Consider the following 55,944-nt stretch of genomic DNA (forward strand, 5'->3'; position numbering starts at 1 on the left):
GGCCTCCCCCGCCCCCCGGGAGGGTCAGCGTTGGCGCCTGCTGCGGTACGCCCCCCCTTGGCCCCGGGCGGGCCTCCCCCCGCTCCTACAAAAGCGGCGCTTATTCCAGCAGCTTTGCCCAGCCGTGCATGCCATCCACGCGGCTCAGCACCAGCTTCACGCAGACCAGCAGCGGCACTGCCAACAGCAGGCCGACCATGCCCCACAGCCAGCCGAACAACATCAGTGCCAGGATCAGCATCAGCGGCGAGATCGCCATGCTGCGGCCGAGCACGATGGGCGTGATCAGCTGCCCTTCTAGCGTATGCAGGGCCAGGTAGGCCAGCGCCGGCAGCAAGGCGGTCAGTGGATCGCGGAATTCGACGAAGCCCATCAGCAGCATCAGCACGATGCCGATCAGCGGCCCCACATACGGGGCGAAGTTCAGCAGCGCGGCTACAGTGCCCCACAGCAGGGCTTCGGGCAGCGGAATGCCAAGCAGCATCAGCACGCCGGACAGGATCAGGCCCAGGCCGACATTGATGAGGGTGATGGTCAGTACGTAGCGGGATATCTCGCGCTCGATCGAGCGCAGTATCTCGGCGGTGAAGCGTTTCTGCTGGCGATTGGGCAGCAGCGCGATCACATGCCGCTGCAGGTTTTCACCGTAGATCATGAAAAACAGGGTCAGCAGCACCACTGCCAGCGCCGAGGCGGCCAGCTTGGGCGTGCGCACCAGCGCCTTGTAGGGATCGTCGAGCTGGGTGCGGATCACCTGCACCTTGCGGTTGCCCTCACCACCCGCAGCGCGGGCGAAGCTCTCCGCCGCCAGGTTGGCCTGCTGCACCGGCTTGACGAAGTCCTGCACTTGCCGCGAGATCTGCCGCATCTGCTGCGGCGCTTCCTGCACCCACTCGGCGGCCGGACCGGCCAGCTGCACGGTCAGCGCGGTACTGCCGGCCAGGCCTGCCGCCAGTACCAGCAGTGCGCCCAGGAAGCGCGGCAGGTGCAGTTTCTGCAGCAGGCGGATGATGGGGTTGCCGATCAGCGCGAAGAACATCGCCAGCAGCACCGGCAGGATTACTTCCTGCGCGGCCCACAGCGTATAGCCCACCGCCAGCGTCGCCAGCACCACCACGGCGACGGGCGCGCGTGGGCGTGGTGCTGGGGCTTCAGCAGGGCGGGGTATGGCTTCGGGCAACGGGTCAGACATGCGGGCAGCGCTCCGTGAACGGAACGGCGCGCAAGGGCGCCGTGCTCAGGATTCTGACAGTTCTGTCGCCGCTTCGGCGGGGCCGGGTGGCGTTGGCGTGCTGTTGCTGCGTGCGGTGTTGGCTGCAGTGGCGGGCGGCGGTGTGCTGTCCTCGTCGCTCTCGTCGTCGCCTTCATCGACATCGGCCGCCGCCTGCCCGGCCATCACGCCCGCCGCAGCCGCAGCGGCGGCAAACGAGGCGACCGAAGCCTGCGCGCTGCTGACCAGTCCGGACACCGAGCCGATCATCTGCAGCCAACGGCTGCCGCTGAAGGCGCCGCCGGGTTCCAGTTTGCCGGCCAGGAAGCCGCCAGCCAGGCCGACAGCCACGATGCGGCCGGGCGTCCACGCGCTGCGCCAGCTCTGGTTGAGCTGGTTCCACTGCTGGGTGGTTTCCTCGCCACGCACCTGCACCACGGCTTCGGCGCGGCGCACGCGGCGTTGCAGGGCTTCGAAATTCACGGTGTGTTCTCCCCGGGGATCTTCACTTCGGCATCGGGGTCTTCGCCACTTGGTTCGTCGAACAAGCCCAGTCGCGACAACTGGCGACGGGTGGCATGCATGCCGGTGTGGTGGAAGAAGTACGACACCCGCCATATCGCGTAGCCGGTGACGGCCAGGCTGGTGAGGGTGGGGATCAGCAGTGAGACGAACAGCGACAAGCCCATGTATTGCAGCATTGCCACCGCGGTGGCCGCCAACAGCAGCCACGCAGAGGCGCCGAATACGATGGCCACGCCGCTCCACGCCAATGAGCGACCAAATGCGCTGCGCGCCAGGGCCAGGTCGGCCGAAGCCAGCCGGCGCAGGGAGCGCAGCGTGTTGGAGGCCGAGTCCAGCGTCTGCCGGCCAGCCGCGCCAACCTGACGGATGCTTTCTTCCAGCCCGGGCGCCTGGCCCGGGGTGGAATCGTCGCCGGTGGGCGGTGTTGCGTTATCGCTCACGCCGATCAGTCGTTGCTGCGGGCGAGTTTGGCGATGATCCAGCCAGCGGCGAAGGCCACGCCGAACGAGGCTAGAGGACGCTCACGGATGAGGTCGGCGGCGCTGTCGAGCAGGTCCTTGCCCTTGTCCATCAGTGCATCAACCTGTTCCTTGGCAGCGGCACCGCCCAGTTCAGCGGCGGCCAGGCCGGATAGCGCGCTGTCGGACAGTTCTGCCTTCATGTTGGCCTTGCCCAGACGCAGTTCGTCGCCGGCGGCACCGGCAGCGCCCTTGACGGCCGAGCCAGCGGCGGAAGCGGCGGACTTCAGGTGTGCGCCAGCCTCGCCCAGGTGTTCCTTCATGTTCTCGGTATTGGTGGGGCTCATCGTGATCTCCTGGTTTCAGCGGGTGCGCCAGATGGCGCGCGGTTGCAACAGAACTCAACAAATAGCAGTTGCCGGGTGTAAACAACGTTACGCCGACACAACAAGATGCTCACTTGAGCATCATCGCATCATCAATTGGCCGCGCTGGCTGCCACCGCGCAGGATGCTCAACACCAGCTGCGGCGGGCGTTGGCCGAAGCTTGCGCGCCAGCCGGCAAGGTCGGTGAACGCGCCGCTGCTGGCCGCGAGAATCACATCACCACTGGCCAAACCTGATTGCGCGGCGCGGCTGCCGCGTGCCACTTCGCTGACCAGCACGCCGTTGATGCCAGCCTGGCGCAGCGACTCGGGCAGGTCGGCGAAGGTCGCACCGCTAAGGCGCGGGTCGAGCGTGTCGCCGGCCACCGCGCGCGGCTGTTCCTTCAAGGTGGCCTTGAGCTGCAGCGGCTTGCCATCGCGGCGCACTTCCAGATCAACCGTGCGGCCGACCGTGGAGAGGCCTTCAAAGTTGTGCAGGGCCTGTGCGCTGTCCACGCGCTGGCCATTGATCGCGGTGACCACGTCGCCGGCCTTTACCCCGGCAGCGGCTGCACCGGAACCGGCCAGCACGCGCGTCACCAGCGCGCCGCGGGCTTCTTCCAGGCCCAGGCCCTGCGCGATCTGCGGGGTCAGGTTCTGCGTTTCCACGCCCAGCGTGCCGCGCACCACCACACCCTTGGTGATCAACTGCTCGACCACATCGCGGGCCAGGTTGGACGGAATGGCCAAGCCCAGACCAATGTTGCCGGCCATGCTGCCCTGCGGGTTGTAGCTGGCGGTATTGATGCCGACCAGCTGGCCGTTCAGGTTGACCAGCGCGCCACCGGAGTTGCCGGGGTTGATCGAGGCATCGGTCTGGATGAAGTTCTGGTAGCCCAGCCCGCGGATGCCGCTGCGGCCCACCGCCGAGACGATGCCCGAGGTCACCGTCTGGCTGAAGCCGAACGGGTTGCCGATCGCCACCACAAAGTCACCCACCCGCAGCTGGTCGCTATTGCCCAGCGGCAGTGCGGTCAGCTTTTCGGCGGGGATGCGGATCAGGGCGATGTCGGTGTCGCGGTCCGAGCCGAGGAATTCGGCCTTGACCGTACGCCCGTCGGCCAGGGTGACCTGCACGTCGTCGGCGTTCTCGACCACGTGGTGGTTGGTGAGCACATAGCCGCGCGCTGCGTCGATGATCACGCCCGAGCCCAGCGACTCGTTGATGCGCTCCTGCGGCACCTGCGGGAACAGGCGGCGGAAGAACGGGTCGTCGAAGTAGGGGTTGCGTACCCGCACCACTTGTTTGGTGTTGACGCTGACCACGGCTGGCATGGCCTGCTCCAGCATCGGTGCCAGCGACGGCACCGCCTGCCCGGCGACCGCAGACGGCAGCGCGGCGGTGGTGGGCAATACCGTGCTCAGCGAAGCGGCGTCGGCGCGGTTGTCCAGGTGGGCATTGATGGCGGTGGCGGTAAAACCACCAAAGGCGGCGGCCAGGGCCAGGGTCAGCAGGGTCGGGATGGGTCGCATTGCCGGGGGTTCCATGCGGGGGCGCCCGAGGGCGGCGCCGGGGTGGGGCGGGTTGCTGAACACGAGTGTGGCGGGGGGCAGCTAAATCGGCAATGAAACTTCTGCATTGCCGCAATCCCAAGAGCCTCAAGCCCTGCACGAAATGCAATAGAGAAGACGTACATTTTTCGTTTGACATCACCCCGTGGGTGGGTAAGCTTGGTCCGGTCATCACCCACTAGATGTTGGGTTGATGTGAAAAGCGTCCCCAAGCAGTAGGGTTTAGTGCTCGGGGTGCAAGCACCCCAACGGAAGGCGTGCAATGACCGCGACAGTGATGCAGAAAACCGGTTTTTCCCGGAATCCCCTCATCCCGCCGACAGGCGCGTAAACACGCGCCTGCGCGTCGTTGTCTTTGCTGCCCGGCCTGTTTGGGAAAAGAAAAATCGCACCGCAAGGTGCCCCAGGAGAGTTTCCACAATCATGAGTACGGTGCGTCTGGAAGTGGTCAGCAATCAAACCAAGTCGGACATGATCCCTCTGCAACCTGCCTCGCAGGACATCTGGGAAAAGAAGTACCGCCTCACGACCAAGGCGGGCGAAGCGCTGGACGCCGATATCGACGGCACCTACCTGCGCGTGGCCCGTGCCCTGGCGGATGCCGAGGCGACCGACGACAAGCGCGCCTACTGGTATGAGCGTTTTGCCTGGGCCCTGCGCCGTGGCGCGATCCCGGCTGGCCGCATCACCTCCAATGCCGGCGCACAGCAGCACAAGCCGGCCACCAGCACCATCAATTGCACCGTGTCGGGCACCATCACCGACTCGATGGACGGCATCCTGGAAAAGGTCCACGAAGCGGGCCTGACCTTGAAGGCCGGCTGCGGTATCGGCTACGAGTTCAGCACCCTGCGTCCGCGCGGTGCCTTCGTTGCCGGCGCTGGCGCCTACACCTCCGGGCCGATGTCCTTCATGGATATCTACGACAAGATGTGCTTCACCGTGTCCTCGGCCGGTGGCCGTCGTGGCGCGCAGATGGGCACCTTCGACGTGTCGCACCCGGACGTGAAAGACTTCATCCGCGCCAAGCGCGAAGACGGCCGCCTGCGCCAGTTCAACCTGTCGCTGCTGATCACCGACGGCTTCATGGATGCGGTCAACAACGACGCCGACTGGCAGCTGGTGTTCCCGATCAACACCAAGGAACAGGCCGAGCTGGACCCGTCCAGCGGTGAGGAAGTGGTGTGGCGCGAATGGCCGACCCACGAGAACTACATCGTGCGCGACGACGGCCTGGTGGCCTGCAAGGTGTACGGCCACATCCGTGCCCGTCACCTGTGGGACATGATCATGGTCTCCACCTATGACTATGCCGAGCCGGGTTTCATCCTGATCGACCGCGTCAACGAGATGAACAACAACTGGTGGTGCGAGAACATCCGTGCAACCAACCCCTGCGGCGAGCAGCCGTTGCCGCCGTACGGCGCCTGCCTGCTGGGTTCGGTGAACCTGACCAAGTTCGTGCGTGACCCGTTCACTGACAAGGCCTCGTTCGACTGGGACGAGTACAAGGAAGTGGTGCGCGTGTTCACCCGCATGCTCGACAACGTGGTCGAAGTGAACGGCCTGCCGCTGGAACAGCAGCGCAACGAGATCATGCGCAAGCGCCGCCACGGCATGGGCTTCCTCGGCCTGGGCAGCACCATGACCATGCTGCAGATGAAGTACGGCAGCAAGGATTCCTGCGAGTTCACCGAAGCCATCGCCCGCGACATGGCCGTGGCTGGCTGGGAAACCGGCCTGGAACTGGCCCGTGAGAAGGGCGCCGCCCCGATCATGGAAGAGCAGTTCGACGTCACCGCCGCGATGCTGCGCCAGCGCCCGGAAATGAAGAAGGACGGCTGGAAGATCGGCCAGAAGATCGCCGGCAAGGTGCTGCACGCCCGCTACAGCCGCTACATGCAGCGCGTGGCCACGGTGGCCCCGGAGCTGGTGGAAGAGCTGGCCACGGTCGGTTCGCGCTTCACCCACCACAGCTCCATCGCCCCGACCGGCACCATCAGCCTGTCGCTGGCCAACAATGCCTCCAACGGCATCGAGCCCTCGTTCGCGCACCATTACAGCCGTAATGTGATCCGCGAAGGCAAGAAGTCCAAGGAAAAGGTGGACGTGTTCTCGTTCGAGCTGCTGGCCTACCGCCAGCTGATCAACACCAAGGCCATGCCGTTCTCCGACGAGGCCGACGCCAAGCTGCCGGAGTACTTCATCAGCGCCGACGACATCTCGCCCAAGGAACACGTGGACGTGCAGGCCGCCGCGCAGAAGTGGGTGGACAGCTCGATCTCCAAGACCGCCAACGTACCGACCGATTACCCGTACGAGCAGTTCAAGGACATCTACCGCTACGCCCACGAGCAGGGCCTGAAGGGCTGCACCACCTTCCGTTTCAACCCGGCGGCCTTCCAGGGCGTACTGGTCAAGGAAGCGGATCTTGAGAACACCACCTACCGTTTCGAGCTGGAAGACGGCCAGGTGGTGGAGGTCAAGGGCAACGAACAGATCGAGTACGACGGCGAGATGCACACCGCCGCCAACCTGTTCGACGCTCTGAAAGAAGGCTACTACGGCAAGTTCTAAGTGCCTTCATCGCCCTCCCGGCCGCGCGCTGGGAGGGCGTGACGGTGGCTTCGCCGCCACCTTCCTGTTGCGCGCTTGTTTCACGTTGCATCGGCTTCGATATAGCATCGCCACATTACAGACCCGATGCCCTTAGGAGGGCTTTATGAGCAATGGTAATGGTGTGACCGCGACCGTAACCCAGGTTGCCGAGAACGTGAAAGAAACCGTCAAGGAAACCGTTGCCCACGCGGGCGAGAGCATCGCGGCAACCGCCAGCGACGCCGTGGTTGCAGTGAAGGCCGGTGCAAAGAAGGTTGAGGCCGGCGCCAAGAAACAGGTGGCCAAGGTCAAGAAGGCTGTAAAGAAGGCCGAAAAGGCCGTCAAGAAGGCTGAGAAGGTCGTCGCCAAGAAGGCCAGCGCGGCCAAGAAGGAAGTAAAGAAGAAGGTCGCTTCCGTGCGCCAGAAGCTGGAAGCCGCCAAGGCCAATGCCAAGGCAGAAGCCACCGAGCTGAAGAAGAAGGGCGCCGGCAAGCGTGCGGCGACCAAGAAGGCCATCGCCAAGGTCGAGAAGAAGGCCGCCACCAAGGTCGCCTCGGCCAAGAAGACGGTGAAGGCTGCCGAGAAGAAGGTCGCCAAGGCCGTCGGCAAGAAGGCGGCTGCCGCCAAGAAGTCGGTGAAGGCCACCGAGAAGAAGATTGCCAAGGCTGTCGTCAAGAAGACCACCGCTGCCAAGAAGGCAGTGAAGAAGGTCGAAAAGAAGGCCGCCAAGAAGGTCGCCGCCGTCAAGAAGACGGTGAAGGCCACTGAAAAGAAGGTCGCCAAGAAAGTAGCCGTCAGCAAGAAGACGGTTGCCAAGAAGGTTGCCCTGACCAAGAAGACCGTGGCCAAGAAGGCCGCTACCGCAAAGAAGACGGTTGCCAAAAAGGCCACCGCAGTGAAAAAGGCCGCCAAGAAGGCGACCCGCAAGTAAGCCGCACCGCGCGCCCCGTCCCGCAAGGACGGGGTTGCTGCCAATCCGTATAGCAACGCATAACCAGGACTCGCACCATGGCCGTCAAGATCGACAAGAAAATCAAGGGCTATTCCGTCATCACCCCGGACGACAAGGCCCGTGAAACCGCTGCGGCCAAGACCCCGGTGGCTGCCGCCCTGGACGAGTCCCCGGCCGACAACATCGTGCACATGCACGAGCGCATCGAGCGCCCGGAGGTGCTGATCGGCAGCACCTACAAGATCAAATCGCCGCTGGTGGAACACGCCTTCTACGTGACCATCAACGACATCGTGCTCAACCAGGGCACCGAGCACGAGCTGCGCCGTCCGTTCGAGATCTTCATCAACTCCAAGTCGATGGAGCATTTCCAGTGGATCGTAGCGCTGACCCGCATCATGTCCGCCGTGTTCCGCAAGGGCGGCGACGTCACCTTCATCGTTGACGAAATGAAGGCCGTGTTCGACCCGAAGGGCGGTTACTTCAAGGTCGGCGGCGTGTACATGCCGTCGCTGGTGGCCGAACTGGGTTCCATCGTCGAAGAGCACATGAAGTCGATCGGCCTGCTGCACGACCCGGAAATGAGCGCCCACCAGCGCGCCCTGATCGCCGAGAAGCGCAAGCAGTTCGAAGAACGCTCAAAAAAAAACAGTGAAGTAATCGCAGCGCCGGCCACGCCGAGTGCAGCTGCAACCCCCTCCCTTTCGCAAAGCGAAGGGGAGGGCTGGGGAGGGGTAGCTCTTGATGTTGCTATCGCCCCCGAAGCCGCCCCCGAAAGCGCCGACAACGGCAGCTTCCCGGCCGCCGCCACCATGTGCCACAAGTGCAGCACCAAGGCGCTGGTAATCATGGATGGCTGCCAGACTTGCTTGAATTGTGGGTATAGCAAGTGCGGGTAATTTTGTTTTGAGTTTTGTGATAGAAAGCCGACTTGTGTCGGCTTTTTTTTGGGGGAGATATGGCGGTTAAAGCGGCGAAGAAAGTAGCGCTCAAGAAGGCCGCAAAGAAAGCAGCGGTCAAGAAGGCAGTGAAGAAAGTAGCAGTCAAGAAGGCCGCGAAGAAAGTAGCGCTCAAGAAGGCCGCAAAGAAAGCAGCGGTCAAGAAGGCAGTGAAGAAAGTAGCAGTCAAGAAGGCCGCGAAGAAAGTAGCGGTCAAGAAGGCCGTGAAGAAAGTAGTGGGCTGGAAGGCAATAGCCACTGGACGTGGGAATGGAGGAGGGCGCCGTGTCTGAGGTTGATGATCACGCGACTAAATGTATCGATAAGGTTGATGATGCTTATAATTATTGGTCAGGGAAAATCAGTGAGCTAAGCGTTGTCCTTTCTTTGGCTCTGATTGCTGCAAATTGGGCTGTGCAGGGTACGGGTGGGATGTCTGCGCATCTTCTTCCAAGGTTGTCCGTGTTCTTCGCACTTCTCACAATTTTGTTGTCACTCCTTCTGGCCGAGAGAATGGCAGTTCTCCATGATAGACAACACGATATCTATGAGCGCGACAAGGCGCAATGGAAGTTGGATGCGAAAGAGTCGCTCAATTCGAATGATGTGAATCCTTGGCCATTTACGAGAGATATCGAACTTCTGGGGTTTTGGGGAGTCAAGGTGAAGACTTATCTTCCGATTGTTTCGGGGCTCCTTTTCGTTTTCACCGTTATTTGAAAGTGAGATGTGGGGCAGGACTTGTCTTTCTGGATTTGACGAAAAGATAATGCGGAAGCAGGGGCAGAGTGGGTTGCTCCGGATCCCATAGATTAGTGGTCAGTAATGTAGCCCGGGTAAGCGCAACGCGCCCGGGAGTGCGGTGGCCAGGGGGGGGGCGAGCCGATGTTCGGCGTTCTTGTTTCTGGCATTCGCGAAAGCAAGGGTCGAGTGAACTGCCCCGGATTCCATGGATAAGGTAGTTCGGCGATACTCCCGACCTGTTGATATTGCTGTTCGATCTGTAAAGGTGTGGTGCAGCCGAGGGCTGAATCGAGCCGGGCCCGGTTATAGAACAGTTCGATGTACTCGAAGATGGCCGTCCTAGCTTCCTCTCGACTGGGGAACGGACGGCCATCGATGATTTCAAGCGTCATATTGGCGAAGAAAATCTCAATCATTGCGTTGTCGTAGGGTATGCTTGGCCGGCTCATGCTCAGTACTATTTTGGCGTTCGTCGCGTTCGTCGCGTTCGTCGCGTTCGTCGCGTTCGTCGCTTTTGCGCTGTATTACAGGCTTCAGGGAAAATAGGGATCAGAGTCGGGTTTCCGTTCCGGCCCTTTGTTGTTAGATGGGCTTTGGATTGCCAGCATCAGCCGGACGAAGGGGAGCAGGTGCACTTCCGTTAAAGCAAGAAAGCTGGTGGCTTGTGGGAGCGGCGTAAGCCGCGAAGCTGACATTGCTGAAGCCCTCGGCATTTGTGTGATCTGATGATGTACGTGTTTCGCGGCTTACGCCGCCCCCACAAATAGTCAGCCCGCGCGAAAGGGGCCGGGCGGCGGAGTCGGTTTTCCCTGCTTGGAGCGGAGTCGGGTTTTCCGCTCTGGCCCATGTGTTGTTGACGGTGACGTAGTCCGGATGTCGACTCCCCGTAAACCCAGTCCATCGACTCTTGCGGCACCCGGGTGCGCCGAGTTTTGCCCGGGCAACAAAGGTGCATTTCTCCGGGGCAGATATTGGATATGATCCAGCACCGGGCACATTTCCATATCCTTGGAGAAGGGGGCGATGGAGCGCCGGCATTCCATTCCAACCAGGGGGATGTATGCGGCATGCTCTTATCGCGCTGTTCGTAGTTTGTATGTTGCCTGCCTGTGTCAGTACAAAAACTGTAAAAGCAGATATGCCAGCGCTGCAGCAGGCCGGTCATCAGACGGTGATCGTCAGCAAGCGGGAGTTGCCATCCTTTGGTGCAGTGACTGCCGGCAAGGCGGGGTTTGGCTTGATCGGTGCTGCCGCGATTATTTCTGCGGGCAATACGATTGTCAGAGAGAACCAGATCGAAGACCCGGCCGTGGCGATTGCGGATGGACTCAGTCGGGCGCTGGCGGAGAAATTGTCCGTGCCAGTGCGCTTGGCCGATGGCCAGCTGGACTCGACCAATCCTGCTGCCATGGCCAAGCAATACCCCGGCGCGGGGTTGCTGCTGGATGTCCAGACCGTCAACTGGAGCTTCGCGTACTTCCCGGCCGACTGGAACAACTATCGGGTCATCTACAGCGTGAAGCTGCGCTTGATCGATACGCGCACGGGCAAGCTTGTGGCGGAGGGTTTCTGCGCGCGGGTCCCGGAGTACAGCGATGACGCACCCAGCCACGAGCAGTTGCTTGGAAACAGCGCAGCCGAGCTCAAGGCGCGCTTGAAGCGTTCTGGCGAGCAGTGCCAGGAAGAGCTGAAGTCGCAAACCCTGGGCTTGACCTGATCGAGCTTGATCAACGGCGGTAATCTGGAGCCAGGGCGAGGTTTTCGCTCTGGCTCAACGTGTAGGGACCGGGATCAGAGTCGGCGTTTCTGTTCTGGCCCTCGTTCGCTAGGTGCTGTTGGCTTTATGGAATCAACTGGATTTGCCGCAGCAGGTGCGCGATGGCCCATGCCTTGGAGCTGAGGAATCGTAAAGAAATTATCGACTTGTAGCCCTGTCGTTGAAGGTGATTTCTAACTTTATCAATGGATTGAAGTATTTCTCGGCTGGCAGTATCGTTTCTTTAATCGTAAAGAAATGAGCGTTGACCATGGCCCGTCCCTCATCCGCTAGCGTCTCGCAACTGCTTGAATTGCTGCGGAGCGGCGATCCGGTGCCGGCCGGTGAGGTGGTCGAAAAGTTGGCCGTCTCCCGGCCCGTCCTGTCGCGGTTGGTGGCGGAGGCCGGTGATCAGGTGCGTCGGGTTGGCAGGGCGCGCGCAACGGCCTACGTAGCCACGGCTCTGGTCCGGCCCAGCACGTGGCCGCTTTACCGGATGAACCCCGACGCCCACATGGAAGAGCTGGGCACCTTGCACGCGCTGCGTGGAGACCGCTTCCTTTTTGAACCTACGGGTGATCATCCGAACCTCCTGCGCCACGTGGATGGCCCGGCCGGCTACTTCCCGGGGTTGCCCTGGTTTCTGGATGACGTGCGCCCGCAAGGCTTCCTCGGGCGGTCCATGGCGCATCGATTGGGCCGGGCGCTGGGTGTGTCGGTGGACCTGAAGAGCTGGCAGTCGCGCGACAACCTGCTCGGCATCCTGCATGGCGGCACCAGTGTCGGCGACCTGCTGTTGGGGCAGGCCGCGATCGACCGTGCGTTGCTGGATGTGGATGCGCCACCGGATCGGGTGGACATGGGCAGCCGGCACGAGGTCTACGCCATACGCGCCAGGGACGCCCTCGATGGCGAGGACGTAGGCTCATCTCCAGGTGGCGAGCAGCCCAAGTTCACGGCCACCGTTGTTACCGCTACTGGTCGCTACGCTGCCTTGGTCAAGTTCGCGCTGCCATCGTTGAATCCGCTGGGTGCACGTTGGGCGGATCTGCTCATCTGTGAGCATCTGGCGTTGGCCACGCTGCGCGAGGCAGGCTTTCCGGCTGCCCGCACGCAGTTGCTGCGCAGCGACGAACACGTATTCCTTGAAGTAGAGCGGTTTGACCGCACTGCGGACGTATTGGGCAGGCGCGGTTTCGTTTCGTTGTTGGCGCTGGATGCAGCCTTCATCGGTGAGGGACCGCGCGACTGGGGTCTGGCCGGGGAACAGCTCGTTGGCGAGCGATTGATCAGCCGCGATACCGCCGAGAACATGGCGCGGTTGCATTGGTTCGGCAGATTCATCGGCAATACCGACATGCATCTCGGCAACATCGGTTTCCACCTGATCGACAGCGGCCTGCTCCCCCTGTGCCCGGCTTACGACATGTTGCCGATGTATATGGCCCCATCTGCGCAGAGCGGAAATGTTCGCGTACCCGCACCGATAAGCATCAATGCGCCCAGCAGGGCCGGGCAAACGGCATTCATTGCGTGGGCCGCGCAGTTGGCCGTGCAGTTCTGGCAGCAGGTTGCGGATGCAGAGGTCGCCTTGGATATTCAGGCCATGGCTCGGCAGAACATCGAGGTGGTCCGCCGCTACGCCCAGCGCTTCGGCAGCTGAAAGAAAACCGGGGTCAATTCAGGGTCGGGTTTTTGCACTGGCCCTTGGTTGAGAGGTGGGCTTGGGTCGCCCGATATCCGCAGGTTTTGCGTTGAGGGGGGCGACCTCAGCGGAGAGAACTCTGGCGTTTGACAGTCATGGTCTCGAGCTGGATTATTGTCGGCTGATCGCTTTTACGGCGAAAGGTTGCCTAATGGGCAGGTTGCGTTCGCGGCATCATCGGTACATGCATTGAAAAAGTTCTATAACAAGTGAAGGGGGAAGTGTGAAGAAGTTTCTGAAATGGATTTTTATTGCTTTTGTGGGTCTCATTGCACTGGGAATGATCATTCAGGCGACGAAGTCGCCCGAGCAGAAGGCCGCTGAAGCTGCTGAGCGTGAGAAGCTGGCCGCAGAGCGTGCTGACAAGAAGAAGGAAGAGGCTGCGCGAGTTGAAGCAGCAAAGGCCGCCAACCCGCAAGCTGAGACCGTTAAGCAGGATGATGCTGCGGCTGGCGCGAAGAACGAAAATGCCGTGGTGGATAGCCTGACCGGGCCTCAGAAGAATGCGTCCCGTTCTGCGGAGCAATACCTGAGCATGGCAGGGTTCTCGCGGAACGGACTTATTCACCAACTCTCGGCAGATGCTGGAGAGGGTTACAGTGTTGCCGATGCCACTGTTGCGGTGGATAGCCTGAATGCCAATTGGGATGAGCAGGCGGTCAGGTCCGCACAGCAGTATCTCAGCATGCAGGGTTTCTCCTGCAAGGGGCTCATTGAGCAGCTCTCGTCGAGTGCTGGCGAGAAATATACCGTGAGCCAAGCGACTCACGGCGCACGTCAAGCGGGTGCTTGCAACTAATAGTTGCCTCGGCTTGAGTAAGGGGGCGGATTCGGATTCCGGCTTCGCCCCTTTTTTTGGAAGAAGGGAACTACCAAGGCATGCTTGGTCACTTCAGAGTCGGGCTTCCGCTCTGGCGAGCGTGACGACTGGATGTGATCGGCCTTGTCAGAGTCGATGGAAATCAAGTGCAGTCGCGCAGGTTGATTCGTCGGAATTCCACTGTTCCTCATGCTCTACTGCGTTCTTGAAGCGCACCGCGAATGTTCTGGACAGCAGCCAGGAATGCGTCCTGATGATGCGACCAGCGGAGTTGGGTGAAAGTCAGGGGCGCAGGTCAAGCCAATGCTCTGTCTTGTCACCCCAGTCCTCAGTGATTGGATACCCGCTGGGTAAATCCGGCATCACGCCAACTTGCGCACCCGTGTATCCGACGGTTTCAGGAACGCTCCATCGACACCCTGCAACCGCATCAGCGGAACCGGCTTGCCGCTGCGGTTGTCGAGCAGCTGCGAGTGGCGTTCGCCGCGCTGGTACAGGTGCTGCTCACCCCACTGGCGCAGGGCGACCAGGATGGGGAACAGACTCTCGCCCTTGGGCGTGAGCACGTACTCCTGATAGGCCGTGCCGTCCGAAGCGGCATGCAGCTGCAGGATGTCCGCGTCCACCAGCTTGCGCAGGCGGTCGGTGAGGATGTTGCGGGCCACGCCCAGGCCGCGCTGGAAGTCGCCGAAGCGCCGCACACCATCGAATGCATCGCGCAGGATGAGCAGTGACCAGCGGTCGCCGATAAGGTCGAGGCTGCGGGCTACCGGGCAGGGTGAGTCGGATTCGAGGCTGCGGCGGGGCATGGCGGCTCCTGTGGTTGCGTGCATTGTAGTTGCATTTTAAAACCACTGTCCGCTAGCATCTATCTGGTTGTTATTTGCAACTGGATTGGGTCGGCCGTGAATCTGCCTTTGGAAAGCTCCCTGGAACACCGCGAGGCCACCACGCAGCTGCCAGGTGATGCGCTGCCTCCAGGCCTGGTATGGCTGTTCGCCATCGCCAGCGGGCTGTGCGTGGCCAATGTGTACTACGCGCAGCCTTTGCTGGACCTGCTGGCCGCATCGCTGGGCATCAGCCTGGCCGCTGTCGGCAGCGTGGTGACTGCAACCCAAGTTGGCAGTGCCTTGGCCTTGGTTCTGCTTGTGCCATTGGGTGACAGGTTGGAGCGGCGTCGCTTGATGCTGATCCAGTTGCTGGCCTTGGTGGCGGCGCTGCTGTGGGTGGCCTGGGCGCAATCACCGTGGCTGTTGTTGGCGGGCATGGCGGCGATTGGTCTGCTCGGCACTGCGATGACGCAGGGGCTGATTGCCTATGCCGCCAGCGCCGCTGGCGACAACGAACGTGGGCGTGTAGTGGGCGCCGCGCAGGCGGGCGTGTTCATTGGCCTGCTGATGGCGCGGGTGGTCGCTGGTGCTGTGGCCGATCTTGGCGGCTGGCGTAGCGTCTATATCGTTTCCGCACTGGTGATGTTGCTGCTGGCTGGCTGTCTCTATCGCAAGCTTCCGCGCATGCCCGCGAGCGCGGAGGCAATGAGCTACGTGCAGCTGCTTGCTTCCATGGCTCGACTGTTGCGGCAGGATCGGGTGTTGCAGATCCGTGGAATGTTGGCATTGCTGATGTTCGCGGCGTTCAACATTTTCTGGAGCGCGCTGGTGTTGCCGCTGAGTGCGCCGCCTTATGGTTACTCGCATACGGCTATTGGCGCATTCGGGCTGGTCGGCGTGATCGGTGCGCTGGGTGCCACCGGAGCAGGCCGATGGGTCGACCGTGGGCGAGGTCAAACCGTCACCGCGATCGCACTATTGGTGCTGCTTCTGGCGTGGTGGCCACTGTCGTTGATGCCGCAATCACTATGGGCATTGGCCGCCGGTATCGTCCTGCTGGATCTGGGCGGACAGGCGCTGCACGTGAGCAACCAGAGCATGATTCTCCGGGAGCAGTCACAGGCACATAGTCGATTGGTCGGGCTGTACATGCTGTTCTATGCGATAGGCAGCGGGGCCGGTGCGATTGCCACCACGGCAACCTACGCACGAGCGGGCTGGAGTGGTGTCTGCATGCTGGGCGCAGCGATCTGTGGCGCTGCCGGAGTGTTCTGGCTTGCCACTAGGCGCTACATGCCAAAGCAGCCGCGATAGCGAACAGCATCGTTCGATAGGTGGAAGCAGTGGCCCGGGCGCGCGACGTCTGCCCGGGCCACAACAGCGATGCTTCGGTGCATGAATCGATATGTTGGACTGAGTGGTATCGACCTCAGTTGCCAACACCAATCTGCTTCATGAAAGCGGCGTTGTCCCAGTACAGGAATTCCTCCGTCATCTGCCCCTGTGCGTTCCAGTGTCCAATGGTGACCATCGGCAGGCGGTACTTCTTGTTGGTGGGCTGGATCACAGTGCCATCGGCCAGCACCATCGGTTTGCTGAAGGTGCCTTCGATGAAGCCAGCGACGGCCGTCCACTCGGCGTTCGCAGAGCCGAAGCGCACCGGGTGCTCGGTGATGCGGTTGTCGGGTGCGAAGGTCCACATGAAGTCCAGTTCCTTGATGTGGTCCGGCAAACCGGTGGTGGTGTGACCGTCCGGGTAGTGCACGACGATGTCCTTGGCGTGGCTCAGGTGCAGGTCATCCCATTGCTGCTTTGTGTAGACGCGGAAATCGAGGTCGTCGAAGGTCGCCAGGTTCCTGGCCAAGGCCGGTGGCATTCCCGGGACGGCGGGTGTTGCCTCGCCCACCTTGCTGGCAGGCCAGCTGTTGGTTGGTGGCTCCGCAGCATGCGCGGCCACAACCGAGGTGAGTGCAACGGAAACAGCGAACGCGATTCGCTTCACGGCATTCATTGAACGGCTCCTGCAAGGTACGCGCTGAGGTAACTACGCTCGTGGTGTTCCAACCAATGCCGAAAAGGCCAACCGGGCAGGCTGGAAGTAGAGGAAGAATGAGCCGCACTTGGTTTTGAGTGTGTGAAGCGGCCGCGGTGCTGGACTTCGCCTTCTCGCCGCTTCAAGTATCGGTATGGCTGGCAGCCACGCCCATTCAATTCCTGGACCCAGAAGCTACAATTGCCCGATTCCCGCTGCGTGACCGGGAACGACATGGATGCAACGTACTGATTACCTGGGGTGGAACATGAAAGTCCGTATTTTGGGAGTGACGCTGCTTGTTGGCCTGCTGCTGGGTTGCAAGCAGATGCCGGCAGGCGATGCGGAGGGCGTCGCTGCCGCGGTACCGGGGCCCGCGTCGCCGGGCACGCCCAGCGCGGATCCCGTCGCTGACATCGTGGATACAGAATCCTCTCCTTATGAAGAGGGCGACCCGGAGGGCGATGCCCCCACTCCAGCAGCGTTCGACTACGAACCCAGCTGTGAAGAAGCACCGTTGGCGACGCACTTCTTTACCCTGGTGGGTGGCAATACCGTGGACAACTGCGGTCGTGCTGATGCCAAGGTGACGGCGGCATTTGATGCATTGCTGAAGGAGGCCGCCCCGCATGACCACGCTGATCCGGATATGCCGTCGCAGCGTGAGCGGTTGCTCAGCGGTCCCAGTGCCCCGGGCGTGCCGAAGACACTGGGTAGCGAGACCTGGTGGTACTACACGGCCTGCCAAGCGCATCAGTGCGATACGCACCAGTTGGCGATGCTCTATCAGCCTGAGCAGGCACGCCTGGTTGGCCGGCTGGTTTCGCACTGCAAGGCGGTATGGTTGGGCAAGCCTAGTGCTGAACAGCGTGCGCTCATCGACGAAACCCGGCCAGTGGATCCTGCATTGCTGAGGGACGACGGCACCTGCGAGGAAGCTGAGTAGGAGCCATCGCCTGCACTGCATTGATGCGCGGACAGCGGTCCGCTGTCCTCAGTTGAAGGGCTTCTCGAAGCTGCCATCCTCAAGGCTGGGTACCAGCTGGCGGAGGGCCGCCACACGCGTTTCGCTGCGGAACCTGGGGTTGGCCTTCACCTGCGCTTCGTGGAAGCCAATGCCCACGATCTCCTGGATCATCGGATCCTGCTGGTACTGCGTCTGCAGGGCGTCCATGGCTTTGGCCTTGTCCACGGCGACGCCACAGGCGCTTGCCGCGGCTACACGTGACCAGGCGAACTGCAGGTTCGGGTCCCAGCCCATCGCGTCTGCGCCGGTGAAGCCGTTGTCGTAGTGGTACTCGTAGACGTTGGCCTTGATCTTGTGGGCGCTCATGCCGCCGCTGCCTTTGTAGGAGCCGTAGTCGGCGGCCAGCAGGGACGGCGAAGCGAGTAGCGTGATCAGGGCGACGGTCAATGTCTTCTTCATTGGAACTCCTTGGATTTCGATGGGGATGATGCGGGCCGCAATCCGTTGCGCGGCGCATAGGCCCGCCTGATACAACGGCAAGCGTAGTGGTTTCTTTAACGCACGTGGTTACAGAGCTTTGGTAGCGGAACTGCAGTGCCGTGAGCCTCGCGCGAAGGCCGTATCATGCGCGGCCAGACACAGGGAGAGGTGGTGTGGTGAAGCAGATGCACGGAGTGGAGATTGGTGTGACGCGGGTGGCGGCGCGGCGTGCGTCAGCATCAGAGAGGCGCGCGGCATGAGGTATCTACTGATCCTGCTCGTTCTGGTGGCGCAAGCGGGGATGAGCGCTGCGGCTGTACCGGAACCTGGTGCCGCCACCGGAAGTGGATTGACTGTGGCGTCATCTGCTATTGCCACCGCAGCGATCGCGCCCGTGGCCACCGCCGCGGTTGTGCCATCGAATGATGCCAACGCGGAGCGGCGTCGGGACATGGGCAAGGGCGTACTGTTCCTGGTGGTCTGCTTCGTGTTGATCTTCGCCTTGATTGGATGGCTTGCAACCAAATTTTCGCGGGAAAAGACCGGGAAATCGGCGCCGCCGCTGCCGCGTGTTCCGGTGCGGATGCATTGGTATGATGGTGCCGAGTTGCCGATAGCGGACTGGGGGCGCATCAGCGAGGACGCTCCGGCGGAGATGGATGCAGAAGCTATGTATATCCATCGCACGTCGGCGGCGAAGGAATGGTTGGAGGCGCTCAACCAGCGCCTGGGCGAGCATTACCGCATTACCGAGTCCGCCGACTTTCTGCTGCTGTCGAACCTGATGGATCGGCCCGGCGAGGTGTTCCTGGCCAGCTGCCAGCGCCTGTTGTCGCGCATCAATCGCAGCCTGGGCGAGCTTGCCGTCGAGCAGAACCAGGGCAAGCACGTAGTGATGGTGTTCGCCGACCAGCAGGACTACTACGCCTATGTGTCGCACTACTACCCAGACGATGGCGAGTATGCGATGTCATCGGGCATGTTCATCAAGGCCGGCTACGGGCACTTCGTCATGCCGCTGGAGATCATCGACGCCATGGAGCCGGTGATCGCCCACGAGCTCACGCACTGCCTGTTGCAACACCTGCCAATACCGGCGTGGTTGAACGAGGGCCTTGCGGTGAATACCGAGCACACCTTGTACCCCCAGTTGGCGGCACCGGGCGCACAGATGTACTTCCCGCATGAGATCGCCGCCCAGCACGCAGCGTATTGGAATGAGGAGAGCATCCAGGCGTTCTGGTCGGGTAAATCATTCTTGGCTGCCGACGATGGCAACCGGCTGTCCTACGATCTTGCCAAGAAGATCACCGCGCTTGCAGCTGGCGATGAGCTTGCATTCCGGGCCTTCGTGGGCGCAGCACAGATGAGCGACGGTGGCCTGGCAGCGGAGCAGCATCTGGGCTACCCAATCCAAAACCTGCTTGAAGCGGTGTTGGGTGAGGGCCATTGGACACCGCGGCCGGAATCATGGAATCAAGGTGTGGAGCGGGGGCAGTTCTAGCTTGGTCGTCAGTCGAGGAGTTGATACTGGTTTCTGCTGATGCGCTTCACGCGCAGGAACTCGCCATCATCTGGAGTGTTTACTTCAATCGTCTCCTCGACCCACTTGTCCGAGTACACCATGCCGGATTCTGTCTGGAAGCTTGGGTTCCAGGAAATCTCATAGATGGGCTGGTCGTTATCAGGGACGTAGCGAATGCTGAAGACGATCAACAATGGTTGTGTGAGTTCCAGGCGATTGGCATGCCTCCAGAACGCGGGGTGTCGTGCCGCAGACACTGCTGATGCGAAGGCCAAGGCGCATGGTATCTCCGCGAACGCATCGTTGATGGTTTGCCGGGCAGTCGCGAGCTTGCGCTCCATGGGATAGGCGTCAACGTACTCGACAAAGATCAGCGTGGATCCATGCTGGAACTCGCAGACCTCGGGTGTTCGCCCGGTCCAATGGCCAAGCATGTTCTGCGGTAGAAGCGAGATGGCCATTGAGTCTGGATCCGGATTGCGGGAGTAGCACCTGTCGCGGGCGTACCGCAGCCCGTATGCCATGCGGGAATTATAGTCACGCCGAGCTGCTTGATCTGGCACGTGTGGGTGCGACGTCAGTCGTGAAGTTGAGATTCCCGCCGCACTTGAAAGCTTTGTGGTTGCGCGGGCGTGCGGCTTTTGATCGCTCGCTTCGCGGCTTGCGCCGCTCCCACAAAAGCGGCGGCGGTTACCTTCCCCGCACGTTGTGGGAGCGACGTCAGTCGCGAAGCTGGATAGGGTTGCGCGCCCGCGGGCTATGCAGTTGCAAGCACCTGACGGCTTGGGGATCTTCAGCTTCGTGGCTCACGCCGCTCCCACAGAAAGCGGAATCAGCCTGCGGCGTTATACGGCGAGTAGTCGATGTAGCCCTTGCTGTTTCCGCCGTAGAACGTGCTCGGATCTGCCTTCGTCAGCGGATGGCCGTGGCGCAGGCGCTCGACCAGGTCAGGGTTGCTGATGAACGGTACGCCGAAGCCGACCAGGTCGATCTGGCCTTCGTTGATCAGCTGCTGGGCGGAGTCGCGGTTCAGTCCACCGGCAAGAATCAAGGTGGTTTCCGCCAGCTTGCTCTTGATGGTCTTTAGCAGCTTGTTGAAGCTGGCCTGACCTGGCGCGCTGCTTGAGTAACCGGCCTGGTTCATCAGGTGCACGAAGCTCAGCTTGCGCTTGCCGATGGCCTCGGCAAGCGCGGTGTATGTTTCGTCGGTCTGCGGGTAGGCCGGCATGTCAAAGATGTTGCCGTAAGGAGAGAGACGGATGCCGGTGCGTTCCGCACCGATGCGCGCGACGATGGCGTCGATCACTTCAAGCGTGAAGCGGATACGGTTCTCCAGCGTGTCGGCCGAGTATTGATCGCTGCGATCATTGACCAGAGGATTGAGGAACTGCTCGTGCAGGTAGCCGTTGGCGCCGTGGATCTCCACACCGTCAAAGCCTGCATCAATCGCGTTCTGTGCAGCCTGGGCAAAGTCGTTCACCACGCGTGCAACTTCCTCGGTGCTCAACTGGCGCGGTGCGGGCGGGTCAACCATGCCGGGCTCGCCCTGCTCGTTGTAGCCGAAGGCCTTGGAGTTGGCGGGCTGCTTGCTGCTGGCACTGACCGGCGCACGGCCATCGGCCTGGATGGACGGATGTGACATGCGCCCTACGTGCCACAACTGCGCGACGATCTTGCCGCCCAGCGCATGCACGGAGTTGGTGGTCAGGCGCCAGCCTTCGATCTGCTGGGGAGTGTAGATGCCGGGATTGAATAGATAGCCCTGGCCTTCGCGCGAGATCGGCGTGCCTTCGCTGACGATCAGGCCGGCGGTGGCGCGTTGGGCGTAATACAGCGCCACGCGCTCGTCGGCGATGTCGTCCGGCGCGCGCGCGCGGGTCATTGGTGCCATGACGATACGGTTGGAGAGGGTGGCTCCTGCAAGCTTGTACGGTTCGAAAAGCGAAGTCATTTCGGTGTTCCAGGGAAAGCAATAGGGGGGGGCATGGCCTGATGGCGGCGCATGACGGCTGCGGCCCGGCAGCTGCCAGGCCGCTCACCGTGAAGACATGGGCATGGGTGCGTGTGCTCACAACGCGCTGAGATGGAAAGCAGAGTTGCGGTTTGGGGAATGCTCCGGATTTCCGGCTGAACCTGTTGGGGTGAAGCCTGGGTTCAGGTCGGACAGCAAGTAGCGAGAGTGAAGCCGAATCTGTTTTTTTGTAGGAGCGGTGTAAGCCGCGAAGCCGGTGGCACAGACATTCCCTCATGCCTGTACCGGGTGGTGGTCGGCGCTTCCAGCTTCGCGGCTTACGCCGCTCCTACAAACGCCCCACCACCCACAGCCCGGGCCGGTTGCCAATAAAGCCAGCCCCGCTTTGAGCTAGCATCAGTGCACCCGGGTGCCAGGGATTGCCAAGCATGAAGATCGCCGTAGTGCGCTGTCTGTTGTTGGTCACGTGGCTGCTGTTGGGCACCACGCCTGCGGTGGCGACGCCTGGCAGGCTGCTGGAGGCTATTGCTACCGACGGTGCACCTGCCGGTGCCAGGGCTTGGCGCATCCGTTACGAGACCACCGATGTCGATGGCCGCCCTACCCAATCCACCGGGGTGTTGATCGCGCCTGATGGGCCAAGTCCGGTGCAAGGGCGCGACATCGTGGCATGGGCGCATGGCACGGTAGGCATCGATGCCGCCTGTACCCCGATCCGCACACTGGACCAGATCCCCGGGCTTGCCGTCATGCTGGCGCGTGGTTGGGTGGTGGTGGCCAGCGATTATCCAGGGCTGGGGACGCGTGGGCCGCACGCGTATCTGGCCGGCGACGCCACCGCAGCGGCAGTACTGGATTCGGTACGTGCTGCTACCGAGTTGGCTGCCGCCGGTGCCAGCCGCAGCGTCGCGGTGTGGGGGCATTCGCAGGGTGGGCATGCGGCATTGTTCAGCGCACAGCGGGCCCGCGCCTATGCACCGGACCTGCAATTGAAGGGCGTGGTCGCGGTATCACCGCCGACTGATCTGGTGGCGAACATGCAGCATGCCGACGCCACCGTTCGTGGTCTGTTGACCGCATTTACCGCGCGCAGCTGGTCAAAGGTCTATGGCGCTGATCTTTCCACCATCGCCAACAAGACCACGCAAGGCGTGATTGATCGCGCCACCAGCGGCTGCGAAGGCGATCCGTTCTCTGCCGCCGCGCTGGTCCGCTTGGTTCGCCTGCGTGCGCGGCTGGGCAGTTTGGATCTGAGCCGGCGTGCGCCGTGGGACGGTTTGATGGCGCGCAATTCCATCACCGCGCTGTCAGCGAGCGCCGCGCCGTTGCTGCTGGTGCAGTCCGATGCTGACGGCTTGATTGCAACGCCGGTAACGCAGGCGTTTTTCGAGCAGAGCTGCAAGCGCGGTGCGGTTGCTGGCTATCTACGCCTGCCGGACACCGGTCATGCCACTACCGCGATTGTCTCGGCGGATCAGGCCATTGCCTGGATCGCGGCGCGCTTCAGTGGGCAGCTGGCAACCAGCGACTGCGGCTTGGCGATGAAGGCCAGTACTGGCAGCGGGTAGGAGAAGGAGTTGTGTTTGCCGGCCGCATGAATTGAACGGTTTGTCATGGCAGCGATGTCACGCTGCAGTTCCGATCACGGAGGTTTCGCCATGTCGCTGCTGCTCTACGGTCATCCGTTTTCCTCGTATACGCAGAAGGTGCTGATAGCGCTGTATGAGAACGGCACTCCCTTCGAGTTCCGCCTGCTCGGCCCGGACACGCCTGAACACATAGGCCAATGGTTGCAGCGCTGGCCGCTGGGCAAGTTTCCGTTGCTGCTCGATGGCGACCGCAGCGTTGTGGAGACCAGCATCATCATCGAGTACCTGCAGCTCAAGCACGCCGGGCCGTTGCGGCTGCTTCCCGAAGAACCCATGCAGGCGCTGGATGTGCGCTTCCATGACCGTTTCTTCGACCTGCATGTGATGAGCCCGGTACAGCATGCGGTAGCCGGTGCCTTGAGTGGCGATGATGGCAAACGCGACGAGGCCCGCGCGTTTGCGGTGCAGAAGCTGGAACTGGCCTACGCCTGGTTGGAGAGCCAGTTGCCGGGTCGGCAATGGGCAGTGGGTGACAGGTTCTCGCTGGCCGATAGCGCAGCAGCGCCATCGCTGTTCTACGCCGACTGGACGCACCGCATCAGCGACGACTACCCGTTGCTGCTCGACTATCGCCAGCGGTTGTTGCAGCGGCCATCCTTCGCGCGTGCGGTGGAAGAGGCGCGCAGCTACCGCCATCTATTCCCCCTGGGAGCGCCCGATCGGGATTGAGCGCTTGTAGACGTGTGGATGCTCGCTCAGGTGTCAACTGCAGCTGGCTGCCTGTATCAGCTGCCGAGCTTGGCCCAGCGTCCACCCTCGCGCAGCGATACTTCGAAGCGCGCCCATTGGCGCAGCTCCGCGGCGCTGGCATGGCCGATATCGCCAATGCCGTCACCAGCAACCACGGCGTACACCAGGCGGTCGGCGGCGGGGCCGGACAGCGCTGGTGTCACCGACACCCGGCGCACACTCCAGGCGCGCCCAAGCCGGCCATTGCTGTAGCAGCGGCCGGGCTCGATCAGCTCCGGGTGCAGGGCATCGCGCTCGGCGTTCTGCTTGGCCAGCTCCAGCAGCTCGGTGAGGCTCTCGTCGGTGATATCGACGAAAGAATTGAGTTGACCGATGGCGGCGTGGAAGTCCTCCTGGGTCAGGTCGACATGGCGTTGCGCCGAGGGTACGGCCACGGTCTGCTGGCGACGCCGATGCAGGTGCACCGGGTAGCGGCGCCAGGCGAAGCAGGCATTGAACGCGACCCCGGCCAACAGGATGGCGGCGACATTGATCGCCACCGGGGTAAGCAGGTACTGGTAGCCCAGCGCGTGCACATCGCTGCCACCAATCACTGCGGCAAGCGCGGTGGCGCCACCGGGCGGGTGGATGCAGCGCAGGTAGTGCATCGCGCCCACCGCCAGACCCACCGCCAGCGCGCCGGTCCAGGCCTGCTCGGGGAACATCAACTGGCAGCTGACGCCGATGAAGGCGGAGACAAGATGGCCGGCAATCACCGCCCACGGCTGCGACAAGGCGCCATGCGGTACGGCAAACACCAGTACGGCGCTCGCCCCCATCGACGCCAGCAGGATTGCCCCACCGGCATGGTTGAAGCCGCCGGGGAAGCACCAATGGGTGATCTGGTAGACCACGCTGATGCCGATCAGCGCGCCCAGCGCCGAGATCCACTTTTCGCCATGGCTGGTCTGGTTGCGCTCGATGCTCAACCAGCTGCGGAAGGACTGCAGATACCTGTTGCTGGACATCACGGCGATTGATGGGCGAAGGGAGGGCTATTTTGCCGGGTTTCCTGCGTCGCACATGAGTCCATATGAGTTCATTGGCCGCTTGCTGATGCGAGTTTGTTTGGTCGTCATGCCGTGTTTGCAGGCTTGGGGCGCCAAGGAGGTAGGATGCAGCGGCCTACCTTCTGTTCAGTTGCGTGATGATTTTTGGACCATTGATCTCCTGGCCATTCCTGTTGCTGGTGTTTGTACTGCCGGTGGTTGGCGCCGCGGTGGCGATTGGCTTGCTTGTGCAGGCCTGGTATTTCCATCGGCATGGGCAAGGTGGCTGGGGAAATTTCTTCGGTTGGAAGACGCGGATCAGCACTGCATTCGTGCTGCTGGTGGCGGTGTGGGTAGGCGTGCTGGCCTTCAAGCTGATTCAGTTCAAGCTGGAGTTCGACGTTGAGAAGTGGCAGCGGGGCAGCCGCGCGCAGTTCGTTCTGCAGCGTGATTTCCAATACGGTGAGTTCAACGTTCCCAAAGGCACGCTGGTGAACCGCTATGACGTATTCGACAACGGTGAGCCACAGCGGCCACTTGGATTGCGTGGTTTGGATGCGCTGCAGTTTCCAGTGCCGGTGCAGCTGGCGGGCCTTTGGATTGATGCACTGGAGACATCACCCGGGCGCATGCGGTTGACTGCCGATCAGCGCATCAGCCCGGTGTACCACTCCGATCCGGAGAGTGGTGACTGGGTAGTCGATCACTCGCGTCCTTTCATCGATTGCAAAGCCGGTGAGAACGCCTGGTTCCACGCACCGTTGATCGACTATGACATCCAGGCGGAGTTCCTTGTCGGCGAGCCGGATGGCGCGGCAGCACGCTTCAAACCCAGCCAATGGCAGTTCACCCATTGTGAGAGTGACTGGGTGCCGATGGAGATAAAGCCGGCTTTCGCTGAGCCGATGCCAGCGGGCGGGACGCCACAGGTGTTCACCCGGCAGGACTGATCCATTGCAGCGGCGAGGACGGTTTTACGCAGATTTGATGCGGACTTCGGCTCATCGCCATCGTTGGTTTATGGCAGCTGCGTGAACAATTCCGCATCGCTGCGCAGCTCGCGCGGCCGCTTCCGGAAAATCAATGAAACGCTCACGTTCTTCGTTGTACTTCGCTGCTTTTATTGCGCTCACCGCCAGCGCGAATGCATTGGCCATCGACACCAGCGGCAGCGCTGCCCTGACCAGCGACTATGTCTGGCGCGGTTCTACCCAGAGTCAAGGCGATGCTGCTGCACAGGCGGGCTTTCGCGTCTCCGGAGACAGTGGGGTGTATGCCTCCGTGTGGGGCTCCAACGTCGAGTTCGCACCGGAGACGCACGCCAGCAGCGAGCTGGACTTCGTTGTCGGTTGGAATGGCAAGCTGGCCGACGACTGGGCGCTGGATGCCAACCTGCTGCACTACCGCTACCCGGCCACCACGGTCGATCTGAACTGGACCGAGCTCAATACCACGCTGACCTGGAAGGACAACTACTGGCTGTCGCTGGGCTGGTCGCCGGAGGCGCTGGGTACCACCCAGGATGGCTTGTACACCCAGTTTGGCGCGCGCCTGCCGCTGTCGCCGCAGCTGCGTCTGGAGGCTGCTGCCAGCTGGTACCAGTTGCAGGACGCAGTGGGCGGTGGCTACGCACACGGCCAGGTCAGCGCGATCTGGGCAGTGGCAGCCCCTGTCGAGCTGCGTCTTAGCGGGCATTTCACCGATGGAAACGCACGTGATCTGTTTGGTGAGAAAGCAGCTGGAACCCGTTGGGAGGCCGCGGTGCAGGCATCGTTCTGACGGGGCGCAGCTTTGTAGGAGCGGCGTAAGCCGCGAAGCTGGGAATCGCTGACTACCAGTTGCCCGGCGATCTGATGGTGCATGAGCTTCGCGACTGACGTCGCTCCTACAAAGAAGGCGGGCTGCCCTTGTGGGAGCGGCGCAAGCCGCGATGCGGGGAAACGTTGGCAAGCAGCTCCTCTGCGATCTGATGGTGCATGAGCTTCGCGACTGACGTCGCTCCTACAAAAAAGGCGGGGTGCCCTTGTGGGAGCGGCGTGAGCCGCGAAGCTGGGAATCGTTGACTACCCGTTGCCCTGCGACCTGATCGTGTGTGCGCTTCGAGACTGACGTCGTTCCTGCAAGGGCGTGGTGTCCCCGTGGGAGCGGCGTCAGTCGCGAGTGGCTTTGGCTGCTATCGCTTCGGTACTGACAATCTGAAGCGCGATGGGGGCACGCGTTCTCCGCTGCGGTTTCGCCAGTGCCTCTTCGGGAAGCTGCGCCTGCCCGCCCCAGAAATCCGCCACCGTAACGCTCGGACGCATGCGCAGCACATTGCGCAGGAAGCCGAGCACCTCATGCGGCCAGACCCGGCGGCCCATGCGTGTATACCAGCGCATGCCGTAGCGTACTTCCGGGTCGGGGTGCATCAGCACACGCCAAAGTGCCTTTGGCCGCAGCTGCATCACCGCCTCGATCACCTTGAACCACAGGAATACCCGCCACGGCGGCACGCCCTGTGTTTCCAATACCTGATGTTTGTAGTCCCAGTTGCGCTGGTCGCTGTCGATGATCCGCCGCTCAGCCACATCATTGAAGTAAGGCGTCCAGCGGTGTGGGGTGACGTAGAGCAGCTGGATCTGGTCCGGGTCGTAGCGCAGCAGGTGACGCAGGCTGTTCCAGTAGTCGCGGTCGGTCTCCTGCTCGAAGCCCACCACATAGGTCGCCATCGACAGGATGCCGTGTTGGCGCAGCAGCTGGATGGCGCGGCGGTCCTCATCGATGTCCGCACCCTTGCGTATCTTTGCCAAGGTAGCCGCTTCGTAACTCTCTATCCCCAGCAGGAAGCGGATGACGCCGGCCTGCTTGTACAGATGCAGGATGTCGGCATCGCGCACGATGTCACCCGCGCGGGTCGAGCCCACCAGGGTCAAGCCGACGTCTTCGGCAATCAGTGCTTCCAGAAAGCGCTTCCACGCGCGCCGTGAGCCGGTTGGGAGTTCATCGGCGAAGTTGATCACCTGCACACCATGTTCGCGGTGCAGCCGTGCCAGCTCAGCTGCAAGCAGCACCGGGTCGCGATGCCGCCAGCGGGTCCAGAAGCCGCGTTGCCCGCAGTAGCTGCACAGATACGGGCAGCCGCGCGAGAACTGCACCACAACCGCCTTGCGTCCGCCCCAGTAGGAGTAGTGATCATGGTCGATCAGCTCCCAGCCGATGCGTTGCTGATCCAGCTCAGTGATCATAACTGCGTCGGCGGTGGCCACCGGCAGCATTTCCACGCGCAGTGCAATGCCGGCAACACCGCGCAGATCGCTGGCCATCGCGCGTGCGTGCATGAGCTGCACGACGGTGTGCTCACCCTCGCCACGGACGATGCAGTCGATGGCGGGGCATTGCTGCAGGATGTCCTGCCAGTGATAGGTCGGGAACACGCCGCCGTAGACGATCCACAGGCTGGGCAGCTGCTGCTTGAGCGCGGCGGCGATGCGGACCACGGTCGGGTGCGCCGAGCTGGAACCGGAGTGACCCATCATCACCACATCCGGTGCATATCCGGCCGTCTCGCGCAGAATCCTGTCGAAGGGCATTGGTCCGATATCTGCATCCAGCAGACGTACCTCATGACCGGCATCCAGTAGTGGGCCGCCGATGCTCAACAAGCCAAGCGGTGGCAGGTGTTCGCGCGGGATTCGGCTGCCGATCGCGGTATGCGGGGGATTGATCAGCAGGATGCGTAATTTGTGCATGGCGTTGACTGGCGGAAGTCCGGACAGCAGCAGGAATACGCCGCACGTGTGTGTGCCGGATGGAGTGGTTGTGAAGCGAATGAGAAGTGCCGGAACGGCAGCAGAACGGTACGGTCGTGCAACGGAATCGGCGCTTGATTTGCTGCTAGTTTCTGCGCCAACCAAGCTGCAATTGAACAGAGGGAACTGGTGAACGATCCACAGAAGAATCCAAGGCGCTGGTTGTGGCGCGCAGCTGTGCTGACCGTGTTGACGCTAGCCGGTTTATGGGCATGGCAGCAACCGTTTGCGGTTGTCGCCCGCGAAGGTTGGAAGCTTTCACGCTTGCCGGCACCAACCGTGATCGTCGTACCCGTGCAGGGCATCAAGCCGCGGCAGATCGCCGATACCTTTGGTGCGCCACGCGGACGCGACCGTAAGCACCACGGTGTGGATATCTTCGCCAAACGCGGCACGCCGGTTGTGGCCGCCACCCAGGGCGTGGTGGCAGCCGTACGCGACAGCGGCCTGGGCGGGCGCCAGGTGTGGGTGATCGGGCCGGCCGGGCAGCGGCACTACTACGCGCATCTGCAGGATTGGCTGCCAGGGCTGACCTACGGGCGCATCGTGCAGGCCGGCGATGTGCTGGGCTTCGTGGGTGACAGCGGCAATGCGCGCGGAACGCCGCCGCATCTGCACTACGGCATCTACGGCGGCGATGGCCCCTTCGATCCGCTGCCGCTGATGCATGCAGGCCAGCCGCGCAAGCGGTAAGGTACGCCCCCTGCAAGCCGCCTTCCGCGGCGTGGTCTGTGCTGAACGATGCTGATTGATCAATTCGACCGTGAACACCTGTGGCACCCCTATAGCGCCCTGGGCAGTCCGGTGCCGGTGCTCAAGGTTGCCCGTGCCGATGGTGTGCTGCTGCAGCTGGAGGACGGTACCCAGCTGATCGATGGCATGGCTTCATGGTGGTGTGCCATTCATGGTTACAACCATCCGCAGCTGAACCAGGCCGTGGTTGACCAGCTGGGCCGCATGTCGCACGTGATGTTCGGCGGACTCACCCACGAACCGGCCATCGCGCTGGGCAAGCAGCTGCTGCAGATCGTGCCCGAGGGGCTGGATGCGATCTTCTATGCCGACTCCGGTTCGGTGTCGGTGGAAGTGGCGCTGAAGATGGCGATCCAGTACCAGACGGCACGCGGCAAGTCGGGCAAGTGCAATATCGCCACCACGCGCTCGGGCTATCACGGTGATACCTGGAACGCGATGTCGGTATGCGATCCGGTTACCGGCATGCATGGTTTGTTCGGGAGTTCACTGCCGACTCGACGGTTCGTGCCCGCGCCGCAGACGCGCTTCGGTGAGAACTGGAACCCCGCCGATATCGCACCGCTTGCGCAGTTGTTTGCTGAAAGCTCCGATGAACTGGCTGCCTTCATCATCGAGCCGGTGGTGCAGGGCGCGGGTGGCATGCGCTTCTACCATCCGCAGTACCTGCGTGAGCTTGCACGCTTGTGCCGCGAACATGACGTGCTGTTGATCTGCGATGAGATCGCCACCGGCTTTGGTCGCAGTGGGCGTTTGTTCGCCTGCGAGCATGCCGGCATCAGCCCCGACATCCTGTGCATCGGCAAGGCATTGACCGGTGGCTACATGACCTTGGCGGCCACGCTATGCACGCGCGAAATCGCCGATGTGATCGCCAGCGCTGAGCCGGGTGTGTTCATGCACGGCCCGACCTTCATGGCCAATCCGTTGGCCTGCGCGGTGGCGCTGGCCTCGGTGCGGTTGCTGCTGTCGCAGGATTGGCAAGGTAGGGTGATGGCGATCGAGCGTCGACTTGAAGAGAGTCTGGCACCCGCGCGCGCCCTGCAGCAGGTGGCCGATGTGCGCGTGCTTGGGGCGATCGGCGTGATCGAACTGAAGGCATCGCTGCGCCTGGAATGCATCCAGCAGCGGATGCTGGATCATGGCATCTGGATCCGGCCGTTCGGACGGCTGGTCTATGTGATGCCGCCATTTGTAATCGACGATGCACAGCTGCAGCAGCTGTGTGAGGCCATGGTTGCGCTGGTGGCCAGCCTGCAGGAAGAGGATATGCGTGCATGAGTGGCAAGATCGTATTTGTCAGTGGCATCGATACCGAGATCGGCAAGACGGTTGTCACCGGCTGGCTCGCGCAGCAATGGGCGGGGCAGGGAGAGGATGTGATTACCCAGAAGCTGGTGCAGACCGGCTGCGTGGGTGCTTCCGATGACATCCTGCTGCACCGGCGTATCATGGGCACCGGATTGTTTGAAGAAGACCGCGACGGCACCACGATGCCGGCGTTGTTTGCCTATCCTGCATCGCCGCATCTGGCTGCACGTTTGGAACAGCGGGCGCTGGATCTTTCTGCAATCGAAGCCGCTACGGCGCGCTTGTGTGAGCGCTACGATACCGTGCTGATCGAAGGTGCCGGTGGTTTGATGGTGCCGCTGACCGAGCAGCTGCTGACGATTGATTACGTCGCTCAGAAGGGCTGGCCGGTGCTGCTGGTGACCTCCGGGCGTCTGGGTTCGATCAACCACACATTGCTTTCATTGGAAGCGCTGGCCGCGCGAGGAATCGCCTTGCATGGCGTGGCTTGGAACAGCCGTGATGACAGCAGTGATGAAGTGATTGCGGCAGATAGCCGTGGCTTCATTCGCGACTGGGTGTTGAAGCGGTTTCCGGATGCGGTGTGGTATGACGTGCCAAGGATTGATCTCGGCTGATTGGGTTCCTTGCGAGAGGCACCCCTCCCCAGCCCTCCCCTGCGCGTTGCGCAAGGGAGGGGGCTGATCGTGCAGTACTGAGCTGTTGCTTGCGCTCCCTCCCTTTGCCGCAGGCAAGGGGAGGGCTGGGGAGGGGTGCTTCTTCTCCTGCTTACGCCGCTTGGATCGCTACTTCTTCAACTTGTAAGCCAACACATAGTCGCCAGCCTTGGTCCCGGTCGAACCATGACCGCCAGCCACCAGCAGCACCATCTGCTCGCCGTGGCTGTTGAGGTAAGTCATCGGCGTGGCCTGGCCGCCGGCCGGAATACGCACATCCCACAGAACCTTGCCGCTGGCCAGGTCGTAGGCGCGGAAGTTGTCGTCGGTGGCCGCGCTCATGAAGGCCACGCCGGTTGCGGTCAGCATCGGTCCACCAATGCCGGGCACGCCGATGCGTATCGGCAAGGGCAGCGGCGACAGATCGCGGATGGTGCCGTTGCGGTGCTGGTAAGCGATCTTGCCGGTGCGAAGATCGGCGGCAGCAACCGTGCCCCACGGTGGCATCTGGCAAGGAACGCCAATCGGCGACATGAAGGGCGTCATTTCCACCGCATAGTCGGCACCCTTGTTTTCATTCAAACCATGCTCGCCCTTGTTCATCGCGCGGCCGCTGGTCTCGTGCTTGGGCACCAGCTTGGAGACGAAGGCCAGATAAGTGGGCATGCCGAACATCACCTGCCGCTGTGGATCTACTGCCACGCTGCCCCAGTTGAAGGTGCCGAAGTTGCCGGGATAGATCAGGCTGCCCTGCAGCGTCGGTGGTGTGTAGCGGCCGTCGTAGCGCAGCTGCCGGAACTGGATGCGGCACAGCATCTGGTCAATCAGGCTTGCGCCCCACATATCGGCTTCGCGCAGCGGTTTGGGCTCGAAGCTCAGCGCGGACGCAGGTTGCGTGGGTGCGGCGAATTGGCCGGGAATGTCCACGTACTGCGGTGCGGTGCGTTGGCTGATCGGCAGCAAGGGCTTGCCGTCGCGCCGATCCAGCACGTAGACATCACCTTGTTTGGTTGGTTGCACCAGCGCCGGGACGCGGCCCTGCGGCAGGTCCAGGTCCAGCAGCACTGGTTGCGCCGGGGTATCCATGTCCCACAGATCGTGGTGCACGAACTGCTGCACCCAGCGCACCTGGCCACTGCCGATATCCAATGCCACTACCGATGAGGCATAGGTTTCCTCGGCCGGACTGCGGTACATGCCGAGCTGGTCGGGGGTGCGGTTGCCCATCGGGAAGTAGGCCAGGCCAAGCGCTTCATCGGCACTGGCCACCGACCAGCTGTTCGGCGAACTGGGCGTGTAGACCTGGTTGGGGTTGTTCGGGTCCAGCGGCGCGGTCTGAGTGGGATTGCCCGAATCCCAGTTCCACAGCAGCTTGCCGCTGTGCACGTCGTAGGCACGGATCACTCCGGAAGGGGAGTTGATCGCATAGTCGTCATTGACCGCACCGGCGACGATGACCTTGTCGCCGGCAATCAGCGGCGGCGAGGTGGAGTAGTAATAACCGGCCTGTTTGAACGGCATGTTGTGCAGCAGGTCGAGCACGCCGTTGTTGCCGAAGTCGCTGCAGTGCTCGCCGGTCTGCGCGTCCAGCGCATGCAGCTTGGCATCGGCGCTGGGCAGGAACACACGGCTGCTGCAGATGGTCGCGTTTGTTGCTGCTACAGACGGGCTGGCGGCGGGCTCGGTGTAGTACGACAGCCCGCGGCAGGTCTGATGCTGGCGCTGCGGCTCCATGCCAGCACCCGGGTCGAACTTCCACAGCACCTTGCCGCTGTCGGCATCCAGCGCGAACGCCAGACTGTGTGGCGTGCACAGATACAAGGTGTTGCCGATCTTCAGCGGGGTGACTTCGTAGGTGGTCTCGCCCACGTCCTGCGGCAGGCGCACGTCGCCGGTCTGCATCTGCCAGGCCAGTTGCAGCTGGCCGACATTGGCCGGGGTGATCTGCGCCAGCGGTGAGTAGCGCTGGCCATAGCCGCTGCGGCCGTAGGCCTGCCATTCGCCTTCCGGCTGCGCGCTGTCGCCCAAGGCCGGGGTGGCGTTGACGATGTCCATCGGCAGGCGGCCATTGATCTCATGCAGATGCCGCGGGATGCCAGCGAAGGCCACCGCCGCCACGCCCAGCGAGGCCAGCAGCACCGGCCAGCCCGCCGGACCGGTGTAGCCGCGCGGGCTGGAACGGCGTGAGGCGGGCAGGGCCATCAGCAGGCCGAGCAGGGCGGGCAGGCCAACGCGGGTGGCCAGCGGCCACCAGTACAGGCCGGCCTCCCACAGCGACCAGCCCAGCAGCACCAGCAACCAGCCGGCATACAGCCAGGTCGGCCAGCGCCGGTGTCGCCACAGGCCCCAGGCGACGGCCAACAGCAGCAGCCCGCTGAGCAGGTAGAACGGGCTGCCGTGCAGGATAAGCAACCAGCCGCCGCCCACCGCCAAGGCCAGCCCGAACAGGCTCGTCAACAACAGGGTCAGAACACGCATGGCGTCCCCGCAGCATTCAGAAGTTGCGGCAATGCTGCGCCACGGCATGTCTGCATGGCGTCACGCGCGTTCTTAACATTCCCGCCGTAGAATCACAGCCTTGCCGACCAAGGACTGAGCATGAGCATTCTGGACTTCATCAGAAAGGAACTGATCGAGATCATTGAGTGGACCGATGACTCGCGTGACACGCTGTCGTACCGTTGGCCGGACGATGACCGCCAGATCAAGAACGGCGCGCAGCTGATCGTGCGCGAATCGCAGATGGTGCAGTTCGTCGCCGCTGGCCAGTACGCCGATCTGTTCGGCCCGGGCAAGCACACGCTGAGCACCCAGAACATCCCGGTGCTGTCCACCATCCTGGGCTGGAAGTACGGCTTTGAATCGCCGTTCAAGTGCGATGTCTATTACCTCAATACGCGCCTGTTCACCGGCAACAAGTGGGGCACCTCCAACCCGGTGATGATGCGTGACGCCGATTTCGGCGTGGTCCGTCTGCGCGCGTTTGGTACCTACGATTTCCGCATCGTCGACCCGCCGAAGTTCCTCAAGGAAGTCGCCGGTACCGACCAGAATTTCCGCCTGGATGAGTTCGCCGACACCATGCGTTCGCGCATCGTCAGCGTGTTCACCGAGGCACTGGCCAAGGCCGGCGTGCCGGCGTTGGATGTGGCCTCGCGCTACTCCGAGCTGGGCGAAGCCTTGCTGCCGATCATCAACCCGGCGATGACCGACAAGTACGGCATCGAGATCACCAGCTTCATCCTGGAAAACGTGTCGGTGCCGCCGGAAGTGGAGCAGGCCATCGACAAGCGCTCCAGCATGGGCGTGATCGGCAACCTCAACGATTACGTGAAGTACCAGATGGGCCATGGCATGGGCGAGGGTGGCGAAGGTGCCGCCGCGGCTGCAGTGCCGGCACAGATGGCGATGGGCTTCGGCATGGCGCAGGAAATGATGCGCAACATGCAGGCTGGTGCGCCGGTGGTGCCTGGCGCTGCGGTGCCGCCGCCGCTGCCGGCTGCCGGCGATGCTGTCGCGCTGGATGTGCTCACCCCTGAGCAGGCCGCTCAGGCTTTGTCGGTATCGGTCGAGGACGTGATGGCCTCGATTGCTGCCGGTGACTTGAAGGCACGCAAGATCGGCAATGCCACCCGCATTGCCCGCTCGGCACTGGAAGAGTTCCTGCGCGGCTGATGAACAACGCAACAGTTGGTAAACATCCTTGCCCGGAATGCGGCGGGGATCTGCAATGGAATGCCAGCAAGCAAGCCTTGGCCTGTCCCTACTGCGGCACCATCGTGCCGCTGTCGGAGGCGGCCGCAGGTGTGGGCGATGGCAGTGGCGGCGTGGTCGAGCAGGACCTGCTGGCGGCATTGAAGCGGATGCAGGACGAGGCGGCGATGCCGCCGCCGTTGCCACCGGCGCCGCAGGGCGGTGTGGTCGGCATGCTGCAGAGCATGGCCGCTACCCCAGCCGAGCAACGCGGCTACGGCGCGCAGCCACGCGAGGTGCAATGCCAGAGCTGCCATGCGATCTCGGTATTCGTCGATGGAAAGGTGGCCGACCGCTGCGAGTTCTGCGGTTCGCCATCGATCATCGACCACGAGTCGCTGGGTGATGCGATCACCCCGCAGAGCGTGCTGCCGTTCAAGATCAGCGACGGCCAGGTCCGCGACATCATCCGCAGGTGGTATGGCACGCGCTGGTTCGCGCCGAGCAAGCTCAAGCGCGCGGCGCTGACCGATACCCTCAAGGGCATGTACCTGCCGTACTGGACGTTCGACGCGCAGGTCGCCGCGCGTTGGACCGCCGAGGCGGGGTATTACTACTACGTCACCGTCAGCTACCGTGACTCCAAGGGCAATACGCAGACCCGGCAGGAACGGCGTGTGCGCTGGGAACCGGCATCCGGTTCGCTGCAGCATTTCTTCGACGATGAGCTGGTGCCGGGCACGGTAGGCGTGCATCCGGAACTGCTGGGCAAGATCGGCCAGTTCCCGACCACCACCGATTTGAAGCCGTATTCGCCCGAGTTCGTGCGCGGCTGGACGGTGGAGCGCTACCAGGTGGATCTGCGCCAGGCCGCACAGCTCGGTGAGGAACAGATGCAGACGCAGACACGTGCGCTGTGTTCCGAGCAGGTTCCGGGCGACACCCAGCGTAATCTGCAGGTGCAGGCCACCTACAGCAAGCGCACCTTCAAACACATCCTGGTGCCGGTGTGGCTGGTCAGCTACACCTATGGCTCGCGCAGTTACCAGGTGCTGGCCAATGGCTATACGGGCCAGCTGGCGGGTGAGCGTCCATATAGCGCGTGGAAGATCTTCTTCGCGGTGCTCGCTGGCGTGCTCGCCTTGCTGGTGCTGATGTACGTGTTGGGGTTGGCGCAGTAACCGCGCGGTTGCTGCTGTCCTCGTTCACCTAGCCCGGGCAGCAACTGCCGGGCTTTCTGGCTTCTGGTTTTTGTAGGAGCGGCGTAAGCCGCGAAGCAGGTACATCATCAGTGGGCATGGACGCTGGTTGCTCAAACGATGTCAGCTTCGCGGCTTACGCCGCTCCTACAAACGCGCAGCGATCGCGCTCGACCATTCTGGCAAGTCTCATGTGTCCGAAGCAGCTGCGCTTGCCCCGGTTACAGAACTGCACTGCTCGTCTAATCGCCCAGATGCAGCACCGGCATGAAGCCACCGTAGACCAGTCGCTTGCCGTCGAACGGCATCGGATTGGTGGCCGGGTCCATGCGCGGGTCTTCCATCATCTTGCGCATGCCGATGTCACGGGTGGCCTTGTCCGGCCACTCTATCCACGAGAACACCACTGCTTCATCGTCCTTGGCCTGCACGGCGCGGTAGAAGTCGGTCAGGGTTCCGTGTGGCACATCGTCGGACCAGCATTCGGTCACCCGCAAGGCACCGAACTCGATGAACAGGGCGTCGGCAATATGCGCGTGTTCGATGAATCTGGCTTTGTTGGCCAGAGGTACGGCGGCCAGGAAACCATCTACGTAAGACATGCTGGGCCTCGCAGGGTGGTGGGCGGCGTGGGGCCGCCTTCGGTGAAACAGCGGTAATGGGCAACATCGATTCTGCGCCGGGCAATGTTTCGGCCCTGCAAAGACTTCGTTGTGCGCCGAACCTGCATGCAGCGGAAGCGCAGTTATGTGGCCTGACTCACGTCTGATCTGCGACGGACCGCCCACGGCATTGATATTGATCAGGGTCGGCTGGCGTCGGCCTGCCGACAATGGCCTTGCGTCGGATAAGGCATGGAACATGAACGGGCTTGGCAGAATGGTTTTGCGGGCTACGCTGGAAGGCGTTGCCAGCCGAAGAGGCAGGCGTCGCGATGTCTCTTCGGCTGTTGTGGCCAAGGCGGGCAGGGCGGCAAGAGAGGGTTCAATGAATGCCCATCGCTGCCGTTATGGGGAGACGGCTCGTTGGATGGCTGCGTCGGCAAGTTGCCGCGCGCGGCTGAAGGCATCCTTTGTTCATCAGATCGCGCGATTGCTTGTGCGCCAGCAGCCGCCGTGAGCGCAGAGATGTTGGGTGCACCAGGCGAGGTTGCCGGCTTCCCCATCAGCCATGCAGGAACGCCACAGGCCAATGACATACCCGAAAGATCGCATACCGCCAGCATTGGCTGGCACCAGGAGAGTAGTGATGCAGTTTGTTTCCCGTAATGCACTGGCCGCCGCGCTGGCTGCGCTGTGCCTGCCGGCCGTGGCCTGGGCCCAGGATGCAGCGCCCGCCACCAAGGTGTCGGCGCAGATCTTCGTCAACGCCAGCCAGCTGGATCGTGATGGCGTGACCACGGACGATGAAGGCCTGGCGCTGGATCTGAAGCGCACCTTCATCACCGTGGACCATCGTTTCAATCAGTATTGGACGGCTCAGGTCACCACCGATGTGCAGTGGCTGCGCAACAGCGACCCCACCGACGTGTGGCTGCGCCATGCCTACCTGCAGCGCAGCTTCGGCAAGGGCAACTGGCTGCGGCTGGGCAACGCGCCATTGCCGTGGATCCAGCAGGAGTCGGCGCGTGATGGCTATCGCTATGTCGATGGTGCCTTGATCACCCGCAGCAAGATGGGCAATGCGGCCGATTACGGTGTGCACGGCCAGTACACCCGGGGTGACTTCACCTATGCCGCCTCGGTGGTCACTGGTGGCGGTTACCAGAAGCCGCGTCTGGGCAAGCGCCCGGATGTCGAGGCGCGGGTGGGCTGGGCCCCGGCCAAGGGCGTTGAACTGGCCGTGGGTGGCTATCGCGGTACCCGTGCGCTGGATGCGGGCGACCGGCCGCGCGAGCACACTGCGCAGCGCTGGAATGCGATGGCCAGCTGGGTGGGCGAACGCGGCCGGATCGGCGCGCAGTACTTCCGTGCCGAGGACTGGACCCGGGTGGTCAAGCCGGGCAGCGATGACCAGCGTGGTTGGTCGGTGTGGGGCAGTTATCAGCTGAGCCCGCAGTACGCGCTGCTCACCCGCCATGAAGAAACCCGGATGAGCCTGGACATCGATCCGCGCACCCGCGAGCGTTACCACCTGGTCGGTGTGGAGTGGAAGCCGAGCAAGTACCTGCGCTTGGCGGCGGTGGCCAAGCAGCTGAAGCAGGAAACGGCGAAGAAGTCGCTGGAAAGCCATGAAGCTGGCTTGTGGGCGCAGATAGCGTTCTAAGCGTTTTGCGCTGAGCCTGCGGCGAGGCTGGCTTTGCCCCTCCCCTTTGGTGCAGCCAAGGGGGAGGCTGGGAGGGGGGTGGCTTTTGCTTGAGGCTTTGAGGTCGTTGCGAAGAGCACCCCTCCCCAACCCTCCCCTGCACTTCGTGCAAGGGAGGGGGCTTGGCTGCGGCCGGGAGCGCTTGGCTCCTCCCCTTTGGCGTAGCCAAGGGGGAGGCTGGGAGGGGGTTGGCTTTTGCTTGAGGCTTTGCGGTTGCCGCCAAGAGCACCCCTCCCCAACCCTCCCCTTCGCTGCGCGGAAGGGAGGGAGCAGGGCGCTTACTCGCCCTGGTACTGCTTCTCTTCAACCAGCGCCGAACCAGCAACGCGGTTGATCTCGTTCTTGACCACGATGCGCTCGCCATTGGTGCCGTACACGCCGCGCGCCAGGGTGATGAACTCCGCACCGAAATCCTGTGCCGCTTCCTTCTCGCGCAGGCGGTCCTGGATCTCCCACATGCGTTCGTTGATGGCCTTGAGCTGGTCCTTGAGCGCGCTCAGCGACGGGCGCGCTTCCTGCTGCGACAGCCACAGCGGCCACAGGCCTTGCAGCTCGGTGCGCACGTTGGCCAGCTTGGCGGTATCCGTGATGCGCTCGGCCTTGATTTCGAGGATGGTGATCTTGTCGATCAGTTCGCCAATCGATACCGGGGTGAGTAGGGTCTGCACGTTGTAGCCGCCATTGATTGCTGTAATGCGGCAATGATAGCGCTCTGCCAAAGGTTGCCAATGAACCGGTATTGGCGCTCGGGCAGCCGCGATGCGCACAATGCGTGCCCATCCCGATCAGGACTTGCCGATGCTGCTGCGTTCTTTCGCCACCGCTGTATTGATGCTTGGCGCTGCCAGCGCGCACGGCGCCGAGGGCCTGCAAGGCGCCTGGCAGCTGCAATCGGGGGAGTTCATCAACCCGGAAGGGGCGGTCGTGGACTACGCCAGCCAGAAGCTGGCCGGCACCAAGATATTGGCCGATGGTCGTTTCGCCTTCACCACCACCAGCGATGGCAAGTTCTGGGCCGGCGGCTCAGGCACGTATCGAAGCGCTGACGGGCAATACGTGGAAACGCCGTTGATGGCGTCGTATCCGCTGGAGAACGGCGGCAGCTACAGCTTCCGCTACACACTGGAAGGCGACGTGTGGACGTTGGAGCGCTGGGACGGCGAGCGCCGTGTCGAGCGCGAAGTGTGGAAACGCGCGCGCTGAGAGGGGGCGGAGATAGTTGGATTGTAGGAGCGGCGTCAGCCGCGAAGCTGACAGTCCATGGCGGCCCCGGGAATGCCGCGAACTGGTGCAGCACCAGCTTCGCGGCTAACGCCGCTCCTACAGACAAGCATTACTGTGCCGGGAAGCCCGCTTCCGCCAGCACCTTGGTGAAGCTTTCCACCGGCAGGCTGGATTCGATCTTCACGTTCCTGCCGGGCAGGTCGATGTCGACCGTGGCGGCCGGGTCCACATCCTTGATGGCGGCGGTCACGCTGCGTGCGCAGCCGCCGCAGGTCATACCTTCAATATGCAATTTCATGGGGTTTCTCCGTTGGGGTGGAGCCAGCATGAAGCTTGCCATCATGGCAAGGTCAAGCGATAAAGAACGCTTGACCCTCCCATCGTTGGAAGCTTTAAGGTGCCTCCAACAATAGAAATGGAGACGTGCCGATGAGCAGCATCGCCAGTCCGGGCAAGCAGAAAGCCGGCCCCGCTACCGAAGATCTGATGATCGAAGGCATGACCTGCGCCTCCTGCGTGGGCCGCGTAGAGCGTGCGCTGAAGGCCATCCCCGGGGTCAGCCAGGCCAGCGTCAACCTGGCCACTGAACGCGCCAGCGTGCAGACCGACGGCAGCGTGCCGCGTGAGGCGCTGGTGCAGGCCATACACAAGGCCGGCTACGAGGTTACCGCCCCCGCCGCGCAGGAGCTGCTGATCGAAGGCATGACCTGCGCTTCCTGCGTTGGCCGCGTCGAGCGCGCGCTGAAGGCGGTGCCCGGCGTGCAGTCGGCCAGCGTCAACCTGGCCACCGAGCGTGCCAGCGTGCAGGGCACAGCCGATCCAGCCGCGCTGTTGGCAGCGATCGAAAAGGCCGGTTATACGGCCAGCGTGATCGGCAGCGCCGGCAGCAACGGGGATCAGCAGGCGCAACGGCATGCCGACGACCTGCGCGTGCTCACCCGCGATCTGTGGATAGCCGCAGCGCTGAGCCTGCCGGTGTTCCTGCTGGAAATGGGCGGGCACCTGATCCCGGCCTTCCATCACTTCATCGCCGGCACGCTGGGCACCCAGAACAGCTGGCTGCTGCAGTTCGTGCTGGCCACGCTGGTGCTGGTGTTCCCGGGCCGCCGTTTCTACCAGAAGGGCATCCCGGCCCTGCTGCGCGCCGGCCCGGACATGAACTCGCTGGTCGCGGTAGGCACGCTGGCGGCCTATGGTTACTCGCTGGTGGCGACCTTCCTGCCCAGGCTGCTGCCGCCCGGCACCGTCAACGTCTATTACGAAGCCGCCGCGGTCATCGTCACCCTGATCCTGCTCGGCCGTGTGCTGGAGGCCAAGGCCAAGGGCCGCACCTCCGAGGCAATCAAGCGCCTGCTCAAACTGCAGGCCAAGACGGCGCGTGTGCGTCGCGATGGCAGCGTGGTCGAGCTGCCGCTGGAACAGATCAACAGCGGCGAAGTGATTGAAGTCCGCCCGGGCGAGCGCATTGCGGTGGATGGTGAGGTTGTCGACGGCGACAGCTATGTCGATGAATCGATGATCAGCGGCGAGCCGGTGCCGGTGCAGAAGGCGCCGGGCAGCAACGTCATTGGCGGCACCGTCAATCAGACCGGTGCGCTCGGTGTGCGTGCCACCGCCGTTGGCGGCGCAACCGTGCTGGCGCAGATCATCCGTCTGGTGGAACAGGCGCAAAGCGCCAAGCTGCCGATCCAGGCGTTGGTCGATCGCATCACCCTGGTGTTCGTGCCGATCGTGATGGGCCTGGCCTTGCTGACCTTCGCCGTGTGGCTGATCTTCGGCCCCGAGCCGGCGCTGACCTTCGGCCTGGTCAACGCGGTGGCGGTGCTGATCATTGCCTGCCCGTGTGCGATGGGCCTGGCGACGCCAACCTCGATCATGGTCGGTACCGGCCGTGGCGCCGAGCTGGGCGTGCTGTTCCGCAAGGGTGAGGCGCTGCAGCTGCTCAAGGAAGCGCAGGTGGTGGCGGTGGACAAGACCGGCACGCTGACCGAAGGCCGCCCGCTGTTGACTGACCTGCAGCTGGCCGAGGGCTTCCAGCGCAGTGATGTGCTGGCACGCGTGGCAGCAGTGGAAGACCGCTCGGAACATCCGATTGCCCGCGCCATCGTCACCGCCGCACAACAGGAAAACCTGCAGTTGCCCGCAGTAGATGCCTTCGAATCGGTGACCGGTTACGGCGTGCGTGCGACTGTGGACGGCGTGCGCGTGGAAGTGGGCGCGGATCGTTTCATGCAGAAGCTCGGTCTGGATGTGGCGGCATTCGCTGCCGAGGCACAGCGTCTGGGCGAAGAAGGCAAGAGCCCGCTGTACGCAGCGCTGGATGGCCGCCTGGCGGCAATCATCGCCGTCTCCGACCCGATCAAGTCCGATACCCGCGCCGCCATCGCCAGCCTGCACGCGCTCGGCCTGAAGGTGGCGATGATCACCGGCGACAACCGCCGCACCGCTGAAGCCATTGCGCGCCAGCTCGGCATCGACGAAGTGGTTGCCGAAGTGCTGCCGGAAGGAAAAGTTGACGCGGTACGTCGGCTCAAGGCCGAGCACGGTCGCCTGGCCTATGTTGGCGATGGCATCAACGACGCACCTGCCTTGGCCGAAGCCGATGTCGGCCTGGCGATCGGCACCGGTACAGACGTGGCGATCGAGGCGGCCGATGTGGTGCTGATGTCCGGCAGCCTGCAGGGCGTGCCCAATGCCATCGCGCTGAGCAAGGCGACGATGGGCAATATCCGCCAGAACCTGTTCTGGGCCTTCGTCTACAACGCCGCCTTGATTCCGGTCGCTGCCGGTGTGTTGTATCCGGTCTGGGGCATCCTGCTGTCGCCGGTGTTCGCGGCCGGTGCGATGGCCTTGTCGTCGGTGTTCGTACTGGGCAATGCGCTGCGCCTGAAGCGCTTCCGCGCGCCACAGATGGACACCTGAGGAGTGATGACGATGGAAGAAGGCATGAACATCGGCCAGGCCGCCAAGGCCTCTGGCATCTCCGCCAAGATGATCCGTTACTACGAGGACATCGGCCTGATCGGGCCGGTGGCGCGCACCGATGCCGGTTACCGCCTGTATGCACCGCGCGACATCCACACGCTGGGCTTCATCAAACGCTCGCGTGACATGGGTTTCAGCGTGGAGCGGATCGGCGAACTGCTGGAGCTGTGGCGCGACCGCTCGCGCCACAGCGGCGACGTCAAACGCATGGCGCTGGAGCACGTGCAGATACTGCAGCAGCGCATCGCCGAGCTGCAGGGCATGGTGCAGACCGTGCAGGCGCTGGCCAACTGCTGTGCCGGCGATGACCGCCCGGATTGCCCGATCCTGCGCGATATCGAAACCGGCGTGCCGCTGCATGGCGAAGCATTGCCGACCACGTTTGGTGCCATCAGCGCAGGAAAACGCACGCGCTGATTGCAGCGTGAATTTGCATAAATGAACAGAATGCGAGGTGCGCGCGCTGCGCGCGTGCCAGAAACAGGCTGAATAAAAGCCAAAAATCGCTGTTTTATTGCGTGGCTGGTTTCAGGGTTTGTTGGGGCGTCTAACGGAAAACTTACATCCGGACGCAGACAGCTGTTTGCTGTCGTGCCATCAAGCTCAGTAATGCAGAGGTAGTACCCCCATGAAGACTTCGTTGATTGCCCTGGCGCTGGTTGCCGCCCTCCCGTTCGCCGCTTCGGCTGCTGACGGCCTGTCCTACAACTATGCAGAAGCCGACTACGCCAAGACCTCGGCCGACGGCAAGGCTGAAGGCTGGGGTGTAAAGGGTTCCTACGCGTTCCTGCCGAACTTCCACGCGTTTGGCGAATACACCCGCCAGGAAATCTCGCGTACCAACCTTGATATCGACCAGTGGCGCGTTGGCGCTGGTTTCAACAAGGAAATCGCGCCGTCCACCGATTTCGTTGCTCGCGTGGCTTACGAAAAGTTCGACCCGAAGCACATCGATCTGGACTTCGAAGGCTACAGCGCTGAAGCCGGCATCCGCACCGCATTCGGCAAGCACGCCGAGGTGTATGCCATGGCTGGCTACGAAGACTTCAGCAAGAAGCACGGCTTCAACCCGGACGGCGATTTCTACGGCCGTCTTGGTGGCCAGGTGAAGTTGAACCAGAACTGGGGCATCAATGGCGACATCAAGATGACCGGTGACGGCGACAAGCAGTGGACCGTTGGTCCGCGCTTCAGCTGGTAATACGCACTGACGCTTTGGCGTCATGTAGCGAAGGAGGGCCCGGCTATGCCGGGCCTTTTCTTTTTGCCGAATGCTTGGGTTTGAGATCTTGCGCCAGAAGCTTCCCCTCACCCCAACCCCTCTCCCGCGTGCGGGAGAGGGGCTCGGATCGCGTCAGCCCGCAGTGCACTAGCCCCTCTCCCGCACGCGGGAGAGGGGTTGGGGTGAGGGCAAGCTCTTGCTCTGCTCCGTGTAACGCCACTGCAACCAAATTGCAGCAAAGTGCGCCTCAACCGGCATCGGCCGGAAGGACCTTGCGTATGAAAACCCGTCTGTTGCTCGCCGCAATGCTGTTGTCGACGACCCCACTGGCCTGGAGCCAGCAACGCGACTACCTGCCGCTGGAGCAGCGCCTGAGCGCCGAGCAGCTGCAGCAGGTCGGCCTGAGCGCGCAGCAGCTGCAGCTGCTCAACCGCATGCTCAGCGAAGCAGCGCCGTCACCGGCACCAGAGGTCGCCGCCACGCCCGCGCCGGCACCCATGCAGATCGGCCTGGAAGAAGGGCCGGTGCATAGCAGCGTGCAGGGAACAGTCGAAGGCTGGGAGCCGGGCACGGTATTCGTGCTGGCGAACGGTCAGCAGTGGAAGGTGCTCAAGGGCCAGATGCGCCTGCGCAACACCTTGCAGTCGCCGGAGATCGCAGTGATCCCGGGCATCGCCGGGCGCTGGTTCCTGCAGGTGGACGAAGACCTGCCGAAGGCGCGGGTTTACCGGATTCTGTAAACGCTGATCACGTTGATCACGCTGATCACGCGGAGCGCGTCTGGCTTTTGTAGGAGCGGCGTGAGCCGCGAAGCCACTGTTTCTTCCGAAGCAGCAGATAACGCCATAACGGACGAAGAGAATCTTCGACGCGCGGATGCATTGCCAGCTTCGCGGCTGACGCCGCTCCTACAAAGGAGGTGCAGCAGCTTTCGCTTACGCCGGACGCACGCGCTGGGTCAGGCCCTTGAGGAAATTGCGCAGGGCCTGGTCGCCGCATTCGCGGTAGTTCTTGTGGTCCGGCTGGCGGAACAGTGCCGACAGCTCCGGCTTGGACATCGGGAAGCCTGCGGCCTCGAAGATCGCATGCATGTCCATGTCCTTCAGTTCGAAGGCCACCCGCAGCTTCTTCAGCACGATGTTGTTGGTGATGCGCTTTTCCGGCGGGCGCTGCGGCTGCGATTCATCGCGGCCACGGTAGTGGTAGATCAATCCGTCCAGGAAGCGCGCCAGTACTGTGTCCGGGCAGGCTTCAAACAACGGCTCGTCGTCCTTGCGCAGGAAGTCGTGCACCTGGGCGGCATCCACTTCAAAGCTGGGATCGGCCAGGTGAATGGTATCCACCACCATGCTGTCGCTGAGGTCGAGCATGTAGCGGATGCTGCGCAGTACGTCGTTGTTGATCATTGCCACTCCGGAACCACCGCGGCGGAGATGCCGGCGGGGGCATAGTGTAACGCCGCACCGGCGGGGCCCCAGCCTACAATCGGGGCTGGTTCAGCAAAGTCAGCCCGCATGCACCTTCTCGCACCTGTTTCCGCGCCGCCCATCGGGCCCCGGTCTGCCGCGCTGCCGCAGGCGGGCCGGCAATGAGTTCACGCGCGATCCTGCACCTGTGCCTGCATGTGGCGGTGCCGGCCTTGCTGGCCTGGCTGTTCTGGCGGCCGCAGTTCGGCAAGGCCTGGATGTTGCTGCTGCTGGGTTGGGTGATCGACCTGGACCACCTGCTGGCCGACCCGATCTATGCCCCCAACCGCTGCAGCATCGGCTTCCACCCGCTGCATACCGCGCCAGCCATCGTGCTGTATGCGGGGTTGACCCTGCCCAAGCGCACCCGCCTGTTCGGCATTGGCCTGCTGGTGCATATCGCGCTGGATGCGCTGGATTGCCTGTGGATGCACGCCGGCCGCTGAGCAGCCGTCAGGTGTACGTGGGGCGGGCTTACCAGCCGCCCCAGGGTCCGGGGCCAAAGCCCGGGCCGGGGCCGTAGCCGTAGGGGCCGTAGCCATAGGGACCGGGGCCTTCGCTCTTGCTCATATGGATGTTCAGGTTCACCCGACGACTCTGACCCTCGTCGGTGTTGTAGTTCTTGCCCAGATTCAGGTCCACAGCCTGCCAATTGCTGTTGCCGTAGGCCTTGGAGTAGCCGATGCCGGCGCTGACCGCGCCGTGTATCTGCAGTTTGTCGTCCATCACCTGGGCACCGGGGCTGTCCTTTTTCTCCAGCCCGCGACCGCTGTGGTCGCCGTAATAGGTACCTGGCGCATCGCCCTTGTAGGTTTCGCCGAGGTAACGCAGCGGTGCTTGCGGCACGCTCAGGTCCAGCCCGCCGGTTGCGCTGCCAGCATCATCCTGCGCCATGGAAACGGCGGGGGCCAACAGCAGGGCGGCGATCAGGGATGTGCGGATCATGTTGCAGGTGCTCCGGTACGGGGGCCGCACCGTGATGGCGAGGCAACTTGGACGCTACCAGAAAAGGCTTGAACGATGGCTGTCAGATACCTCGCTGTCGGTGCGGGAGGTGTGCGGCGGGATCTTCGCGCCGGGCAAACACCACTGCGCTAGGCTGCTGCCATCCGTAGACGGGAGTCCGCCATGTATGTCGTGATCCTGCTCAAAGGGCAGAACCGCTATGCGCGTGAGCGCTGGGAACAGGTGCCTGACGCGGTTGAGTACGAAGGGCATGGTTTCTCGTTGCGGGCTGGGCCCCGCCAGCCGCTGCCGACCCACCAGCGGTGGGAACAGGTGGCGGTGTATGCCCCGGATGAGCTCACCGAGGAAGAGTTCCAGGAAATCTACGAGCTCAACCGCAGCCATATCGCCGAGTTGGCGCTCAAGTACTGAGGTTCCGGTGCTGTTTCGCAGGATGTTGGTGTGCGCTGGCATATAGTTCGCGCAGGCGCGGTGGTCCGCGCGATCCGGTGTCTGCCCTTGCTTGCTCAACGTTTTTCGCGCCCGCTGCGCGCATTGTTGTTGGTTCTTCTGGTGGCCTTGGGGGGCGTGGGCGCCAGTGGCGCGGTCTGGGCGGCACCGGAAGGTGTTGCGGCCGACCTGAGCCCGCAGGCGCGTATCGAGCAGGCCTCACGTACAGTTGCGGCGGTCAAGCGTGCGGTCAACGATGCCGACGCGCCGGAAACCCTGAAAACCCTGGCCGAACGCGCCAGCCAGGCGCAGCGCGAGGCCGAGGCCAGCGTCGCCGCGCTGCAGCCGGAGCTGACCCAGCTCGATGCCCGCATCGAGCAGCTCGGGCCGGCACCGGAGGCCGGCGAAGACTCCGGTATCGCCCGCCAGCGAAAGCTGCTGGACCAGCAGCGCAGCCAGATCGATGCCGACATCAAGCGCGGCAAGTTGCTGGCCGAGGACGCCAAGCAGGCCAGCGAGTCCATCGAGAAAATGCGCGCCCAGCAGTTCGGCGAGCAGTTGGGCCGCAAGGTGGCCTCGCCGTTGTCGCCGGCACTGTGGCGCGAGTTTGGTGAACACCTGCCCGACGATTTTGCCCGCTTCCAATCGTTGTACCGGCAGGCCAGCAGTGCGCTGTTGAAAGCGGCCGGCAAGCAGGGCTGGGGCATGCCGTTGTTGGGCGCCTCGCTAGCTTTGTTGCTGCTGTTCCCGCTGCGCATCTGGTTGCGACACCTTGGTCGTCGTTACGCGGCGTCCGAGCGCGCCCCGGATGGCCGTCTGCGCCGCACTGGTCTGGCCGTGTGGTTGCTGCTGGTCGGCACCTTGCTGCCGGGGTTTGCCGCCACGGTGCTGATAGCCAGCCTGCAGGTGATCGATGCGATCGCGCCGCGCCTGGAATCGGTAGCCAATACCTTTGTTGCCGCCACCTTTGTCGCTGCCTTCATCGGTGCGGTGGCAGCCAGCCTGCTGGTGCCGTCGCGGCCGACCTGGCGGCTGCTGGATATCGATGATGTCGCCGCCGCCCGCCTGCGTCGCTTTGCCTGGGGCGCGGCCAGCCTGACCTGGTTGACCATGCTGCTGCGCGAGGTCAATCGCGCCGCGCGTACCTCGGCGGTGGGCACGGTGACCCTGGATGGCCTGATCGCACTGACCTACGTGGTGTTGATCATGAGCATGCTAGCGACCTTGGCCGGCCTGCATCGACGCCGCGCGGCCGAGGCCGCACAGGCCGAAGCAGAGAACACCAGCAGCGGCCGTTCGCCGCGCGCACCGCGCAGTGGCTGGCTGATCGTGGCGCGACTGGGCGGCTACCTGAGTATCTTCGCCGCACTGGTGGCGACCTTGCTGGGCTACCTCAACTTCGCCATGTTCACTGCCCAGCAGATGGTGTGGGGCACGGTGATCGTGCTGGCGACCACCTTGTTGACCCGCTTTGCGGACGACTTCGCATTGTGGCTGTTGGCACCGGAGAGCGCGGCCGGGCGCATGCTGCGGCTATCCACGGGTCTGTCCGCCAGTCGCCTGGAGCAGGCGGGGGTGCTGCTGTCGGCGATCTCGCGGGTTGCGCTGGTGATGCTGGGCATCACCGCTTTTGTTGCGCCGTTCGGGAATGTCAGCGCCCTGTATGGGTGGCTGGAACGTTTATCTGCCGGCATCAAGATCGGCGGCAGCCTGCTGACGCCGAGTTCGATCTTCAGCGCGGTGCTGGTGCTGGCGTTGGGCCTGGCCCTGATGCGGGTGGTGCAGCGCTGGCTGGTGGATACCTATCTGCCCAAGACCGAGCTGGATATCGGTGCACGCAATTCGATCAGCACCGTGGCGCACTACCTGGGCATCGTGTTGGCCGCCTTGTGGGCGTTGGCTGCGTTGGGCATTGGTTTCGAAAAAGTGGCGCTGCTGGCCAGTGCCTTGTCGGTAGGTATTGGTTTCGGCCTGCAGGCGATCACCCAGAACTTCGTCTCCGGCCTGATCCTGCTGGCGGAGCGGCCGGTGAAGATTGGTGACTGGGTCAAGATCGGTGATCAGGAAGGCGATATCCGTCGTATCTCGGTACGTTCGACCGAGATCCAGGTGAGTGATCGCTCCACCTTGATCGTGCCCAACTCCGAGCTGATAACCAAGACCATCCGTAACATGACCATGGCCAATGCGCTGGGCCGCATCCAGGTGCAGTTCTCGGTGCCGCTGGGTACCGACATGGGCAAGCTGCGGACCTTGTTGCTGGGAATCTACGCAGCCAATGAAACGGTGCTGATCGACCCGGCACCGTCGTTCTTCATTGATTCGATCAGTGGCGGCCAGGTGGCGGTGAACAGCCTTGCCTACGTGTCGTCTTCGCGCAATGTGTATGGCACCCGCAGCGAGGTGCTGTTTGCCTTGCTGGAGCAGACCGCGGCTGCCGGCATAGCGCTGTCCACCCCGACCGACATCCATCTGGTGCGCGATCCCCCGGACGCATAGGTAGTGCCGAGCCATGCTCGGCAGGGGCTTTACCGAACAAACATGTGTAGGAGCGGCGTCAGCCGCGAAGCTGATGGTCCGCCAGATTGCGGTTGCAATAGCGATTGCAGCATTGCCAGCTTCGCTGCTGACGCCGCGCCTACAAGAGCTTGATCACGACCTTGGGTGTTCGCTGGTCAGCACCAGCGCATAGTCGTCGACCGCCAACTGTTCGGCATGATTGAGCCAGGCGCGAATCTCCAGATCATCAATTTCCTCCTCCACGCCCAACGGCATGCGGATGCGGCCTTCGCTATCGGGCTGTACCCATTGCTGGGCAACCACCACATTGCGCTTTGACGCCACCGCTTCCACCCAGAAGCCGCGCTGCGGACGCTGTGCGGCATACAGCTCCAGTACGTATTGGCCGGGACTGGTATGACGCGGCTGGCGGCTGATCATGCGTGATTGACGCACGCTGGGGCGTGGCCCGCTGAAGGCCTGCAGCGGCGCATCCACGGCAATGCCGCGGCGCAGCTGCGCATCGCGGTACAGGCGCATGCCCTGATCGCTGTCGAGCAGCAGTGCGCACCACTGGCCATCGGCCGAACCGTCTTCGAACGCAGTACAGCGGTCGACATAGGCAAGGCGATGCTGCGGATCGGCCTCCTCGAACTTGCGCGACGTGTTTTCCAGGTACACCGATTTCAAGTCCCACTGCTGGTCGTATTCCAGCAGCACAGGTGGCTGCACCTTCTGTACGCCGACCAGCACCTGATCGTCGTCCAGCCGCAGCATGCGTGTCTGCTCACCCAGCCACAGCGAGCGTGCAAATGCGCTATAGCGGGCGTAGGACCTCGTATCACCGCTGGTAGCCGCTACGCTGGCACTGGCCGCAGGTGCCGGCTGCAACAGCGAGCGGCCAAAGCCGATCGCATCGATCGCGGGGTCCAGCAGCTGCAGTGCGGTAGCACCCGAGTCCAGCGTGGTGCCCGCCTGCGCAACGATCTGCCGCGGCTGCAGCTTGTTGCCGAGGAACAGCAGCAGGTTCTCGCGTTTCTGCTTTGCCAGCACATGGCTCAGGTCATTGGGCATGGCCAGATGATCCGAGGCCACCACCACCAGCGTGTTGTCGGCGAATGCGCTGCTGCGGATGCGATCAACCAGGCGCGAGATCAAGCGATCACTGCATTTGAGCGCATTGAGCAGGCCGATGTTGCCGTGCGCGCTGCGGTAGCGGGTGTTCTTGCAGGCAACCGGCAGATGCCCGGCCGGGTGGTGGGTGTCCATGGTCAGCGCGGTCAGCATGAAGGGCTGGCCGCGTTCGGACAGTTCCAGGAAACGTGCGTAGGCGCGCTCCAGCAGCACATCATCGTGCACGCCCCAATTGGAGAAATGCCGCTTGGCTATGTTCTGCTGCTGGAACCATTCCAGATCGCGCACATCATCAAAACCGTGCGAGTTGAGGAAGTCCGCCTTGGCCGCGAACTGCCCATTGGCGCCACCCAGGTAATGGTTGCTGTATCCCTGCTGCTTCAGATAGTCGCCAAGGCAGAACGCCTCGGGCAGGAAGCGGCCCATCCGGCCCATGCTGTTCTCGTCGCCTTGGGCGGTGGTCAGCGGCACGCCACACATGGATGACACCAGGCCGGCGATGGTCCAGCCACTGCCGTCGGCCGAGGCGATGTTGCGGAAATCCAGGCCTTCGCCAGCCAGCCGAGTCAGGTTGGGCATCAACCCGGGGAAGACCTCTTCGTTGAAGTAGGTGCGTTCCAGACTCTCGCCGTAGATCCAGACGATGTTGGGCCGCTGCGCCAGTGGCTTTGATGGCAACTGGTATTCGGGCGCTACCGCGCTGTAGTCCACCGGCTGCATCTGCTGATAGATGCGCTTGCCGTCGGTGTACAGCGGGCTGAGCAGCAGTGTGGTCAGCAGCAGCGCGGTGAAGCCGGCGAACACCGCCATGCCATGACGCGGGCGCTGCAGACGCCGCACGCGCAGCAACAGCAGCGGGGTCAGCGAGATGATCACCAGGCCGATGAAGCCGATGATGTAGGCGCTGAAGTCACCAACGCCGGCACCCTCCATGTCGCTGCGCAGGTGGTACAGCGTGGCCGAGTTGATGCCATCGCCGCTGAGTTTGTCTATCAGCCACCAACTGCTCAGTGCCAACAGCAGCAGTGATAACAGGCCAGCCTTCACGCGTGCCAGGGCGGGTGACAACATCAACAATACAAACAGTGCTGCCAGAGACAGCCAGATGATCCAATGCATGCGGTCACGTGGGTAGTGGAGACGGGGGCGACGGCGTTGGCCGTCATCGCTCTACACACTGTTGTTTCAGTGCTATGGCAGAAGCATCTGGATCTTGCCTGCCGTAACCTGACTGAAATGTTGGGACAGCGCAGCTGCATTCATCGTCAGTTGCGTGCGCTATGTGTTGCACACCGATTGCTGTGATATGCGGTGAGAGAGTGTGCTTTTTTGCCTGATTTCAGTGCTTGGAAACTTCTGTTGTCGATTCTCAAATTGCAATTGGACTGCTCATGCACCCACGTAGCCCGGGTAGGCGCAGCGCTCCCGGGGCTGGCAATGATTGAAGTGAGATGAGTTGTGCGTGCCTGTTCCCATTCAAGGCATGCGCGCAGCACACTGCTGTTGCGTGCATGCACCATGTGCTCCCGGGTGCGCTGTGCTTGCCTGGGCTACGGTGATGTCGCTGTGCTCAACGATGGCCGCGCTCTTCGCGCGCCCGCGCTCTTGTGCGCCGATCAAACAGCATTGAGCTGACGATCAGCCCCAGTCCGATGAATACACCCAGCAGGAACAGCAGCATTGCGAAGGCTGGATAGCCAAACAGCGTCCAGTGCGTTGGTACCCGCATCAACAACGTCGAGGACAACAGCAAGGCGGCGGTGATAAGGCCTGCGGCGATGCGGTTGGCCACCTTCTGGATGTTTTCCATCAGCCGCGATTCGTCCAGGCCGGTGACCTTCATCTGCAGCCGGTTCTCGGCCAGCACGCTGAGGATGTCGGACATGCGGCGCGGGCCGTTGCGCAGCAGCTGCTGCAGCTCCATGGCCTCGCTGGCGAGGTTGGCTGCCGAGAACGACTTGCGGAAATGCGCGCGCATCACATGCTGCAGTTGCCGTTCGACAACCTTGCGGGTTTGCATCTCCGGCGCCAGAAAGCGGCACACGCCTTCCAGATTGAGCAGCGCCTTGCCGAGCAGGCTCAGCTCCGGTGGCGTGCGCAGGTTGCTGGAGGTGGCGATGCGCACGATCTCCAGCACCACATGGCCTTCGGACAAGGTGCCGTTGGCAGCGTAGCGGGCAATCATCTGGCCGGTCTCGCGCAGATAGCGCTCCTCGTCGTAGTCCTCCAGGCGGGTGCTGATGCCGATGATTTCATCGGCGACTTCCTCGCCGCGGCCATCCACTGCGGCGAACAATACCTTGAGAAGACGCTGGCGCAGCCGTGGTGGCACATGCGCGACCATGCCCAGGTCGAAGATCGCCAGCCGGCCTTCGGGGGTGACGCGCAGATTGCCGGGATGCGGATCGGCATGGATCTCGCCATGCACGAAGATCTGGTCCAGATAGCCGCGTACGAGTGCGGCAGCCAGCGGCACCATCGACTGCTCGGTGCGGCGTACCGGTGGGATCGCATCCACCCGCACGCCTTGCACCAGTTCCATGGTCAGCACGCGGCGGCCGCACAGGTCCCACACCGGTTGCGGTATCCACAGTTCTGGATACGGTGCCAGATGCTGGCCGAAACGCGCCAGGTTGGCGGCCTCGGCCTCGTAGTCCAGCTCCATGCGCAGGGTCTTGGCGAACTCGCCCAGCCAATCAGAGAAGCGCACCTTGCGACCGACCCGGGTCAAGTGATCGGCGGCGGTGGCGAAGCTGCGCAGCACACCGATATCCGAACGTAATTGGGCGGCGATATCGGGCTTCTGCACCTTGATGGCGACCTGCCGGCCATCGTGCAGCTCGGCCTGGTGGACCTGGGCGATGGAGGCGCTGCCCAGCGGCTGCGGGTCGAACCAGGCAAACAACTTGCTGACCGGCGCGCCCAGATCATCCTCGATCACCGCACGGATCTGCTCCACCGGGATCGGCGCGACCTTTTCCTGCATGCGTTCCAGCGCGGCCACGTATTCGGGCGGGATCATGTCCGGGCGGGTGGACAGCACCTGGCCCAGTTTGACGAAGGTAGTGCCCAGCGCCTCCAGATCCGCGACGAACTGGGTCGGGTTGCCGGCGGCTGGCGGCTTGCCCAGGCGCGGGATCTCGCCATCCAGCGAAATGCCGGAGAACACCCCGGAGTGGCGGTAGCGCAGCAGCAGGCGCACGATCTGCTGGCGCCGGCTGATGCCACCGACGGTGGTCGGGCTGTCGCTGTTGGTCGGTTCCATCAAGCGGGGGTCTTCCTGGCGGCCGAGCCTGCAGTGTGGCTGTTGCCGGGTTGGAGATTGGTGAATACGCGCCGTTGTGCACCGGATGGGGCGCGAATGAGTGAGAATCCTCCCTTCCCCTGTCCTATGACCTTACGGTGACCCATGGCTGGAGCCAGCCTGTTTGCCCTGCTCGACGATATTGCCGCGTTGTTGGATGACGTCTCCATTCTCACCAAGGTCGCTGCCAAGAAGACCGCTGGCGTGCTCGGTGACGATCTGGCCTTGAACGCGCAGCAGGTGACCGGCGTCAATGCCAACCGCGAGTTGCCGGTGGTGTGGGCGGTGGCCAAGGGCTCACTGGTCAACAAGGCGATCCTGGTGCCGGCGGCCTTGGCGATCAGCGCATGGCTGCCGTGGGCGATCACCCCGCTGATGATGATCGGCGGTGCCTTCCTCTGTTACGAAGGCGTTGAAAAGCTGGCGCACAAGTTCCTGCATTCCAAGGATGAGGACGAGGCGCACAAGGCGGAACGTTTGAAGGCCATGGCCGATGAGAAGGTGGATCTGGTCGCGTTCGAGAAGGACAAGATCAAGGGCGCGGTGCGTACCGACTTCATCCTGTCGGCGGAGATCATCGTGCTGTCGCTGGGGGTGATCTCGCATGCGCCTTTCAGCCAGCAGGTTGTCACCCTGATCGCGATTGCGCTGGGCATGACGGTGTTCGTCTATGGCCTGGTCGCTGGCATCGTCAAGCTGGACGACGTTGGTGCGTGGTTGCTGGACAAGGGGCGCGCGCTGGCGGCAGTTGGACGCGGTCTGCTGTATGCCACGCCATGGTTGATGCGCGGTCTGTCGATTGCCGGCACCGCAGCGATGTTCCTGGTTGGCGGCGGCATCCTGGTGCACGCGATTCCAGCACTGCACCACTTTGTGGTCGGGCTGGCACCGGCCAATCTGGAATGGCTGGCCAATGCACTGGGCAGCATGGTGGTGGGCATCATCATCGGTGCGGTGGTGCTGACCGCGGTGACCATGATCCAGCGTATGCGTGGGGCGAAAGCCGCGCATTGAAGCCGGTCTTGTAGGAGCGGCGTCAGCCGCGAAGCCGATAGACCAACCGTTGAGGGAGCGGCGTAAGCCGCGAAGCAGAGAATTCTTCAGGCATCAGCAATGCATGCCCGCATGAGAGGTATCTGCAAGATTGTCAGCTTCGCGGCTTACGCCGCTCCTACAACAACCGCCGCGCCACAATCACGCCGCGCCCTGTTCCAACTCCCGCAACTGCTGCTGCGCTCTGGCCAGTGATTGCCCGGACAGGCTGTCCAGCAGCCACTGCAATCGATGGCTTGCAGGCAAGCACCGCATCACCCAGCGCGCCGCCGCAACGCTGCCCAACATCATCACCATGCCGAAGCCCAAGGTGCCGAGGAACCACCCTGGTGCCATCGCGTACAGGTCCAGGCCCAGCCATTGCACGCACGCCCACTGCAGGGCCAGCAGCCATAGGCAGAACCACGGCAGGCCCAGGCCCAGTTCGGTCAGCGCGGTAAAGCGGCGTAGGCGCGCCAGTCGTTGCTGTTGGATCAGCACCGGTGCCTCGGCAGCATCAGCATGCAGCGCCAACAAGGCACGGGTCACCGATACCCAGATCGCGGCGATGCCGTAGATATGCAGCGCCAGCCCGCTCAGCAGCAGTTGCGGCACCTGGCGATGTTCGACCCAGAAGTTTGCGGCCAGCACGGTCACTACGATCCACACCAACAGCCAAGTCAGTTGCAGGCCGCTGAACCAGCGCAGGCGGCGCTGCACGCTGGCCTGGCGCGGTTGCTGCCAAGCCTGCAGGGCGAGGGCTTCCAGCTGATCGATACGTTGCGCCTGCTGTGCCCAGGCGGCTTTGAGTTCGTCGAGTTCCATGTCGTCAGTCTCGCGAGGTGTCGGTGGGGTTGAACTGGCTGCGCAGTTGCTGGCGCAGCCGGTGCAGTCGGGTGGCTGCGTTGCTGGCGCTGATGCCGAGCACCTCGCCGATCTCGCGATGGCTGCGGTCGTCCAGGTGCAGCAACAACAAGGCCCGATCCAGCGCTGGCAAGCGATGTATCAGCTGGTTGAGCTGGGCCAGGCTGGCGTTGTCCTCGGCGTTGTCGGCAACGCTGGCCAGGTCGTCATCCAGCGCTACGTCACTGTGATACTGGCGGCGCAGCTCACGGCTGCGCAGCTGTGAGATGGCGGTGTTCAAGGCGATGCGGTACAGCCAG

Annotated in this window: 53 protein-coding genes (1 of these 53 only partly in view); 30 read left to right on the top strand and 23 right to left on the bottom strand. The window is 62.9% G+C overall.

All coding sequences use genetic code 11. The features are described from left to right. Positions 1-100 precede the first annotated feature (100 nt). The 5 genes from ACVOLL_RS13195 to ACVOLL_RS13215 all read right to left on the bottom strand — a co-directional run bounded on the left by ACVOLL_RS13195 (position 101) and on the right by ACVOLL_RS13215 (position 4,091). Positions 101-1,192, bottom strand: a complete 1,092-nt coding sequence (locus ACVOLL_RS13195) for an AI-2E family transporter (protein ID WP_481513304.1) — start codon at positions 1,190-1,192, stop codon at positions 101-103. Between the two features lie 45 nt (positions 1,193-1,237). After that, entirely contained in the window at positions 1,238-1,693 is a 456-nt protein-coding gene (locus ACVOLL_RS13200; protein WP_481513305.1) for a protein sip-5, read from the bottom strand. Beyond that, a complete protein-coding gene (locus tag ACVOLL_RS13205) occupies positions 1,690-2,175 on the bottom strand; it encodes a phage holin family protein (RefSeq protein WP_481513306.1) in 486 nt (161 codons plus the stop codon). Before ACVOLL_RS13205 ends, ACVOLL_RS13200 begins: the two co-directional genes overlap by 4 nt. 5 nt (positions 2,176-2,180) lie before the next feature. Further along, a complete protein-coding gene (locus tag ACVOLL_RS13210) occupies positions 2,181-2,540 on the bottom strand; it encodes a hypothetical protein (protein ID WP_481513307.1) in 360 nt (119 codons plus the stop codon). Between the two features lie 120 nt (positions 2,541-2,660). Beyond that, the gene (locus tag ACVOLL_RS13215; protein ID WP_481513308.1) at positions 2,661-4,091 is read right to left on the bottom strand and encodes a Do family serine endopeptidase; all 1,431 of its coding nucleotides are present in this window, start codon (positions 4,089-4,091) and stop codon (positions 2,661-2,663) included. Between the two features lie 462 nt (positions 4,092-4,553). Between ACVOLL_RS13215 and ACVOLL_RS13220 the strand changes: the two genes are divergently transcribed. From ACVOLL_RS13220 to ACVOLL_RS13240, 5 genes are all read left to right on the top strand, one after another. Beyond that, positions 4,554-6,707, top strand: coding sequence for an adenosylcobalamin-dependent ribonucleoside-diphosphate reductase (locus tag ACVOLL_RS13220; protein ID WP_481513309.1), 2,154 nt, complete (start codon positions 4,554-4,556; stop codon positions 6,705-6,707). Positions 6,708-6,852: 145 nt separating this feature from the next. Then, positions 6,853-7,659, top strand: coding sequence for a histone (locus tag ACVOLL_RS13225; protein WP_481513310.1), 807 nt, complete (start codon positions 6,853-6,855; stop codon positions 7,657-7,659). Positions 7,660-7,736: 77 nt separating this feature from the next. Further along, positions 7,737-8,579, top strand: coding sequence for a TSCPD domain-containing protein (locus ACVOLL_RS13230; protein ID WP_481513311.1), 843 nt, complete (start codon positions 7,737-7,739; stop codon positions 8,577-8,579). Between the two features lie 59 nt (positions 8,580-8,638). Next, a complete protein-coding gene (locus ACVOLL_RS13235; RefSeq protein ID WP_481513312.1) occupies positions 8,639-8,911 on the top strand; it encodes a hypothetical protein in 273 nt (90 codons plus the stop codon). Next, positions 8,904-9,338 carry a hypothetical protein gene (locus ACVOLL_RS13240; protein WP_481513313.1) on the top strand — a complete coding sequence of 145 codons (435 nt, stop codon included), beginning with the start codon at positions 8,904-8,906 and terminating at the stop codon, positions 9,336-9,338. Before ACVOLL_RS13235 ends, ACVOLL_RS13240 begins: the two co-directional genes overlap by 8 nt. A 92-nt stretch (positions 9,339-9,430) precedes the next feature. Here ACVOLL_RS13240 and ACVOLL_RS13245 read toward each other — a convergent pair whose 3' ends face one another. Next, positions 9,431-9,811: an IS3 family transposase gene (locus ACVOLL_RS13245; protein WP_481513314.1), complete on the bottom strand. Its 381-nt coding sequence runs from the start codon at positions 9,809-9,811 to the stop codon at positions 9,431-9,433. A gap of 689 nt (positions 9,812-10,500) precedes the next feature. Between ACVOLL_RS13245 and ACVOLL_RS13250 the strand changes: the two genes are divergently transcribed. The 3 genes from ACVOLL_RS13250 (at position 10,501) to ACVOLL_RS13260 (ending at position 13,622) form a co-directional block, all read left to right on the top strand. Further along, positions 10,501-11,079 (top strand): hypothetical protein, encoded by a 579-nt coding sequence (locus ACVOLL_RS13250; protein ID WP_481513315.1) that lies wholly within the window; start codon positions 10,501-10,503, stop codon positions 11,077-11,079. 310 nt (positions 11,080-11,389) lie between these two features. Then, positions 11,390-12,781 carry a type II toxin-antitoxin system HipA family toxin YjjJ gene (gene yjjJ / locus ACVOLL_RS13255; protein ID WP_481513316.1) on the top strand — a complete coding sequence of 464 codons (1,392 nt, stop codon included), beginning with the start codon at positions 11,390-11,392 and terminating at the stop codon, positions 12,779-12,781. A 265-nt stretch (positions 12,782-13,046) separates the two neighbouring features. Further along, positions 13,047-13,622, top strand: coding sequence for an Ltp family lipoprotein (locus ACVOLL_RS13260; protein ID WP_481513317.1), 576 nt, complete (start codon positions 13,047-13,049; stop codon positions 13,620-13,622). 383 nt (positions 13,623-14,005) lie between these two features. Here ACVOLL_RS13260 and ACVOLL_RS13265 read toward each other — a convergent pair whose 3' ends face one another. Next, on the bottom strand, positions 14,006-14,452 hold the full coding sequence (locus ACVOLL_RS13265; protein ID WP_481513318.1) for a winged helix-turn-helix transcriptional regulator: 447 nt from the start codon (positions 14,450-14,452) through the stop codon (positions 14,006-14,008). Between the two features lie 96 nt (positions 14,453-14,548). Here ACVOLL_RS13265 and ACVOLL_RS13270 point away from each other — a divergent pair, with 96 nt between their 5' ends. After that, complete coding sequence (locus tag ACVOLL_RS13270) at positions 14,549-15,787, top strand: MFS transporter (RefSeq protein ID WP_481513319.1); 1,239 nt, start codon at positions 14,549-14,551, stop codon at positions 15,785-15,787. Positions 15,788-15,902: 115 nt separating this feature from the next. On the opposite strand, the gene ACVOLL_RS13275 is transcribed toward ACVOLL_RS13270, so the two are convergent. Beyond that, positions 15,903-16,484: an ester cyclase gene (locus ACVOLL_RS13275; RefSeq protein WP_481513320.1), complete on the bottom strand. Its 582-nt coding sequence runs from the start codon at positions 16,482-16,484 to the stop codon at positions 15,903-15,905. 289 nt (positions 16,485-16,773) lie between these two features. Between ACVOLL_RS13275 and ACVOLL_RS13280 the strand changes: the two genes are divergently transcribed. After that, complete coding sequence (locus ACVOLL_RS13280) at positions 16,774-17,451, top strand: hypothetical protein (protein WP_481513321.1); 678 nt, start codon at positions 16,774-16,776, stop codon at positions 17,449-17,451. A gap of 48 nt (positions 17,452-17,499) precedes the next feature. Here the strand turns inward: ACVOLL_RS13280 and ACVOLL_RS13285 are convergent, their stop codons facing one another. After that, positions 17,500-17,931 carry a hypothetical protein gene (locus ACVOLL_RS13285; RefSeq protein ID WP_481513322.1) on the bottom strand — a complete coding sequence of 144 codons (432 nt, stop codon included), beginning with the start codon at positions 17,929-17,931 and terminating at the stop codon, positions 17,500-17,502. 277 nt (positions 17,932-18,208) lie between these two features. Between ACVOLL_RS13285 and ACVOLL_RS13290 the strand changes: the two genes are divergently transcribed. Then, the gene (locus ACVOLL_RS13290) at positions 18,209-19,456 is read left to right on the top strand and encodes a hypothetical protein (RefSeq protein ID WP_481513323.1); all 1,248 of its coding nucleotides are present in this window, start codon (positions 18,209-18,211) and stop codon (positions 19,454-19,456) included. An 8-nt stretch (positions 19,457-19,464) separates the two neighbouring features. Here the strand turns inward: ACVOLL_RS13290 and ACVOLL_RS13295 are convergent, their stop codons facing one another. Together ACVOLL_RS13295 and ACVOLL_RS13300 are read right to left on the bottom strand one after the other, a co-directional pair. Beyond that, complete coding sequence (locus ACVOLL_RS13295; protein WP_481513324.1) at positions 19,465-19,938, bottom strand: hypothetical protein; 474 nt, start codon at positions 19,936-19,938, stop codon at positions 19,465-19,467. Between the two features lie 371 nt (positions 19,939-20,309). After that, entirely contained in the window at positions 20,310-21,428 is a 1,119-nt protein-coding gene (locus ACVOLL_RS13300) for an alkene reductase (RefSeq protein WP_481513325.1), read from the bottom strand. 449 nt (positions 21,429-21,877) lie between these two features. Between ACVOLL_RS13300 and ACVOLL_RS13305 the strand changes: the two genes are divergently transcribed. Together ACVOLL_RS13305 and ACVOLL_RS13310 are read left to right on the top strand one after the other, a co-directional pair. Then, positions 21,878-23,017: an alpha/beta fold hydrolase gene (locus ACVOLL_RS13305; RefSeq protein WP_481513326.1), complete on the top strand. Its 1,140-nt coding sequence runs from the start codon at positions 21,878-21,880 to the stop codon at positions 23,015-23,017. Positions 23,018-23,107: 90 nt separating this feature from the next. Continuing rightward, positions 23,108-23,767 (top strand): glutathione S-transferase family protein, encoded by a 660-nt coding sequence (locus ACVOLL_RS13310; RefSeq protein ID WP_481513327.1) that lies wholly within the window; start codon positions 23,108-23,110, stop codon positions 23,765-23,767. Between the two features lie 56 nt (positions 23,768-23,823). Here ACVOLL_RS13310 and ACVOLL_RS13315 read toward each other — a convergent pair whose 3' ends face one another. Beyond that, a complete protein-coding gene (locus ACVOLL_RS13315) occupies positions 23,824-24,795 on the bottom strand; it encodes an HPP family protein (protein WP_481513328.1) in 972 nt (323 codons plus the stop codon). A 179-nt stretch (positions 24,796-24,974) separates the two neighbouring features. On the opposite strand from ACVOLL_RS13315, the gene ACVOLL_RS13320 reads away from it, so the two are divergent. Together ACVOLL_RS13320 and ACVOLL_RS13325 are read left to right on the top strand one after the other, a co-directional pair. Beyond that, complete coding sequence (locus ACVOLL_RS13320) at positions 24,975-25,766, top strand: hypothetical protein (protein WP_481513329.1); 792 nt, start codon at positions 24,975-24,977, stop codon at positions 25,764-25,766. A 133-nt stretch (positions 25,767-25,899) separates the two neighbouring features. Next, positions 25,900-26,595, top strand: coding sequence for a TorF family putative porin (locus ACVOLL_RS13325; protein ID WP_481513330.1), 696 nt, complete (start codon positions 25,900-25,902; stop codon positions 26,593-26,595). 371 nt (positions 26,596-26,966) lie between these two features. On the opposite strand, the gene bchE is transcribed toward ACVOLL_RS13325, so the two are convergent. Next, positions 26,967-28,544: a magnesium-protoporphyrin IX monomethyl ester anaerobic oxidative cyclase gene (bchE, locus tag ACVOLL_RS13330; protein WP_481513331.1), complete on the bottom strand. Its 1,578-nt coding sequence runs from the start codon at positions 28,542-28,544 to the stop codon at positions 26,967-26,969. Positions 28,545-28,715: 171 nt separating this feature from the next. Between bchE and ACVOLL_RS13335 the strand changes: the two genes are divergently transcribed. The 3 genes from ACVOLL_RS13335 to bioD are packed head-to-tail and all read left to right on the top strand — an operon-like array spanning position 28,716 to position 31,285. Next, positions 28,716-29,297, top strand: a complete 582-nt coding sequence (locus tag ACVOLL_RS13335; RefSeq protein WP_481513373.1) for a M23 family metallopeptidase — start codon at positions 28,716-28,718, stop codon at positions 29,295-29,297. A 48-nt stretch (positions 29,298-29,345) separates the two neighbouring features. Further along, a complete protein-coding gene (gene bioA, locus ACVOLL_RS13340; protein ID WP_481513332.1) occupies positions 29,346-30,638 on the top strand; it encodes an adenosylmethionine--8-amino-7-oxononanoate transaminase in 1,293 nt (430 codons plus the stop codon). Then, positions 30,635-31,285, top strand: coding sequence for a dethiobiotin synthase (gene bioD, locus ACVOLL_RS13345; RefSeq protein ID WP_481513333.1), 651 nt, complete (start codon positions 30,635-30,637; stop codon positions 31,283-31,285). The genes bioA and bioD overlap by 4 nt, the downstream gene beginning before the upstream one ends. 168 nt (positions 31,286-31,453) lie before the next feature. Here bioD and ACVOLL_RS13350 read toward each other — a convergent pair whose 3' ends face one another. Beyond that, on the bottom strand, positions 31,454-33,802 hold the full coding sequence (locus ACVOLL_RS13350; RefSeq protein ID WP_481513334.1) for a membrane-bound PQQ-dependent dehydrogenase, glucose/quinate/shikimate family: 2,349 nt from the start codon (positions 33,800-33,802) through the stop codon (positions 31,454-31,456). Between the two features lie 120 nt (positions 33,803-33,922). Here ACVOLL_RS13350 and ACVOLL_RS13355 point away from each other — a divergent pair, with 120 nt between their 5' ends. After that, a complete protein-coding gene (locus tag ACVOLL_RS13355) occupies positions 33,923-34,999 on the top strand; it encodes an SPFH domain-containing protein (protein ID WP_481513335.1) in 1,077 nt (358 codons plus the stop codon). Then, positions 34,999-36,198, top strand: coding sequence for a TFIIB-type zinc ribbon-containing protein (locus ACVOLL_RS13360; RefSeq protein WP_481513336.1), 1,200 nt, complete (start codon positions 34,999-35,001; stop codon positions 36,196-36,198). The genes ACVOLL_RS13355 and ACVOLL_RS13360 overlap by 1 nt, the downstream gene beginning before the upstream one ends. Positions 36,199-36,458: 260 nt before the next feature. Here the strand turns inward: ACVOLL_RS13360 and ACVOLL_RS13365 are convergent, their stop codons facing one another. Next, positions 36,459-36,818: a DUF1428 domain-containing protein gene (locus ACVOLL_RS13365; RefSeq protein ID WP_481513337.1), complete on the bottom strand. Its 360-nt coding sequence runs from the start codon at positions 36,816-36,818 to the stop codon at positions 36,459-36,461. Between the two features lie 646 nt (positions 36,819-37,464). On the opposite strand from ACVOLL_RS13365, the gene ACVOLL_RS13370 reads away from it, so the two are divergent. After that, positions 37,465-38,481 (top strand): hypothetical protein, encoded by a 1,017-nt coding sequence (locus tag ACVOLL_RS13370; protein ID WP_481513338.1) that lies wholly within the window; start codon positions 37,465-37,467, stop codon positions 38,479-38,481. 317 nt (positions 38,482-38,798) lie between these two features. Here ACVOLL_RS13370 and ACVOLL_RS13375 read toward each other — a convergent pair whose 3' ends face one another. After that, positions 38,799-39,188 carry a DUF6165 family protein gene (locus ACVOLL_RS13375; RefSeq protein ID WP_296246945.1) on the bottom strand — a complete coding sequence of 130 codons (390 nt, stop codon included), beginning with the start codon at positions 39,186-39,188 and terminating at the stop codon, positions 38,799-38,801. Between the two features lie 130 nt (positions 39,189-39,318). Between ACVOLL_RS13375 and ACVOLL_RS13380 the strand changes: the two genes are divergently transcribed. Then, positions 39,319-39,723 (top strand): hypothetical protein, encoded by a 405-nt coding sequence (locus ACVOLL_RS13380; protein ID WP_481513339.1) that lies wholly within the window; start codon positions 39,319-39,321, stop codon positions 39,721-39,723. A gap of 130 nt (positions 39,724-39,853) precedes the next feature. Here ACVOLL_RS13380 and ACVOLL_RS13385 read toward each other — a convergent pair whose 3' ends face one another. Beyond that, positions 39,854-40,042 (bottom strand): heavy-metal-associated domain-containing protein, encoded by a 189-nt coding sequence (locus ACVOLL_RS13385; RefSeq protein WP_481513340.1) that lies wholly within the window; start codon positions 40,040-40,042, stop codon positions 39,854-39,856. A gap of 131 nt (positions 40,043-40,173) precedes the next feature. On the opposite strand from ACVOLL_RS13385, the gene ACVOLL_RS13390 reads away from it, so the two are divergent. The 4 genes from ACVOLL_RS13390 to ACVOLL_RS13405 all read left to right on the top strand — a co-directional run bounded on the left by ACVOLL_RS13390 (position 40,174) and on the right by ACVOLL_RS13405 (position 44,691). Next, positions 40,174-42,666, top strand: a complete 2,493-nt coding sequence (locus tag ACVOLL_RS13390; RefSeq protein ID WP_481513341.1) for a heavy metal translocating P-type ATPase — start codon at positions 40,174-40,176, stop codon at positions 42,664-42,666. Between the two features lie 12 nt (positions 42,667-42,678). After that, positions 42,679-43,146 carry a Cu(I)-responsive transcriptional regulator gene (cueR, locus tag ACVOLL_RS13395; protein WP_481513342.1) on the top strand — a complete coding sequence of 156 codons (468 nt, stop codon included), beginning with the start codon at positions 42,679-42,681 and terminating at the stop codon, positions 43,144-43,146. Positions 43,147-43,357: 211 nt separating this feature from the next. Further along, entirely contained in the window at positions 43,358-43,930 is a 573-nt protein-coding gene (locus ACVOLL_RS13400) for an OmpO family porin (RefSeq protein WP_481510196.1), read from the top strand. Between the two features lie 299 nt (positions 43,931-44,229). Next, complete coding sequence (locus ACVOLL_RS13405; protein WP_481513343.1) at positions 44,230-44,691, top strand: hypothetical protein; 462 nt, start codon at positions 44,230-44,232, stop codon at positions 44,689-44,691. Between the two features lie 195 nt (positions 44,692-44,886). On the opposite strand, the gene ACVOLL_RS13410 is transcribed toward ACVOLL_RS13405, so the two are convergent. After that, complete coding sequence (locus ACVOLL_RS13410) at positions 44,887-45,357, bottom strand: YehS family protein (RefSeq protein WP_481513344.1); 471 nt, start codon at positions 45,355-45,357, stop codon at positions 44,887-44,889. A gap of 182 nt (positions 45,358-45,539) precedes the next feature. Between ACVOLL_RS13410 and ACVOLL_RS13415 the strand changes: the two genes are divergently transcribed. Beyond that, on the top strand, positions 45,540-45,863 hold the full coding sequence (locus tag ACVOLL_RS13415) for a DUF6122 family protein (RefSeq protein WP_481513345.1): 324 nt from the start codon (positions 45,540-45,542) through the stop codon (positions 45,861-45,863). A 28-nt stretch (positions 45,864-45,891) separates the two neighbouring features. On the opposite strand, the gene ACVOLL_RS13420 is transcribed toward ACVOLL_RS13415, so the two are convergent. Next, positions 45,892-46,362, bottom strand: coding sequence for a hypothetical protein (locus ACVOLL_RS13420; RefSeq protein ID WP_481513346.1), 471 nt, complete (start codon positions 46,360-46,362; stop codon positions 45,892-45,894). Between the two features lie 183 nt (positions 46,363-46,545). On the opposite strand from ACVOLL_RS13420, the gene ACVOLL_RS13425 reads away from it, so the two are divergent. Both ACVOLL_RS13425 and ACVOLL_RS13430 read left to right on the top strand, forming a co-directional pair. Next, a complete protein-coding gene (locus tag ACVOLL_RS13425) occupies positions 46,546-46,794 on the top strand; it encodes a hypothetical protein (protein WP_481513347.1) in 249 nt (82 codons plus the stop codon). Between the two features lie 87 nt (positions 46,795-46,881). Then, a complete protein-coding gene (locus tag ACVOLL_RS13430) occupies positions 46,882-49,311 on the top strand; it encodes a DUF3772 domain-containing protein (RefSeq protein WP_481513348.1) in 2,430 nt (809 codons plus the stop codon). A 153-nt stretch (positions 49,312-49,464) separates the two neighbouring features. Here the strand turns inward: ACVOLL_RS13430 and ACVOLL_RS13435 are convergent, their stop codons facing one another. Together ACVOLL_RS13435 and ACVOLL_RS13440 are read right to left on the bottom strand one after the other, a co-directional pair. Further along, positions 49,465-51,564 carry a phosphoglycerol transferase I gene (locus ACVOLL_RS13435; protein WP_481513349.1) on the bottom strand — a complete coding sequence of 700 codons (2,100 nt, stop codon included), beginning with the start codon at positions 51,562-51,564 and terminating at the stop codon, positions 49,465-49,467. A gap of 451 nt (positions 51,565-52,015) precedes the next feature. Next, the gene (locus tag ACVOLL_RS13440; protein ID WP_481513350.1) at positions 52,016-53,710 is read right to left on the bottom strand and encodes an ABC1 kinase family protein; all 1,695 of its coding nucleotides are present in this window, start codon (positions 53,708-53,710) and stop codon (positions 52,016-52,018) included. Positions 53,711-53,854: 144 nt separating this feature from the next. On the opposite strand from ACVOLL_RS13440, the gene ACVOLL_RS13445 reads away from it, so the two are divergent. Further along, positions 53,855-54,763, top strand: coding sequence for a DUF808 domain-containing protein (locus ACVOLL_RS13445; protein WP_481513351.1), 909 nt, complete (start codon positions 53,855-53,857; stop codon positions 54,761-54,763). A gap of 180 nt (positions 54,764-54,943) precedes the next feature. Here ACVOLL_RS13445 and ACVOLL_RS13450 read toward each other — a convergent pair whose 3' ends face one another. Together ACVOLL_RS13450 and ACVOLL_RS13455 are read right to left on the bottom strand one after the other, a co-directional pair. Then, positions 54,944-55,606, bottom strand: a complete 663-nt coding sequence (locus ACVOLL_RS13450) for a hypothetical protein (protein ID WP_481513352.1) — start codon at positions 55,604-55,606, stop codon at positions 54,944-54,946. 4 nt (positions 55,607-55,610) lie between these two features. Further along, positions 55,611-55,944: the 3' portion of an RNA polymerase sigma factor gene (locus tag ACVOLL_RS13455; RefSeq protein WP_481513353.1), read on the bottom strand. Its footprint extends 203 nt past the window's final position; only the last 334 of its 537 coding nucleotides appear in the window; the start codon falls outside the window, past its right edge; it ends in the stop codon at positions 55,611-55,613.

Source organism: Stenotrophomonas sp. STEN035 (assembly GCF_056759935.1).

Coding starts and splice junctions, on each gene's coding strand:
- ACVOLL_RS13195 (WP_481513304.1), bottom strand. CDS start 1,192: ATGTCTGACCCGTTGCCCGAAGCCATACCCCGCCCTGCTGAAGCCCCA.
- ACVOLL_RS13210 (WP_481513307.1), bottom strand. CDS start 2,540: ATGAGCCCCACCAATACCGAGAACATGAAGGAACACCTGGGCGAGGCT.
- ACVOLL_RS13215 (WP_481513308.1), bottom strand. CDS start 4,091: ATGCGACCCATCCCGACCCTGCTGACCCTGGCCCTGGCCGCCGCCTTT.
- ACVOLL_RS13220 (WP_481513309.1), top strand. CDS start 4,554: ATGAGTACGGTGCGTCTGGAAGTGGTCAGCAATCAAACCAAGTCGGAC.
- ACVOLL_RS13225 (WP_481513310.1), top strand. CDS start 6,853: ATGAGCAATGGTAATGGTGTGACCGCGACCGTAACCCAGGTTGCCGAG.
- ACVOLL_RS13230 (WP_481513311.1), top strand. CDS start 7,737: ATGGCCGTCAAGATCGACAAGAAAATCAAGGGCTATTCCGTCATCACC.
- ACVOLL_RS13235 (WP_481513312.1), top strand. CDS start 8,639: ATGGCGGTTAAAGCGGCGAAGAAAGTAGCGCTCAAGAAGGCCGCAAAG.
- ACVOLL_RS13245 (WP_481513314.1), bottom strand. CDS start 9,811: ATGAGCCGGCCAAGCATACCCTACGACAACGCAATGATTGAGATTTTC.
- ACVOLL_RS13250 (WP_481513315.1), top strand. CDS start 10,501: ATGCCAGCGCTGCAGCAGGCCGGTCATCAGACGGTGATCGTCAGCAAG.
- yjjJ (WP_481513316.1), top strand. CDS start 11,390: ATGGCCCGTCCCTCATCCGCTAGCGTCTCGCAACTGCTTGAATTGCTG.
- ACVOLL_RS13265 (WP_481513318.1), bottom strand. CDS start 14,452: ATGCCCCGCCGCAGCCTCGAATCCGACTCACCCTGCCCGGTAGCCCGC.
- ACVOLL_RS13275 (WP_481513320.1), bottom strand. CDS start 16,484: ATGAATGCCGTGAAGCGAATCGCGTTCGCTGTTTCCGTTGCACTCACC.
- ACVOLL_RS13280 (WP_481513321.1), top strand. CDS start 16,774: ATGAAAGTCCGTATTTTGGGAGTGACGCTGCTTGTTGGCCTGCTGCTG.
- ACVOLL_RS13285 (WP_481513322.1), bottom strand. CDS start 17,931: ATGAAGAAGACATTGACCGTCGCCCTGATCACGCTACTCGCTTCGCCG.
- ACVOLL_RS13290 (WP_481513323.1), top strand. CDS start 18,209: ATGAGGTATCTACTGATCCTGCTCGTTCTGGTGGCGCAAGCGGGGATG.
- ACVOLL_RS13295 (WP_481513324.1), bottom strand. CDS start 19,938: ATGGCCATCTCGCTTCTACCGCAGAACATGCTTGGCCATTGGACCGGG.
- ACVOLL_RS13300 (WP_481513325.1), bottom strand. CDS start 21,428: ATGACTTCGCTTTTCGAACCGTACAAGCTTGCAGGAGCCACCCTCTCC.
- ACVOLL_RS13305 (WP_481513326.1), top strand. CDS start 21,878: ATGAAGATCGCCGTAGTGCGCTGTCTGTTGTTGGTCACGTGGCTGCTG.
- ACVOLL_RS13310 (WP_481513327.1), top strand. CDS start 23,108: ATGTCGCTGCTGCTCTACGGTCATCCGTTTTCCTCGTATACGCAGAAG.
- ACVOLL_RS13315 (WP_481513328.1), bottom strand. CDS start 24,795: ATGTCCAGCAACAGGTATCTGCAGTCCTTCCGCAGCTGGTTGAGCATC.
- ACVOLL_RS13320 (WP_481513329.1), top strand. CDS start 24,975: ATGATTTTTGGACCATTGATCTCCTGGCCATTCCTGTTGCTGGTGTTT.
- ACVOLL_RS13325 (WP_481513330.1), top strand. CDS start 25,900: ATGAAACGCTCACGTTCTTCGTTGTACTTCGCTGCTTTTATTGCGCTC.
- bchE (WP_481513331.1), bottom strand. CDS start 28,544: ATGCACAAATTACGCATCCTGCTGATCAATCCCCCGCATACCGCGATC.
- bioA (WP_481513332.1), top strand. CDS start 29,346: ATGCTGATTGATCAATTCGACCGTGAACACCTGTGGCACCCCTATAGC.
- bioD (WP_481513333.1), top strand. CDS start 30,635: ATGAGTGGCAAGATCGTATTTGTCAGTGGCATCGATACCGAGATCGGC.
- ACVOLL_RS13350 (WP_481513334.1), bottom strand. CDS start 33,802: ATGCGTGTTCTGACCCTGTTGTTGACGAGCCTGTTCGGGCTGGCCTTG.
- ACVOLL_RS13355 (WP_481513335.1), top strand. CDS start 33,923: ATGAGCATTCTGGACTTCATCAGAAAGGAACTGATCGAGATCATTGAG.
- ACVOLL_RS13360 (WP_481513336.1), top strand. CDS start 34,999: ATGAACAACGCAACAGTTGGTAAACATCCTTGCCCGGAATGCGGCGGG.
- ACVOLL_RS13365 (WP_481513337.1), bottom strand. CDS start 36,818: ATGTCTTACGTAGATGGTTTCCTGGCCGCCGTACCTCTGGCCAACAAA.
- ACVOLL_RS13370 (WP_481513338.1), top strand. CDS start 37,465: ATGCAGTTTGTTTCCCGTAATGCACTGGCCGCCGCGCTGGCTGCGCTG.
- ACVOLL_RS13380 (WP_481513339.1), top strand. CDS start 39,319: ATGCTGCTGCGTTCTTTCGCCACCGCTGTATTGATGCTTGGCGCTGCC.
- ACVOLL_RS13385 (WP_481513340.1), bottom strand. CDS start 40,042: ATGAAATTGCATATTGAAGGTATGACCTGCGGCGGCTGCGCACGCAGC.
- ACVOLL_RS13390 (WP_481513341.1), top strand. CDS start 40,174: ATGAGCAGCATCGCCAGTCCGGGCAAGCAGAAAGCCGGCCCCGCTACC.
- cueR (WP_481513342.1), top strand. CDS start 42,679: ATGGAAGAAGGCATGAACATCGGCCAGGCCGCCAAGGCCTCTGGCATC.
- ACVOLL_RS13400 (WP_481510196.1), top strand. CDS start 43,358: ATGAAGACTTCGTTGATTGCCCTGGCGCTGGTTGCCGCCCTCCCGTTC.
- ACVOLL_RS13405 (WP_481513343.1), top strand. CDS start 44,230: ATGAAAACCCGTCTGTTGCTCGCCGCAATGCTGTTGTCGACGACCCCA.
- ACVOLL_RS13410 (WP_481513344.1), bottom strand. CDS start 45,357: ATGATCAACAACGACGTACTGCGCAGCATCCGCTACATGCTCGACCTC.
- ACVOLL_RS13415 (WP_481513345.1), top strand. CDS start 45,540: ATGAGTTCACGCGCGATCCTGCACCTGTGCCTGCATGTGGCGGTGCCG.
- ACVOLL_RS13420 (WP_481513346.1), bottom strand. CDS start 46,362: ATGATCCGCACATCCCTGATCGCCGCCCTGCTGTTGGCCCCCGCCGTT.
- ACVOLL_RS13425 (WP_481513347.1), top strand. CDS start 46,546: ATGTATGTCGTGATCCTGCTCAAAGGGCAGAACCGCTATGCGCGTGAG.
- ACVOLL_RS13435 (WP_481513349.1), bottom strand. CDS start 51,564: ATGCATTGGATCATCTGGCTGTCTCTGGCAGCACTGTTTGTATTGTTG.
- ACVOLL_RS13440 (WP_481513350.1), bottom strand. CDS start 53,710: ATGGAACCGACCAACAGCGACAGCCCGACCACCGTCGGTGGCATCAGC.
- ACVOLL_RS13445 (WP_481513351.1), top strand. CDS start 53,855: ATGGCTGGAGCCAGCCTGTTTGCCCTGCTCGACGATATTGCCGCGTTG.
- ACVOLL_RS13450 (WP_481513352.1), bottom strand. CDS start 55,606: ATGGAACTCGACGAACTCAAAGCCGCCTGGGCACAGCAGGCGCAACGT.